Source organism: Halopelagius fulvigenes, from assembly GCF_042662625.1.
GTDB classification, from domain to species: Archaea; Halobacteriota; Halobacteria; order Halobacteriales; family Haloferacaceae; genus Halopelagius; species Halopelagius fulvigenes.
On sequence record NZ_JBHSXH010000015.1, the window covers coordinates 224,211 to 278,172 of the forward strand.

Genomic DNA, 53,962 nt, shown 5'->3' on the forward strand with positions numbered 1-53,962 from the left:
GACGTCCATGTAGTGGAGCCAGACGAACCAGTCCTCGTCGGCGTCCCTCTCGTCTATCCACTCGAGGGCGCGGCGGTTGAGCGAGGCGGCGCGTTCGTACTCGCTGTCGTTGCCGGTCGTCTCCGACCAGAACGCGTCGAGGCGGGTGTAGACGCGTTCGATGGTCTTGAACAGGAGGCCGCTCTTGTCGAGGTTCGACTGGACGAACTGCTTCAGTCTCCCCGCTTCGGTCGAACCGCTGGCGTCGTGCATCACGTCGAACCCGCGGTCGTAGTTGTACGACCCGCTGGCGAAGTGGTTGTCCGTGTACCCCGCGGTGGCGTAGCCGGCGTCCCGAAGACGCTCTGCGAGAGTGACGACGCCACCCTCTGCGGGGATTCCGAGCCCCTCGATGCTCGCGAAGTGACGGCTCGCGTGGATGGACGGGAACGAGGCGGGCGTAGAGGGACCGTTCGCGATGCACTGTCTGAATTCGAGTGCGTCGTCCGCGAACGACCGCGTGAAGGGCATGACCCTCTCGTTCACCCTATCAGCGCGGAGCGAGTCCACGGTGACGAGTAGGACGTTCATACTCCTTGCTCCTACCGACGCGACAAAAGCACTCTGTACTTCTCCTCGATCCGATCGGTGACCGCCTCCCAATCGGGGAGGCCGGCGGAAGACGTGTCGCGGTTCACGACCTCGGTGATCGCTTCCGCGACCGTGGCGGGTTCGACGTCTCCGACGCCGACGCACCCGTCGCGGCCGACCCAGTCGGAGAGTGCCCCCGCTTTGCGCACCACGCACGGCGTCCCTGCGGCCAACGACTCGGCGACGGTCATTCCGTACGCCTCGAACGACGAGAGCGTCAGGTGAGCGCTGGCGCCGGCGTAGAGCGAGGGGATGCGGTCGGCGTCGACGAATCCGAGGAACGACACTCTGTCGTCCACGCCCTCCTCCCGAGCGATCCGTTCGAGTTCGTCGCGGTACGGTCCCGACCCCACCACGAGAAGGTCGTACGCCGACAGTTCGGAGAGGGCTCGAATCGCGTGTTGGACGCCCTTGTACTCCTCCAATCGACCGACAGTCAGGAGGTACGGTCGGTCCCGGACGACCGGTTCGGCGCGCTCGAATCGGTCCACGTCGAGTCCGTTCGGGATCACCGTCGCATCGACGCCGAAGTCGTCGGCCAACCGCTCTCGCTCCCAGTCGCTGACGGCGACGACGGCGTCGGCGCGTCGGACGGCCCGCCGACCGAGCGGTCGGTACAGCGAGAGCAACCGATCTCTGAGGGAGTCCGCGCTCCCGCCGTGGTAGTGCGGCGTCGCGACGAACCGTCGGTCGCCGACGCCGAGGGCGGCGAAAAAGAGGGGGAACGAGTGGTAGTTGTGCGCGTGGACGATGTCCGCGTCGCGACGTCGGACGGCGGCGGTCACCTGCGGGCAGACGTGCATCGCCCCGCCCGGTGCGAGTCCCCGGTGCCGACGCACCCGAACGCCGTTGCGGCGTTCCCGCCGGAAACCGCCATCTCCGGCGTCGGCGGTGACCACCGTCACGTCGTGACCGCGTTCGACCAGTCGCTCGGAGATCTCACGAACGTGCGTCTCCACGCCGCCCGACTGCGGCGGGTACCGCGGCGTCACCTGCAGTATCTTCATTCGTACACGTCCCGGAGTTCCTCGTCCACGTCCCAGATCGCCGACCCCTCGCCGCGCAGCAGCTTCACCGCAGCGAAGAGCAGCGACACCTGCGTGTCGAACACGGCGTAGATGGGTTGGAGGCCCCCCAAGCGGTCCCGAGAGCCGAGGAGGGTGAACGCCCCCAGCGCGGCCGGAACGGCGAGACCGAACGGCCCCGCGACGGCGAGTCCGGCGAGCGTCGTCGCCGCCACCGCGCCCGCGAGAAGCCACGGCGAGAGTATCATGAACCACCAGTTGAACGGGAGGACGACGCCGCCGTAGAGGCCGTGTCGCCCGAGTGCGTCGCGGTGCTGGACCAACAGCCGAATCAGGCCCATCGCCCGGCGGTCCTTCTGCGTCCGTCGCTTCCCGAACTCGGAGTGAGACGCCTCCATGTAGCGGACGTCGGGGTCGAAGACGACGCGCTTGCCGTTGCGCCGAATCTTCAGGGCGAGTTCGGTGTCGTCCGCGATGGAGTTCGGGTCGATGGGGACGATCTCGTCGTTCTCGAACGCGGAGAACGGCCCGTGGAAGATGAGCGTCGAGTCGATGTGGCTCTCCAGCGTCTGAATCATCGCCTGGACGCCGCGGTACCCCTCCTCGACTTCGCTCCCGCCGAGGACCTCGACGTTGCGGCCGGTGACCGCGCCCACGTCGGGGTCGGCGAGGTTCGCGGCGGCCTCGCGGAGGGCGTCGGCGGCGACTTTCGAGTCGCAGTCCGTCTTGACGACCATCTCGTTTTCCGCGGCGGCGTAGGCGTCGTTGAGGGCGGGCGCGAGTCCCCGCCGTTCGTCCTCTTCGAGGAGGTTCAGCGTCGGGTGTTCACGTTCGGCGAAGAAGCTCCGAACGATGTCTCGCGTGTCGTCGTCGCTGGAGTCGACGACGACGACTTCGACTTTCTCCGTGGGGTAGTCGAGCGAGACGATGTCGCGGAGTTTGTTCTCGATGATGCGTTCCTCGTTGTACGTCGGGAGGACGACGCTGACCGTCGGTTCGGCGGGTTCCTTCTTCGCGGGCGACCCGGAGGGGTTCCAGACCTTGTACAGCAGAAGATACAGCACGTAGGGTAACCCCGTCAACGACAGTAATCCCGCGACTGCGGAGACGAGGCGGCGGACGAACGTACGCATACCCGTCCTTCAGGGACGGAGATAAAAATCCCCGCGGTCTGAGTCGTCGTCCGCGTTCGTCTCGTCCGGGCGTCGGTGCGATTACTCCGACTCGCCCTCGGCGCTCGCTTGCCCCGCCCCCTCGTCGCCGCGTTCGGCCTGTATCCTCCGCTCTGCTTCGTCCCGGTCTTCGGGGTAGCCGACGTCGATGCGCCACCCTTCGAGGCGCAGGGCGTCGATGGTCCGTCCGCTCTCTATCAACAGGTCGACGGCGTCCGAAATCTCGTACTCGCCGCGGTCGGACGGTTGCACGAGGCGGCACGCGTGGAATATCGCCGGCGAGAAGGTGTAAAATCCGGTCATGACGAGATTCGACGGCGGGTCGTCGGGTTTCTCGACGACGTCGGTAATCTCGCCGTACTTGTTGGTGTCGCAGACGCCGTACCGACTCGCTTCCTCCCACGGCACCTCCTCGACGAGGAAGGCGGCGTCGGCCCGGTCCTCGCGTTGCCGTCGGACGACGTCCTTCAGGTTCGCCCGGAAGACGTTGTCTCCGAGCATGAGCATGAAGTCGTCGTCGATGTGTTCTTCGACGGTCAGCAACGCGTGCGCGAGTCCCTTCTGTTCGCGTTGGTGGGCGTAGGTTATCGGAATGCCCTCGTACTCGTCGCCGTAGTGGCTGATTATCCTCTCCTTCAGGTACCCGACCACGAGGACGAACTCGTCGGCGCCGAGCTCTCGGAGTTGGTCGAGGCAGTGGGTGATGATCGGTTCGCCGTCGATTTCGACCATCCCCTTCGGTTTGTCGTCGGTGAGGGGTCGAAGTCGAGTTCCTTTGCCCGCCGCGAGAACCACTGCTTGCATGTCCGGTTCTTCTCCGTAAGCGCGTATATATCTCATGTGTAAACGCATCCGCTATATCGAGACGCATCTCCTGCGTGTCGACCGAACGCCGCCGGCGACGGTGACGAGACGCGAAGCGTCTTGTCCGCCAACCGGAACGCGAAGCGTTCTGGTGACGTTGCCGACAGAGACAGCAACCCTTTTGCGCTACCCCCAAAGAAATCCGTCCAATGCCGCCACTCGACTCCGTCTGCGTTCTCATCCCCACCTACAACGAGGCCGAGACCATCGGCCGCGTCGTAGAGAATTTCCGCGAGGAGGGCTTCGAGAACATCCTCGTCATCGACGGCGGGTCCGAAGACGGCACCGCGGAGGTCGCCGAGGAACGCGGCGCGCGCGTCGCCATGCAGTCGGGGTCCGGAAAGGGACAGGCCATCCGCGAGGCGGTCGAGTACCACATCGACGCGCCGTACGTCCTGATGCTCGACGGCGACGCGACGTACCGCGCGGAGGACGCGCAGGCGATGCTGGAACCCTTAGACGAGGGGTACGAACACGTCATCGGCGACCGGTTCGCCGACATGCGCGACGGGGCGATGACGAAGTTCAACCAGATCGGAAACGGCATCGTCAACGACGCCTTCGCGGCCATCCACGGCCAGAACTTCGAGGACATCCTCTCGGGCTACCGCGCCTTCACGCGCGAATCGTTCTCGCGGATGACCCTCACGGCGGACGGGTTCGGCGTCGAGACGGAGATGGCCGTCGAGTGCATCAAGCGGAACATCAAGACGGCGGTCGTCCCCATCGCGTACCTCCCCCGTCCGTCCGGGTCGGACACGAACCTGCGGCCCATCCGCGACGGCGGCATCATCTTTCTGGAGCTGTACCGCCGAGCGAAGACGAACAACCCGCTGTTCTACTTCGGGAGCGTCGGCGGTATCTCCACCCTCATCGGGATCCTCGTCGCCGTCTACGTCGCCGTCGAGTGGGTGACGGTCCGCGTCTCGCACGAGGTGCTCGCCGTCGTCGCCGCGGGCGCCATCCTGTTCGGCGTCCAACTCCTGATGTTCGGCGTCCTCTCCGACCTCATCCTGACGCTGCACCGCGACACGCTCCGAAAGATAGACGACGAGTTCGAGTCGAGCGAGTCCGGCGAGACGACGAGGGCGGCGAAAAGGGCGGACGCCGCCGAGGACGCGCCCGCGCCGGACGGGGAGACGGTCGAACGGACGAACCGGGGCTGAACGCGGCGGCGGTTGGCGACCCGCGGGAGACGAGAAACGACGGACCGCGCGAGAGGGGGCGACGGCGAGGAGAGGCGACGACTCAGAAGGGGAGCAGACTTCGAAGCTGCTGTAAGAACCCGCCGGACGCCGAGGAGCGGTACTCCTCGAACACCGGGTGCAGTTGGTTCAGAAGCTCCGTCTCGGTATCGAACTCCGAGGACGGGACCGACGAGAGCGCTTCCTCGATCGCGACGCCGTTGCCCGAGGCGTCGTACGGTATCTTCGCGTTGTCGAGGGCGCGGACCACTTCGTCGTCGGTGGCCGGGAACTGAATCTCGGCTTCGGACAGTCGAGCGTCGAGCGCCGCGATACCGAACTCGAGCGTGTCCGGTTCGTCCCCTCCCTGCTGTGGTGGTCTGACCGCCATTACGGGCCGATACGTGTTCATCGTTGGAAAAACCCCCGACTGACGCTCTGGCGGACGAGACGCGGGAATCTCCCCTCGACGTCGCCGTCGGACTCCATCCGCGGTCCTCGGTTCCGTCTGCGGTCCTCGATTCCGCCCGGAGCCGAATCGGCCGCCGTCCGTCGCCGATTCGGGGCCGACACGCTCGGCGGGACGGCGGCGGACCGGGGGAATCGAGCGCATCCGTTATACTTACCCGGAACGTCGTCACCGACGAGAACGACGATGACGGACTACACCACCGTGTCCATCCCGAAGGACCTCGCGGACCGCGTCGAAGAGACCATCGAGGGGACGAGTTTCTCCAGTACGAGCGACCTCGTTCGGTTCCTCCTGCGGAGTATCGTCATCCAACACCAGAAGGAGGGACAGCTCACGGAGGCACAGTTCGAGGAGATAACCGACCAACTCGCGGATTTGGGGTATCTCGACAGGTGATCGGGTAGTTACTCGGAGGCGAGCGACTCGTTCGGCGGGTGGGCGTCCACGACGTCGAGTCCGAACCCGCGTCCGCTCCGGTCGAACGCCTTGACCGACTCGTCCTCCCACGGGGGGACGGCGACGATGACGGCCGCGGCGAAGTCGTCCTCTCGCGTCGGCCGGGGCGGCCCCTGCGGGTGAGAGACGAACCTCGCGCGCCCGCGCCCGGCGGGCGTCCCGAGGTCCAAGCCGAAGACGGCGTTGACGGAGCTGCCGGCATCGGGGAGGTAGAACGTCGTCAGTACGGGCGTCTCGGGGTCTAGGCCGACGTCTCGTTCGAAGTCGCCGGCGGGCGTCGCCGTGAGGACGACGCTCATCCGCTCGGGTTCGCTCTCCTCGGCCATGTCGAGGAGAACGTCGAGCAAGCCGCGGGTGATGTGTACCACGGTAGAACTACGGGGGGAACAGATAAAAAACGTGACCGGATTCGACGCCGCTCGGCGGACTCGCGCCGGGAACGGCGCTTCGAGGGCGTCGTTTCAGGAGACCATCTCCCTGACCGCGCGCCCGTACGCGCCCGGCATGTTCCGCCGCGCGTCGTCCAGCGCTTGTTCGAGTGCGCGGGCCGCCCCCGCGAGAACGCCCTCGCCGTGGCCGACGAGGAGTCGTTCGGGGTCGTACCCCGAGAGGTTCTTCCGCGGCGGGAACGGCCGGCGCATCGGGTGGACGCCCACCGTCTCGCCCGGCGCGCGGAAGAACGACGCGGTGCCCACCGACTCGGGGACGACCATCGTCCCGTCGGACCGGCGGACGAACCCCGCCTCCTGCCACGGCGGGATGGAGGCGTCGCGGACGACGAACGACTCGAACCCGGAGTCGCCGAGGCGGCGGCCGAACCGTTCGACGGGCGCGGCTATCTCCTCTACCACACCCGCCATCCAGTCGGGAACGTACACCGAAACCCCGTGGCGGGTCGCTATCTCGGCGGCGTCGCGCTTGTGCCGGTCGAGTCCGACGACGACGCCCGCGACGTCCCCGAACTCGGCCAACAGGTCGTCGAGTTCCGGCGCGTCCACCGGGTCGAACACCCAGACGCCCCCGTCGTCGCCGACGACGGCGTGACTGGCCCGTTGCATGTCCTCCTCGGGGTACGCTATCCACCCGACCCCGTCGTCCCAGCGGTCGATTTCGCGGTACTCGCTCGAACCGCTCCCCTTCATCGGCATGCCCGAACAGAGGGCCGGAACGCGCTTAAACGCTCCCGCCGTGACACGCCCGGCGGGCGACGGTTCGCGGATCGGAGCGAAACGCTCGCGGGTCAGAGGGATCTATTTCGGGCCGGCGCGCGTAGGGCCGCCATGCTCACCCACCTCTGCCGCCTCGCACTCGAAGTGAAGTACGTCGGGTCCGCCCGCGAGTTCTACGAGACTCGGCTCGGGCTGGTCCCGGCCGACGAGTCGGACTCGGAAGTCGCCTACGACGTGGGGGAGACGACGCTCGTCCTCCGGCGACCGACCGCCGTCCCCCGCGGCGGAATCCACACCCACTACGCCTTCTCGACCACCCGCGAGGCGTACAACGGGTGGGTCGAACGCTTCTCCGATCTGGACCCCGTGGAGTTCTCCTTCGGGTCGTCGCGGTCGGTGTACGTCTACGACCCCGACGGGAACTGCGTCGAAGTCGGCGGCACGGAGTCGGCCGAGTCGGCGGGCGCGGACGGGGCCGTCGGACCGGACGACGCCGGCCCCCTCACCGGCATCTTCGAGGTGGTGTTGGAGGTGGCCGATTTAGACAGCGCCGAGGAACGGTACCGCGCTCTCGGGTTCGAAGTCGTAGACGAGGGCGCGGAGAGGCGGCGAGTTCGCCTCTCCGGACCGGTCGATATCGAACTGTGGGAACCGCAGTTGGGAATCGCGGACGCGCGCGGGGGCGTCCACGTGGACCTGACGTTCGCCGCGGAGGACGCCGAGGCGGCGGTCGAAGCCGGCGGTCCGTGGGCCGACGGCCCGGAAGAGGTAGACGGCGGCCTTCGCGTCCGCGACGCCGACGGCCACGTCCTGACGTTCAGAGACGGTCGGTGTTGATGTTCGTCCCCGGCGGCGTGACAACGAGGAAGTTCCGGAAGTGCATCAGGCTCCCGCCCATGTCCTTGATCTCGCGCGCGAACCCCGTCGCCAGTTCGTTCAGGTCCCCCTCGATGGCGAGAAACAGGACGTTCCCGTTCTCGACGCTCCGAATCCACTCGTCGGGGTCGGTCGTTCCGTCGAGGGCCGCTAGCACCACGTCCCCCTCTGCGTTCTCCTCGTCGAGATGCTCCTCGGCGGAGGCGAGGTTGAGTTTGAAGTCGCCCATATCGGTTCGGATTGGAGACCAACACGAAAAGCGTTCGGTCGTCTCGACGGTCTCCTGACTGAGAACTGACGGGAACCGAACCCGTCGAATCGCGCCCGCCGGTCCGAGGCGTGCGGCGTCGCCTCCTCCTCTCGGCCCCCGCCCCGTCCCCGCCGGACGCTCCACGTTCGTCCACATCGGACCGCGCGCGAGGACGCCGAGAGATAATTCCTCAACTTTAGAGACGAAATTTGACTATTGTACGGAACGCCAACCGGTTCGACCGCCGCAGGAATATAAGGTGATACAAACACCTTGGATTGACCAATCCCGTTTACGTCGTGCGATTACGGGGTTCGAGGCGGTTGCGTCGAGGGAGCGAGTACCAGCCGTGTCACTGTCTCACGGAAACGCTTATATACCGCTGTAGGCACGGGACTGATACAATGTCTAACGACAAGGAGGCTTCGTCGGATTCCCCGGCGGGTCGAGTTCTTCCAGGGCACATTAGCCCAAATTACTGAACCAGAAATTCAGAACGTACGGATTTTCGACACCACGCTGCGCGACGGCGAGCAGTCGCCACGCACCTCGTTCAGCTACGAGGAGAAGCGGGACATCGCGGCCACCCTCGACGAGATGGGGACGCACGTCATCGAGGCGGGCTTCCCGGTCAACTCGGACGCCGAGTTCGAGGCCGTGAGCGACATCGCCGCCGCCACCGACACGACCGTGTGCGGTCTGGCGCGCGTCGTCGACAAGGACGTGGAGGCCGCCCTCGATTCGGGGGTGGAGATGGTCCACGTCTTCGTCAGCACCAGCGACGTGCAACTGGCGGACTCGATGCACGCCTCGAAGGAGGAGGCCGTCGAGCGCGCAGTCGCCAGTGTCGAGCGTGCGAAGGAAGCCGGCGTCGAAGTCATGTTCTCGCCGATGGACGCCACGCGAACGGACGTGGAGTTCCTCGCCGAGATACTGGAGGCGACGGACGACGCCGGGGCTGACTGGGTCAACATCCCGGACACGTGCGGCGTCGCGACGCCGACGCGCTTCGCGGACCTGATTCGGACGGTCCGAGAGCACACGTCGGCGAAGATAGACGTCCACGCCCACGACGACTTCGGGCTGGCCACCGCCAACGCGATGGCCGGCTTCGAGGCGGGCGCGTCGCAGGCGCAGGTGTCGGTCAACGGCATCGGCGAACGCGCCGGCAACGCCGCCTACGAGGAGGTCGTCATGTCCGCGGAGTCGCTGTACGACGTGGACAGCGGCATCGACACCACGCGCATTACGGAACTCTCCCGGATGGTCGAAGAGGCGAGCGACATCCCGGTGCCGGCGAACAAGCCGGTCGTCGGGCGCAACGCCTTCTCCCACGAGAGCGGCATCCACGCCGCGGGCGTCATCGAGAACTCGGACACGTTCGAGCCGGGCGTGATGACGCCGGAGATGGTGGGCGCACAGCGCGAGTTCGTCCTCGGCAAGCACACCGGCGCACACTCCGTCCGCAAGCGACTGGAGGACTCCGGCTTCGTCCCGACGGACGACGAGGTCCGCGAGGTGACGCGCCGGGTCAAAGACTACGGCGCGGAGAAAGAGCGCGTGACGGTGGACGTGCTCACGCGCTTCGCCCGCGAGGTGGGCGTCGAGCGCGACGACGAAGAGGAGGAGGTTCGCGCCTGATGCCGCGCGCCCCGTTCGCTCACGCTCGTGAGCCGCGGGTGCGCGACGCCCGGGCCGTCCCCTGCAATCGTTGCGCCGCGCGAAACGTTGATAAGCGACCGGACGAATCCAACGAGTACGATGCGACAGCAGGCCGTACTCGACGCGTCCGTCCCCGCCGCCCAGCCCGTAGTGGCGGCGACGGACGACGTGGCCGCTGTCCGGTCGCTCATTATTGTAGGGGCTGCCTAGCCCCTTACTTCACTTCTATCGACGGACTGCGCACCGCGTTCACAACACCACCAGAGAACCACGAGTACACCCGGTAATGGAGCACCAGCAACCCCACGCACGCGACCGACGGCGGACGTATCGACACCCGACCACGCGACACTCCCGACGGGGGGCCGCGACATGAGCGAACACGCGCCCCCCTCGCAGGACGACGACGCCGCGTCCGAGGAGTCGGCCGACCGGACGCCGGTCACCACCGGCGCGTCCTCGGTCGTCCGCGCCCTCGAAAACGCCGGCGTCGAAGCCGCGTTCGGCGTCCAGGGCGGGGCGATCATGCCCGTCTACGACGCCCTCTATAGTTCCGACATCCGGCACGTGACGATGGCGCACGAACAGGGCGCCGCCCACGCCGCCGACGCGTACGGCGTCGTCCGCGGCGACCCCGGCCTCTGTCTCGCCACGTCCGGTCCGGGCGCGACCAACCTCGTCACCGGCATCGCCGACGCCAACATGGACTCCGACGCGATGCTCGCGCTGACGGGACAGGTCCCCTCGGACATGGTCGGGTCGGACGCGTTCCAAGAGACCGACACGACGGGCGTCACCGCGCCGATAACGAAGCACAACTACTTCGCGGGCGACGCCGACAGCGTCGGCGACACCGTCGGCGAGGCGTTCGCCCTCGCCGGGCAGGGCCGCCCGGGCCCGACGCTCGTCGACCTGCCGAAGGACGTCACCCTCGGCGAGACGGACCGCGAACCCGGCCCGGCGGAGACGCCGGAGACGACGGAACCCCAGTTGGAGGCCGACCCCGACGACGTGGAGACGGCCGCGAAGGCCATCGAAGCCGCCGAGAAGCCGGTGCTTCTGTTCGGCGGCGGCGTCGTCAAGGGCAACGCCTCCGAGGAAGCCCGTTCGTTCGCCATCGACCACGGCGTCCCCGTGGTGACGACGATGCCCGGCATCGGGTCGTTCCCGGAGGATCACGACCTCTGTCTGTCGTGGGCCGGGATGCACGGAACCGGCTACGCGAACATGGCCATCACGCACACCGACCTGCTGATAGCGGTCGGGACGCGCTTCGACGACCGCCTCACCGGCGGCATCGACACGTTCGCGCCGGAGGCCGAAGTCGTCCACATCGACATCGACCCCGCGGAGATATCGAAGAACATCCACGCGGACTACCCCCTCGTGGGCGACGCGGGCCGCGTCATCGAGCAGATAGACGACGCGATGGAGCGCAGTCCGGACATCAAAGAGTGGCGCGACCAGTGTCGGACGTGGAAGTCCGAGTACCCGATGGACTACGCGACGCCGGACGACGAACCGGTGAAACCGCAGTTCGTCGTCGAGTGCCTCGACGAGGCCACCGACGACGACACCGTCGTCACGTCGGGCGTCGGCCAACACCAGATGTGGGCCGCGCAGTACTGGACGTTCACGGAGCCCCGGACGTGGGTCTCCTCGCACGGCCTCGGGACGATGGGCTACGGCCTCCCGGCCGCCATCGGCGCGCGACTCGCCGCGGACGACGACCAAGACGTCGTCTGCATCGACGGCGACGGGTCGTTCCTGATGACGATTCAGGAACTGTCCGTCGCGGTCCGCGAGGAACTCGACATCACCGTCGCCGTACTCAACAACGAGTACATCGGGATGGTCCGCCAGTGGCAGGACGCCTTCTTCGAGCGTCGCCGCATGGCGGCCGACTACGGCTGGTGCCCCGAGTTCGACAAACTCGCCGAGGCGTTCGGCGCGCGCGGATTCCGCGTGGACGAGTACGACGAAGTCGCAGAGACCATCGAGGCGGCACTCGACTACGACGGCCCCTCGGTCATCGACTTCCACATCGACCCCGCGGAGAACGTCTACCCGATGGTCGCCTCGGGCGCGCCGAACGGGAAGTTCGCGCTGACGGAGGATCAACTATGAGCTCGCAGGACTCCGATTCCGACGACTCCCCGCCGAAGCACGGACTGAAAGGGCCCGCGCCGGAGGAACGACCGCACCCGGACGGGCGGCGCAACTCCCAAGGTATCCGCATCGACCCCGAAGTCGAGGCGGAGCACGACCCCCGTCGGGCGGTCATCTCGGCGTTAGTCGAGAACGAACCGGGCGTGCTGTCGCGCATCGCGGGACTCGTCTCGCGGCGGCAGTTCAACATCGAGAGCCTCACCGTCGGCCCGACGACGGTCGACGGCCACGCCCGGATCACGATGGTCGTCGAGGAACCCGACCCCGGCATCGACCAGATAAAGAAGCAGCTCTCGAAGCTGAAGCCGGTCATCAACGCCGGCGAACTCGACGACGACGCCGTGCGGACGGAACTCGTCCTCCTGAAAGTCGAGGGCGACGAACCCGACAAGGTGCACGCCGTCACGGAGATGTACGAGGGCAAGACGCTCGACGCCGGGCCGCGGACCATCACGGTCCAACTCACCGGCGACGAGCAGAAGATAGACGACGCCATCGACGCGTTCCGCCAGTTCGGCATCATCGAGATAGCCCGGACGGGCCAGACGGCGCTGGCGCGCGGCGACCAAGCGACAGTCCCCGGAGAGAAACCCGCGACCTCCGGCGAACCGACGAAACCCACCCATACACACAAATGACTGATCTCAACACGAAGGTATACTACGACGACGACGCGGACCGCTCGCAGATCGACGACAAGACCGTAGCCATCCTCGGCTACGGCAGTCAGGGCCACGCCCACGCGCAGAACCTCGCAGAGAGCGGGGTCGACGTGGTCGTCGGCCTCCGCGAGGGGTCGTCCTCTCGCTCCGCCGCAGAGTCGGACGGCCTGCGCGTGGCCACGCCCGTCGAGGCGGCTGCCGAGGGCGACATCGTCTCCGTGCTCGTCCCTGACACCGTCCAGCCGGCGGTGTTCGAGCAGATCCGGGACAGCTTAGACGAGGGCGACACGCTCCAGTTCGCCCACGGGTTCAACATCCACTACAACCAGATTCAGCCCCCCGAGGACGTGGACGTGACGATGGTCGCCCCGAAGTCGCCGGGCCACCTCGTCCGCCGAAACTACGAGAACGACGAGGGGACGCCCGGCCTCATCGCCGTCTACCAGGACGTGACGGGCGACGCGAAGGAGGAGGCGCTGGCGTACTCGCACGCCATCGGCTGCACCCGCGCGGGCGTCATCGAGACGACGTTCCAAGAGGAGGTCGAGACCGACCTGTTCGGCGAACAGGTCGTCCTCTGCGGCGGCGTCACCTCGCTGGTGAAGCAGGGCTACGAGACGCTCGTGGACGCGGGCTACTCCCCCGAAATGGCCTACTTCGAGTGCCTGAACGAGCTCAAGCTCATCGTGGACCTGATGTACGAGGGCGGACTCGAGGAGATGTGGAACTCCGTCTCCGACACCGCCGAGTACGGCGGCCTCACGCGCGGCGACCGCGTCGTGGACGAACACGCCCGCGAGAACATGGAGGAGATCCTCGAAGAGGTCCAGAACGGCACGTTCGCCCGCGAGTGGATCGCGGAGAACCAGGCGGGCCGTCCCTCCTACACCCAACTGAAGGACGCGGAAGAGAACCACCACATCGAGGAAGTCGGTCGGCCCCTGCGCGACCTGTTCGCGTGGTCCGACGACGGAGACGAGGACGAAGAGACGGCGGAAGCACCCGCGGACGACTGACGACGATGACAGACCGAACACCGATGAAGGAGATAAGCCACGCGCACCCGGAGACGGGCGAGACGTTCGGCTACGACGTGTACCGGCGCGGACCGGCCGTGGCCGACGGTGGCGAGAACCGAGACGACGGAGACGACGCGGCGGACGAGATGTCCGACGTGGACCACACCCCCCGGAACGGCGAGGGGGCGAACGAGGTATGGAAGCGCGGCGACGGTGATGTAGATGAGTGAGGGAACGCTGTACGACAAGGTGTGGGAGGAACACACCGTCTCGGAGCTGCCGACCGGGCAGACGCAGCTGTTCGTCGGCCTCCACCTCATCCACGAGGTGACGAGTCCGCAGGCGTTCGGCATGCTGCAGGAACGCGACTTAGAGGTCGCCTACCCCCAACTCACCCACGCCACCGTCGACCACATTGTCCCGACGGCGGACCAGTCGCGGCCGTTCCGCGACGACGCCGCCGAGGAGATGATGTCCGAACTCGAACAGAACGTCCGCGACGCCGGCATCGAGTTCTCCGACCCCACCTCGGGCGAACAGGGCATCGTCCACGTCATCGGGCCCGAACAGGGACTCACCCAACCCGGGAAGACCATCGTCTGCGGCGACTCCCACACCTCGACGCACGGCGCGTTCGGCGCACTCGCGTTCGGTATCGGGACGAGCCAGATTCGCGACGTGCTGGCGACCCAGACCGTCGCGATGGAGAAGAAGGACGTCCGGAAGATAGAGGTCACCGGCGAACTCGGCGACGGCGTCGAGGCGAAGGACATCATCCTCGAAGTCATCCGCCGCCTCGGTACCGAGGGCGGCGTCGGCTACGTGTACGAGTACGCCGGCGAGGCCATCGAGAACCTCGACATGGAGGGCCGGATGAGCATCTGCAACATGTCCATCGAGGGCGGCGCGCGCGCGGGATACGTCAACCCCGACGAGACCACCTACGAGTGGCTGAAAGAGACCGACTACTTCCGAGAGAACCCCGAGAAGTTCGACGAACTGAAGCCCTACTGGGAGTCCGTACGGTCGGACGAGGACGCCGTCTACGACGACGTGGTCACAATCGACGGCTCCGAACTCGAACCCGTCGTCACGTGGGGGACGACCCCCGGGCAGGGAATCGGCATCACCGATCCGATTCCGGCCCCGGAGGACCTCCCCGCGGGCAAGCGGGACACCGCGCGACGCGCCCAAGAGCACATGCGCGTCGAACCCGGCGACACGATGGAGGGCTACCAGATAGACGTCGCCTTCCTCGGGTCGTGCACGAACGCTCGCCTCCCCGACCTGCGCCGCGCGGCGCGGGTCGTCGAGGGGCGGCAGGTTCACGAGGACGTCCGCGCGATGGTCGTCCCCGGCAGTCAGCGCGTGAAGGCCGCCGCCGAGGAGGAGGGCTTAGACGAGATATTCAAGGAAGCCGGCTTCGAGTGGCGCGGCGCGGGCTGTTCGATGTGTCTCGGCATGAACGAGGACCAACTGGAGGGCGACGAGGCGTGCGCGTCCTCCTCGAACCGCAACTTCATCGGTCGGCAGGGGTCGAAAGACGGCCGCACCGTGCTGATGAACCCCCGGATGGTGGCCGCCGCGGCCATCGAGGGGAAGGTGACCGACGTGCGCGACCTGAAGGAGGTGAAACTGGCATGACCGACGAGATACCCGAAATCGACTCCGTCTCGGGGTCCGGCGTCCCCATTCGAGGGAACGACATCGACACCGACCAGATAATCCCGGCGCGGTTCATGAAGGTCGTCACGTTCGACGGCCTCGGGGAGTTCGCGTTCTTCGACCAGCGATTCGACGAGAACGACGACCAGAAGGACCACCCGTTCAACGAACCGCAGTTCCAGGACGCCTCGGTGATGGTCGTCAACGCCAACTTCGGCTGCGGGTCCTCCCGCGAACACGCCCCCCAAGCGCTGATGCGGTGGGGCATCGACGCCATCGTCGGCGAGTCGTTCGCCGAAATCTTCGCGGGTAACTGCCTCGCACTCGGCATCCCGACGGTCACCGCGGACCACGAGACGATCACCGAACTCCAAGACTGGGTCGAGGAACACCCCGACGAGGAGATAGACGTGGACGTGGGGAACGAGACGGTCACCTACGGAGAGACGACCATCGAGGCGACGGTGGACGACGCACAGCGGAGAGCCCTCACCGAGGGCGTCTGGGACACGACGGCGCTGATGAAGTCCAACGCCGACGCCGTCGCGCAGAAGGCCGCCTCCCTGCCCTACGTCGATGACTGAGGAGATCGTCGTTATCCCCGGCGACGGCATCGGGAAGGAAGTCGTCCCGGCGGCGGTGTCAGTCCTCGAAGCGGTCGGCGACTTCGAGTTCGTCGAGGCCGACGCCGGCGACGCCGTGAAGGAGGAGACGGGCGAGGCACTGCCCGAGGAGACGTACGAGTTGGCCGCCTCCGCCGACGCCACCCTGTTCGGCGCGGCGGGCGAGACGGCCGCAGACGTCATCCTCCCCCTCCGAACCGCGGTGGACTCGTTCGTCAACGTCCGCCCGGCGAAGGCGTACCCCGGCGTGGACGCCCTGCGGCCGGAGACGGACCTGGTGTTCCTCAGAGAGAACACCGAGGGCGTCTACTCGGGCCACGAGGACCGCCTCTCGGAGGACCTCTCGACTCTGACGCGCGTCGTGACCACCTCCGCCTCGGAGCGACTCGCCGAGTTCGCCTGCGACTACGTGGCAGACCGCGAGTACGACGGGTTCTCCGTCGCGCACAAGGCGAACGTGATGCGCGAGACGGACGGTCGGTTCCGCGACGCCGTCGTCTCCGTCGCCGAGGACCGCGGCGTCGAGACGGACGAGGTGCTGATGGACGCGTTCGCCACGCGCGTCTGTCTCGACCCGACGCAGTTCGACGTGGTCGTCTGCCCGAACCTCGCGGGCGACGTGCTCTCGGACCTCGCCGCCGGTCTGGTCGGGGGCCTCGGCCTCCTGCCGTCGGCGAACATCGGGCCCGAACGCGCCCTCTTCGAACCCGTCCACGGCACCGCGCCGGACATCGCGGGCGAGGGCGTCGCCAACCCCTCGGCGACCATCGTCTCCGCCGCGATGCTGTTGGAGTATCTCGGCTACGACGGGGAGGGACGGCGGGTTCGAGACGCCGTCGAGGGCGTCCTCGCCGACGGGCCGCGAACGCCCGACTTAGGCGGCGACGCGTCCACCGAGGACGTGACGAACGCCGTCCTCGACCGTCTCGACTGACCGCCGAGCGCGGTTTTCGTTTCTGTTCCCGTTCGATTCTCGGCCGCGTCCTCGGTTCCGTTCGCCGACGGCAGTCTCGGCGCGGGACGGACCGCACTCCCGCGGAGCGCCGTGTTCGTTCGTCTTCGGTTTTCGATCGAACCGAACAGAGACGGTCGATTCTCGAACACAAACAATTAACAACGAACGGCGGTAATCCGCGTACACGACCGACGCCCATGTTACCCGCAGAGCGAAAACGGCGAATCGTGGAACTCGTTTCGGCGGACGACGGACGGTCCGTCGAGGGTCTCTCGGAGGAACTCGACTACTCGAAGGCGACCATCAGGCGCGACCTTCGGGAGTTAGAGGACCGCGGCCTCATCGAACGGTCCCACGGAGGCGCAGTCCCCGTCACCACCGTCGGACGCGAACAGACGTACGGACAGAAGGAGGTGCAGAACCTCGACGGGAAGCGAGCGATAGCGGACGGAGCGGTCTCGGAGATATCGGACGGACAGGTCGTCTTCTTCGACTCCGGGACGACGACGATGCAGGTGGCCCAGAAGGCCCCGAAGGACGGGTCCATCCTCGCGGTGACGAACTCGCCGCGTCTCGCCGTCGAACTCGGTAAGGAGGACAACGACGTGAAGTTGACCGGCGGCACCCTCCGCCGCCGGACGCGCGCCCTGGTCGGACCGACGGCGGAGTCGTTCATGGAGCGGACGAACTTCGACCTGCTGTTTCTCGGCACGAACGCCGTCGACGTGGACGGCGGCCTGACGACGCCGAACGAGGACGAAGCGCGGATGAAGCAGCTGATGGTCGAGAAGGCGTCCCGCGTCGTCCTCGTCGCGGACACGACGAAGGTCGGAAAGCGGAGCTTCGTCCAGTTCGCGGAGGTGGACGACGTGGACCTGTTCGTCACGGACGGCGACCTCCCGACCCGCGAACGCGAGGCGTTCGAGAACGAGGGGATGACGGTCCGCGAGGTGACTCCGGAGTGACCGACGACCTGGTGACGGTCACGATGAACCCGGCGGTGGACCACACCCTCCGCATCGACGAACCGCTGAAATCGGGGGCCGTCGCCCGAACGGACGACGCCCAGTTCGACGCCGGCGGCAAGGGGATCAACGTCTCGAAGTACCTCACCGCGCTCGACGTCTCCGCGCCGGCGACGGGCTTTCTCGGCGGCCCCTTCGGTCGGATGATCCGGACGCAACTCGACGACGACGGCGTCCCCAACGACTTCGTGGAGATCCCCGACCGGACGCGACTGAACACGACCGTCCTGAGTCCGGACGCCGAGTACAAGATAAACCACGACGGCCCGACGGTCGGCGAGGACGCCGTCTCGGACCTCGTCGAACGGGTCGGGACGCACGACCCGGACACCGTCGTCGTCGCCGGGAGCCTCCCCGCCGGCGTCACGACGGACGCGGTGGACAGACTCGCCCGCGCGGGCGAGTGGGACACCGCCGTCGATACGAGCGGGTCGCTCCTCACGGAACTGGACGCCGAGTACCTCGTCTGCAAGCCGAACCGCGAGGAACTGGGCGAGGCGACCGGCCGGTCGGTCGATTCCATCGAGGAGTGCGCCGCGGCGGCCGCCGAACTCCGGGAGCGAGGCTTCCGCTACGTCGTCGCGTCGCTCGGACCGGACGGTGCCCTCCTCGTCTCCGAGTCGGAGTCCGTTCACGCGCCCGCCGCGGACGCGGACGTGGTTGATACGGTCGGCGCGGGCGACGCCCTCCTCTCGGGCTTCCTCGCGGGGCTGGCCCGCGGCGAATCCGAAACCGTCGCCCTCCAGACGGGCGTGACCGTCGCCGCGCGCGTCGTCTCCGTCTCCGGCACCCGCGTGCCCGACTTCGACGGCGTGTTCGACGCTCGAAGCGGCGTAAACGTCTCTCAGACCTGACACGAGTGCTCGTTCGTGCCCTCGCACGGGACAAAACGATCAAAAACGCTCGTATCCGAAAGGGTTTTTGAATTCATTTAGTAACTATCGTGAAGGAGCAGACCATGTCCAGTAAATCAGCGGAGAACGCGTACAGGTCCTACCTGACTTCCGTCAAGGAGGACCTGATGACCGGCGTATCGTACATGATTCCGTTCGTCACCATCGGCGGTATCTTCCTCGCTCTCGGGTACGCCGTGGCGGGGGTCACCGGCACGGGCGTCGAGAACGTGTTCGACGCCACGGGGACGCTCGGGTGGTTCCTCTCCCAGATCGGGAGCGCGGGCCTCACCCTCATGGTCCCCGCACTCGGCGCGTACATCGCGTACGCCATCGCCGACCGCCCGGGCCTCGCCCCGGGCTTCGTCCTCTCGTGGATACTCCAACAGGGGGCCGTACTGAAGGCGGCGGGCGACGTCGTCGGACTGCAGGGCGGCGAGGCCGGGGCCGGCTACCTCGGCGCACTCGTCGCCGGCCTCCTCACGGGGTACGTCGCGCTCTGGATCAAGAACCGGGACGTCCCCGGGTTCGTCCAGCCGATGATGCCGGTGCTTATCGTGCCGGTACTGACGGTGGCGATCCTCGCGCCGATTCTGCTGTTCGTCGTCGGCGTTCCGGTGGCGACGGCGAACGCGGCGCTGAACGCCTTCCTCGAGGGGGCGCAGGGAGGACAGGCCGTCATCATCGGCGCTCTCCTCGGCGCGATGATGGCCTTCGACATGGGCGGTCCGGTGAACAAGGTGGCGTACCTGTTCGCCGTCGGCCTCATCGGCGAGGGCGTCTACGGGCCCATGGCCGCCGTGATGATCGGGGGGATGATCCCGCCCATCGGGCTGGCCATCTCGAACTTCATCGCCCCGCAGAAGTACGCCGCGGAGATGTACGAGAACGCCAAGTCCGGCATCGTCCTCGGCCTCTCGTTCATCACGGAGGGTGCGATTCCGTACGCCTCCGCCGACCCCCTGCGCGTCATCCCGTCCATCATCGCCGGGAGCGCCGTCGGCGGCGCGATATCGATGTCGATGAACGTCACGATGCCCGCCCCGCACGGCGGCATCTTCGTCGTCCCCCTCTCGAACAAACCGCTGATGTTCCTCGCGGCCCTCCTCATCGGGTCGCTCGTCACCGCGGTCATCGCCACGGTCATCAAGCCCGACTTCGACGAACGCGTCGCGGCGGAGGGCGAAACTAGCACGGCGACGTCCAGCGACTGAGGACGAACACAACTACCTTACGAATCCCGTTCCCATATTCGAACGAAAATGCTCGAAGATGACATCGACCGACTGTTGCCGAAAGCGCACATCTCGCTCGAAGAGCCTCCGGCGTCGAAGGAGGGAGCCATCGAGTACCTCCTCGACCTCATCGTCGAGAACGGTCGCGTGACCGACCGCGAGGCGGCGCTCGAAGCCCTGCACGAACGCGAGAAGGAGGCGACCACCGGCGTCGGCATGGGTATCGGCATCCCGCACGCCAAGACCGAGGCCGTCGAGGAACCGTCCGTCGCGTTCGCTCGCTCTCAGGAGGGCATCGACTTCGACGCGATGGACGACGAGCCCGCGAAACTGCTGTTCATGATTCTCGTCCCCGCCGAGGGCGGCGAGGAACACCTCCAGATCCTCAGTTCGCTCTCGCGGGCGCTCATGCACGAGGACGTCCGCGAGAAACTGCTAGACGCCGAGAGTAAAGACACCGTCCAGAACACCGTCCGGGAGGCGGTCGAGTGATGCCCGAACGCGTCGTCACCGTCGTCCCCGAGGACGGCCTGCACGCGCGCCCGGCGTCGCTGTTCGTCGAACGGGCCAACGAGTACGACGCGACGGTCGAGGTCGGCCCCGCCGACGGCGACCTCGTGAACGCGTCGAGCATGCTCTCGGTCACCGGCCTCGGCGTCGCCGCGGGCGACGAGGTTCGCCTCGTCGCGGAGGGCGAGGACGCCGAGGCGGCACTCGACGCTCTGGAGGAGATACTTACCACGCCCGAGGACGAACTCTGAACTATGACCGAACGACGATTCGACGGCATCGGCGTGACGCCCCTCTCGGGGGTCGGAACGGTCGTCTGGTACTCGCCCGACGCGGAACTCGACGACCCGCCGGAACCCGAGGAAGTGGACACCGAGGCCGAGACGGCCCGGTTCGATGACGCCCGGACGACCGCCAGAGAGGAACTAGAGGCCGAACGCGAGCGAACCGCCGAACGCGTCGGCGAGGACGAGGCGGCGGTGTTCGACGCGCACGTCCAGTTCCTCGACGACCCGCAGATAACCGACGGCGTCGAGGAGCGAATCGGGGACGGCCTCCCGGCCGAACACGCCGTCTCCGAGACGTTCGCGGGGTTCATCGAGCAGTTCGAGGGGATGGAGGGTCGGATGGCCGAACGCGCCGACGACCTGCGCGACGTGCGCGACAGACTCGTGCGCGTCCTCTCGGGCGGCGAACGCGTGAACCTCGGCGACCTGCCGGAGGGGAGCGTCGTCCTCGCGGAGCGACTGACGCCCAGCGACACGGCGCAACTGGACCCCTCGAAGGTGGCCGGGTTCGTCACCATCGCCGGCGGCCGAACGTCGCACGCGGCCATCTTCGCCCGGTCGCTGGCGCTTCCGGCCGTCGTCGGCGTCGGCGACGAACTGCACGAGGTCGAAGACGGCACCGACGTGGTGGTGAACGGCACCGACGGCGTCGTCGTCTTCGACCCCGACGAGGAGACGCGGGAGGCCGCCGCGGGCGGCGACGACGCGGAGATCCGCGCGGACCCCGTCTCGACGGCCGACGGCACGGAGATAGAAATCGCCGCCAACGTCGGGACGCGGACGGACCTCGGCCCGGCGACGGAACGCGGCGCGGACGGCATCGGCCTCTACCGCACCGAGTTCCTCTTCCTCGACAGGGAGTCACCCCCGGACGAGGACGAACAGTACGAGGCGTACGTCGAGGCACTCGACGCGTTCCCTGACGGGCGCGTCGTCGTCCGAACGCTCGACGTGGGCGGCGACAAGCCCATCGACTACCTCGACCTGCCCGAGGAGGAGAACCCGTTCCTCGGCGAACGCGGCATCCGTCGCTCCCTCGGCCCCGACTCGGACCTGTTCGAGACGCAACTCCGCGCACTCCTGCGCGCCTGCGGGAGCGAGAACGGCGACGGGTTGGCCGTCATGCTCCCCCTCGTCGCCACCGTCGAGGAGGTTCGGGCCGCCCGCGAGAAGATGGACGAGGTGGCCGCCGACTTGGACGAGGAGGGCGCAGAGTACGCCCGTCCGGAGTTCGGCGTGATGGTCGAGACGCCCGCCGCGGCGTTCGTCGCGGACGAACTCGTCGAACACGTCGAGTTCTTCAGCATCGGTACGAACGACCTCGCGCAGTACGTGATGGCCGCCGAACGCGGCAACGAACGCGTCTCCGAACTCGGCGACTACCGCCAACCCGCGGTCCTCCGAGCCATCCGCGCGACGGTCGAAGCGACGGAGGGCGCGGACGCGTGGGTCGGCATGTGCGGCGAGATGGCGGGCGACCCCGACCTGACGGCGTTGCTCCTCGGCCTCGGACTCGACGAACTCAGCATGAGTGCGGTCACCGTCCCGCAGGTCAAGGAGGCGGTGACGAAGACGTCGCTCCCGGACGCCCGAGCACTCGCCGAGGACGCCCTCGACGCCGGCACGAAAGATGAAGTACAGAGAGTGTTAACAAACAACATCCAACGATGAAATTAGTCGCAATCACGTCCTGTCCCACCGGTATCGCACACAGCCAGATGGCCGCGGAGAACCTCGAACAGACCGCCGACAGACTCGGCCACGACATCAAAGTCGAAGTTCAAGGCGCGATGGGCGCGGAGAACGAACTCAGCAGCGAGGACGTCGCCGAGGCGGACGCGGTCATCGTCGCCTCCGACACCTCCGTCTCCCGGGACCGATTCGAGGGCAAGCCCCTCGTCAAAGGCACCGTTAAAGACGGCGTCAACGACCCCGAGGGCCTCATCGAACAGGCCGCCGAACTGGTCGAGAGCGGAGAGTCCGGAACGGTCGAACTCGACGACGCCGCGGCGGAGGGAGACGACGAGTCCCTCGCGTCCCAGGCGGAACCCGAGAAAGCGAAGGAACCGCAGGGCCAGCGTCGCGGCGGCGACCCGGAGAAGAGCCTGATCAACCGCCTGAAGAGACTCTTCTCGTAACTCCTCTTTCGACGCTCTCTTTCCTCGGCCGACGCTCTCCGGGAACTGACTATTTCCGTCCGGGTAGTCGCAGAACAAACAGTACTCGTATCGAGGCGTTCAAAACCAATCAGCGAAGACGGCCTTCTCGGTGGTTCTATCTGCCGGGCGAATCCGCGAACTGAACGCTACCGCACTATCTCCTCGGCGTTTCGGTCGAAATCGAACGGACGCGCAGAAACAGTACGCCTTCGCATACGTTATTACGTTCGCTCGTGAGGATTCGAACGAGGTGACACAGATTGCCGTTCTACGGCGGAGATGAACTCGCAAAGGTGTACGACGAGGCCCTAAACGAGGGGTTCGGCCTCGTCGCCAGCAACGTGGCCGAACCGAACGTCATGATGGGGTTGATGGAGGGCGCGGACCGGGCGGACTCGGATCTCCTCCTGCAGATGAGCGGCGGTGCGTGTACGTTCGCGGGCGACGGCGACCCGGTGGCCGGGCTGAAGGCGATGGGGAACTATATCGAGGTGATGGCCGACCGGTACGATATCGGCGTCTTCCTCAACATGGACCACCAGACGGACCTGGAGTTCATCGAGACGCAGATGGAACTCGACGTCCCCTCCTCGATAATGATAGACGCCTCCCACGAACCGTTCGAGGAGAACGTCGAGCGGAGTCGCCGCGTCGTCGAGATGGCCGAAGAGGAGGGCGCGGACGTCCTCGTCGAGGCGGAACTCGGCCAGATAAAGGGCGTCGAGGACGAAATCGAGTCCGAGGAGGCGTTCTACACGGACCCCGAACAGGCCGTCGAGTTCGTGGACCGGACCGGCTGTGACCTGCTGGCGATATCGGTCGGGACGCAACACGGCGTCGCCAAGGGGAAGGATCTCGAACTGCGGCCGGACCTCGCGGCGGACATCCGCGAGGCCCTGCGCGACCACGGCCTCGACACGCCTCTCGTCCTGCACGGGTCCTCGGGCGTCCAACCGGACCAACTCCGACAGATGCTCCAGCACGGTATCTGCAAGGTGAACAAAGACACCCGCTACCAGTACGAGTACACCCGGACGGCGTACGACCTCTACCGCGAGAGCCCCGGGGCCATCGTGCCGCCGGAGGGCGTCGAAGACGACCGGGACACGTTCTTCAACGACACCGAGTGGTCGCCGAATAAGGACGTGTTCGACCCCCGCGTCGTCGGCCGGGACATCCGCGCCCGCATCGCCGACGTCCACGCCAACTTGGCGGAAGTCGCCGGAAGCGCGGGTCGAAGCCTCCACAAGTGAGGCGTCGGCGTGCGCTCGGGGCCGCCCGGCGCCCTCGACCCGTCGGCTCTTTAGAAGTTGTCTGAAATTGATCCACTCCCCGGTGCTTAAGTCTCTCCCAGTCGATTTCTCACCTATGCCGCAGATTACCCTCGACGAAGAGACGGTGTCGCGCCTCGACAGCCTGCGGGTGGAAGACGAGGACTACGACGAGATAATAACCGAACTCATCAACATCTACGAGGCGGAGGAGATGACGCTGTTCCACGGCGGCGACGAGATCTGACCGCCGGGAGTCGAGTTCGCATCGAGGGGACGGCGCACCGCGAGAGGTGACCGACCGTCGGCGCTTCGCGTCACTCCTGATACGCGATACGGACCTGTTCCCACTTGCCGCGACTCTCGAGGTGGCTCTGCAGTTCGTCGGCGTACTCCTGCACGAGTCGCTCCGCCGCGTCCAGTCGTTCTTGGTCGCCGCCGCCGCCGCCGAGTCCGAGTGCGCCCTTTATCGAGTCGAACAGTCCGCCGCCCGAACTCCCGCCGCCGCCGGGCGACCCGCCCATCTGCGCCATCTGCGAGCGGACGTTCTCCAGTTCGGGCATTATCTGCGGCAACTTCTCCGTGTCGGCGACGATGCGCGCCTCCTCTGGGTCGGAGGCGTTCGCTATCTCGAACTCGGTCGCCGTCATGATGAGTCCCCACTCCTGTCGCGTGAACTCCGAGTTGGTGACTCGGTCGTTGAACTCCCTATCGACCGTCATCCGGTCGCCGACGATGGCGTCGGTCCAGTCAGACATGCCACGGCGTACGGATAGCAACCGTTTGAGGGTTTCCCCACCGGAACCGCCGCCCGCGGCAGGCGTCGCCGTGCGGGCACCCTTTTTCACCCCGGAGCGCAGGGAGTCAGTATGGAGCGGTACGACCTCATCTTTCGCCTCTACGCCGACTTCGACGCGGAGGCGCTTCGAGACGTGCAGGACTTCCTCGACGTGTTCCCCCCGGTGGACTCCCGGACAGCGCTGGAGTACTGGCAGGACGCGAGCGAGGAACTGGAGGACCGGAAAGACGAGATACGCGAGGCGTTCGCCGCGGGCGAGGAGTTCGCCGAGATGGCCGCCCGCGCCTCACGGGACCAGGCGTTCACCGCCTTGGACCTCCACTCGAAGTACGACCGCAGGGTGAACGCCCTCGTCTTAGACGTGGACGAGACGCTCCGGTCGGCGGGGCGGACGGACAACGAGATTCCGCGCCAGACGCTGCACCTCCTGACGCAGTTCCACGAGGCGGGCGTCCCCATCGTCATCTGCACGGGGCAGACGCTGGAGAACGTCAAGGGGTTCATGATTCAGGGCCTCGGCAACGAACTCGTCCACTCGGGCGATTTCAGCATCGTCTACGAGGCCGGGACCGGCGTGTTCACGCCCGGGCACGGGTCGCAGACGAAGAAACTCCTCTACGACGGGCTGGACCCGGAAGTCCGCGAGGTGTTCGACGAGGTTCGCTCGCGCGTCCTCCCGCAGGCCCCGGACGACCTGCGCGAGTCGGCCCATCTGCAGGGCAACGAGTTCAACGTCACGCTGAAGCCGAACTTCGACATCGGGAGCGACAGGGCCGAGGACGTCATCGACCGCGGTCTTGTCTACCTCGTGGACCTCCTCGGCCGCGCGGTGTACAACGCCGCGGACGTCGCCGACGTCGCCGACGGGGAGGCCGACCCGGAGGGGTGGGCGCGGGCGTACTACGCGGACGCCGACCCCGAGATTACGGCGGTTCTCGACGCCGAGGACGCCGCACCCGACCGCGACCCCGAGGACGTTCCGGACCCGATTCGGTCGCTCTTCGAACGCATCGACGTGGCGTACTACCACGCCGACGCGGCCGAAATCGGCTCGCTCGAACTCAACAAGACCGAGGGCGTGAAGGCCGCCCTCGACGTTCTCGACGTCACCGACCCGTTCGTCCTCGTGATGGGCGACAGCAAGTCCGACCTCCGCGTGATGCGGTGGGCCGCGGAGGAAGACGCCGGAATCTCGGCCGCGCCGGAGCACGCCTCCTCGGACGTCCTCGACCACGTCCGGAGCACCGACGAACTCGTCTACGACCGGGGCGACGCCGCCTCGATGCTCCGCATCGCGTACGTGCTGAACGTCCTCGACGAACTCTGAACCCCCTCGCCGTCCGTCGACTCGCCGGGATTCTCACGAGCGTTAGCGAGTGAGAAGTCGCCGGGGAAGTGAGCGAAGCGAACGGACCCGGCGGAATTCCGTTCCGGCCCGGCCTGTCGGAGTGCAAAGATTTACACCTTATCGAGTAAACCCGGGACTATGAGCAAAGACTACTCGGAACTCCACGACCCGAACGCGGAGTACACGATGCGGGAACTGTCCGCCGAGACGATGGGCGCCACCGCAAAAAGAGGTGGCGGCCGGGACGTCGAGATTACCGACGTCCAGACGACGATGATCGACGGCAACTTCCCGTGGACCCTCGTCCGAGTGTACACGGACGCAGGCGTCGTCGGCACCGGCGAAGCCTACTGGGGTGCCGGCGTCCCCGAACTCATCGAGCGAATGAAGCCGTTCGTCGTCGGCGAGAATCCCCTCGACATCGACCGCTTATTCGAACATCTCGTCCAGAAGATGTCCGGCGAGGGCTCCGTCGAGGGCGTCACCGTCACGGCGATTTCGGGCATCGAAATCGCACTTCACGACCTCGCGGGCAAGATTCTCGACATCCCCGCGTACCAACTGCTCGGCGGGAAGTACCGCGACAAGGTGCGCGTCTACTGCGACTGTCACACCGAACAGGAAGCCGACCCCGACGCCTGCGCCGACGAGGCCGAACGCGTCGTCGAGGAACTCGGCTACGATGCACTCAAATTCGACCTTGACGTGCCGTCGGGCTTCGAGAAGGACCGCGCGAACCGCCACCTCCGCCCCGGTGAGGTCCGCCATAAGGCCGAGATCGTCGAGAAGGTGACCGAACGCGTGAAAGACCGCGCGGACGTGGCGTTCGACTGCCACTGGACGTTCTCGGCGAACTCCGCGCAACGCCTCGCGGCCGCCATCGAGGACTACGACGTCTGGTGGTTAGAGGACCCCGTCCCGCCGGAGAACCTCGACGTTCAAGAGCAGGTCACGAAGTCCACGACGACGCCAATTACGGTGGGCGAGAACCGCTACCGCGTCACCGAGGAACGCCGTCTCATCGAGAACCAAGCGGTGGACATCATCGCGCCGGACCTGCCGAAGGTCGGCGGAATGCGCGAGACGCGGAAGATAGCGGACGTTGCCAACCAGTACTACATTCCGGTGGCGATGCACAACGTCTCGTCGCCCATCGCGACGATGGCCTCCGCACACGTCGGAACGGCCATCCCCAACTCGCTCGCGGTGGAGTACCACTCGTACGAACTCGGTTGGTGGAGCGACCTGGTGGAGGAGACGGTCATCGAGGACGGCTACATCGAGATTCCCGAGAAACCCGGCCTCGGCCTGACGCTCGACATGGACACGGTGGAAGAGCACATGGTCGCGGGTGAGACGTTGTTCGACGAAGCGTAAGCGAAGTCGGGCCAGCGAATCTTCGATTCGCGCTGTTCGACGAAGCGTAAGCGAAGTCGGGCCAGCGAATCTTCGATTCGCGCTGTTCGACGAAGCGTAAACGCCGGCTCCCGGCCGTCCGACGCCTCGCGCGTATCTTTTCGGCAACTACACCTTCATACTCCCTCGATGCGTCTATCGTTACCGAATGCCTTCCAGCGACTACATCGTGGATCACGAACTGAGCGACGACGACGAGAACGTCCACCACGTCTGGGACAACGGTATCGACCCGGCGGTGACGGTCGAACCGGGCGACGTGGTCCGCTTCGAGTGCCGCGACGCGTTGAACGGGCAGGTCGGTCCCGACGGGACTCTGGAGGACCTGATAAACGTCGACCTCGCCCCTGTCCACCCCCTCACCGGTCCCGTGCGCGTCGAGGGCGCGGAACCCGGCGACGTCCTCGCCGTCGAACTCCTCGACTTCGAGCACAAGGGGTGGGGATTCACCGGCTTTCTGCCCGGCGAGATGGGCCTCGGCCTCCTCCCGGAGGACTTCGAGGAGGGCGGCCTGCACGTCTGGGAGTTGGAGGACGACACCGCGGAGTTCGTAAACGGCATCGAGATTCCGCTGGACCCGTTCCCGGGCATCATCGGCGTTGCGCCCGGCGAGGAGGGCGAACACGACACGCTCCCGCCGCGCGACGTCGGCGGCAACGTGGACGTAAAGCACATGACGACGGGGTCGACGGTGTACCTCCCGGTGGAAGTCGAGGGGGCGTTGTTCTCGACGGGCGACTGCCACGCCGCGCAGGGCGACGGCGAGGTGTCCGTCACGGGGGTCGAAGCGCCGATGTTCGTCACCGCGCGGTTCGACGTTCTGAAGGACAAGTCCATCGAGCAACCGGAGTTGGAGACGACGGGGCCGTTCACGCCGACCGGCGCGGACGAACCGATGTACGCCACGACCGGCATCGCCGCCGACCTGATGGTGGCGACGAAGAAGGCGATACGGCACATGATAAACCACCTCGAATCCGAACGCGACCTGACGCGCGGGGAGGCGTACATCCTCTGTTCGGCCGCGGTGGACCTCAAGATAAGTCAGGTGGTGGACGCGCCCAACTGGACGGTGACGGCGTACCTCCCCGAGAGCATCTTCCCCTGACCCCTCGGCTACCCGGATCCGTCGCTCTCGCCGCGCAGACGGTCGATGATCGACCGCCCATCGGTCCGGGGGTCGGCCTCCACCACTTCGAGTTCGTCGCCGACGCTGACCGTGCCCGGAGACACAACGTCGGCGCAGATGCCGCCCCGGCCGTCGCCGAGTGCGCGGGCGACGCCCTCCTCGCCGGCGACGCGTTCGACGTGCGCGCAGGGCGGACGCGGGCGCGTCCCCCGGAACTCCGCCTCGCCGATCCGGAACGTCGTCTCCAGCAACGCGCGGAGGTCCGCGACGCTCACGACGACGTTTCGCCGGTGGCGGCCGTCCGAGAGGTCGATGCCCGTCTCCTCGCGTATCTCCTCGATGGCCGACGCCGAGACGAACGTCACCTGACAGACGTCGTACGGCGAGTAGTAGCCCGTCCCGAGGAGGTACCGGTCGCCGCGGAGTCCGCCCTCCACCGCCTCGACCGACGCGTTGGACTCCATCGGCGCGCCCTCCTCCGGACTCGTCCAGATGGCCTCGACGCGGCCGCGGACGTCCGTCATCAGCACACCGACCGCGGGTCGAACCCGAGGTTTCTGAGGGCGTCGGCGTAGTCGTCGTAGGCGAGTTGGACGGTGTACTCCGCGATCATCCGCGCGGCCTGCCGGTCGTCGTCCGTCTCGCACGTCGCTTCGAGGAGTTCGAGGCCGTCGTCCAACACCTCCTCCGTCTCGGCCTTCAGACCGCGTATCACGTCCGCCCGGCGTTCGTCCGCCTCGTTGACGAAGAAGCCGACGAGTTGGTTGTGCGTCCGAAGGCTCACCAACGGCCGCCCGACCATGCCGCCGCCGATTCGCTCTACCGTCGCCTCGCGCCCCCGCAGGTAGGCGTGCATCGGCCCCGGTTCGCCGTCGGCCTCCCACTCCCCGTCGAGTTCGTCGGTCACCCAGCGGAGGTGGTCGTCCTCCTGTTCGGCGACGGCGGCGAACGCCTCCCGGGCGTCGGCGTCGTCCTCGTCGTCGGCCCACCCTCGGAACGTCTCCCGCGCGGCGTGTTCGCTCGCCGCTGCCACGTCGAGGACGCGTTCGGGCGTCAGTTGCGCGTCGGTCAACGCGACGAGCAACTGCTGGGAGCCGAGTCGGTTCAACTCCGTCGCCTTCGACTCCTCGATCTCGCTCCGAAGTTGCGCTCCGTCCATGCGTCGAGAGACGCGTCCGCGCGCCCTGAAACTTCGGTCCGCCTCGGTCCGCGGAGCGTTCTTCCCCCTCGCCGACGTACCTCTCCGCATGACCCCCGAGGAACTCCACCGCGCGATAGAACGCGGCGGCGTAGCCGAACAGAGTTCGGCTGCCCGCCAGACGCAGTCCGGCGACGGCGTTCGCCTCCTCGACGTCCGGAACCGCGACGAGTACGAGGCGTGGCGCATCTCCGGCGAGACGGTCGATGCGACCGTCGTCCCCTACTCCCGGTTCATGGCGGCCGAGGTGCAGGGGACCGTGGACGAACTCGCCGCGGAAAACGGTATCTCCGAGGACGAGAACGTAGTCGTCGTCTGCGGACGGGGGGAGGCCAGCGACTACGTGGCGGAACTCCTCCGCGAGGCGGGGTTCGACGCCGAGAACCTCGAACGCGGCATGCGCGGGTGGGCGCGGGTGTACGACGCCCGCGAGGTAGCCACCGATGCGGGTGTGACTGTCCTCCAGTACCGCCGCCCCTCCAGCGGATGCCTCGCGTACCTCGTCGTCTCCGGCGAGGAAGCCGCAGTCGTGGACCCCCTGCGCGCCTTCGCCGACCGGTACGCCGAGGACGCCCGCGAACGCGGCGCGGAACTCCGGTACGCGATAGACACGCACGTCCACGCCGACCACGTGAGCGGCGTCCGCGACGTGGCGGACCGAACCGGCGCGGAAATCGTCCTCCCGGCGGGCGCACGGGAGAGGGGCCTCGCCTACGGCGACGACGAGTACGACGTTCGGTTCATTGCGGGGGGAGACGAGATTCGCGTCGGAGACGCGACGCTCACCGCCGTCCGCGCGCCCGGACACACCACCGAGATGACGGCGTACCGCCTCGCGGACCTGCTTCTCTCGGGCGACAGCCTGTTCGTCGAGAGCGTCGCCCGCCCCGACTTGGAGGAGGGAGACGAGGGCGCGCCCGACGCCGCGCGGCGACTCCACCGCACCCTGACGGAGACGTACGCGGCGTTCGACGACGGGGTGCGTGTCGCGCCCGGCCACTACGGGGAGGCCGCCGAACCCGCCGCGGACGGGACGTACACGGCGACGCTCGGAACGCTCCGAGACCGACTCTCGGCGCTGTCGATGGACGAGGAGGCGTTCGTCGCGCACGTCATCGAGGACGCGCCGCCGCGACCCGCGAACTACGGGGAGATAGTCGAGGCGAACCTCGGGCGGGCGTCCGTCGCGGACGACGAGGCGTTCGAGTTGGAGCTCGGGCCGAACAACTGCGCCGCGACGGCGTAGGGCGTTACTCTTCGACTCTCTCGTTCACCTGCGCGGCGACGCGTTCGCCCGGCCGCCGGAGTTCGCCGCTCTCGACTTCGTACACGTAACCCGTCACGGTCACGTCGTCGGGAATCAACTCGTGGTCTTCGAGGTACGCCACCTGCGCGGCGCACGCCTCGTCGATGTCGTCGGTCATGCGGACCCACTCGGCTATCGACGCGTCGCCGATGTCGAGTTCCGGCAGCGACGGGTCCAACTCCACGTCGTCCAACGACCCGCCGGCCTGCGCTTCCAGTCCTTCCACCACGGCGTCGTCGGGTGCGCTCATCATCCCGCAGTCGGTGTGGTTGACGACGATGATCTCCTCGGTCTCGAAGAAGTTCGTCGTCAACGCCGCGCTTCGAATCACGTCGTCCGTCACCTTCCCGCCCGCGTTGCGGTACACCTGCGCGTCGCCGAGTTCGAGGCCCAACGCCGCCTCCACGGGGATGCGTTCATCCATGCAGGCGACCACCAACAGTCGTTCGTCCGTCGGAATCCCCTTCCGTCGCCGCCGCGCCCAGTCGTCGCGTTCCTCGACGGCGGCGTCGACGCGTTCGTGAACCGCACCGTTCCCGCCTTCCCGTCCGCGTTCGTGTTCGTCAGAAGGCATGCGTGGAGGTTCGCGCGCCGACGACTCCCTCCTTCCCCTCTCGGAGACGCGTTCCCCCACCTACGACGCCGCGAGGGGCGTCTCCGCGGCGCGTAAGGGACTCACTTCGGGCGACGGGACGCGTCGACCCGTCTCGGCTAGTGAGTTAGGTGGTAACACGTGTCATTGGTGGCGGCGAAAACGACGGCTATCCGAAACGGGCGTCGGTCGGCGAGAAGGAATCGGAGAGACCCGTCAGTCGTCGTCGGCGGCCGTGGCCGAGGAGGCGGCGTCGTCCTCGATGCTCGGGGGGTAGACGCCGCGGTCGAGTTTCAGGTCGCTCTGCGGGCGCGCCATGCAGGTGAGAGCGAATCGCTCGGCCTCCTCGTCGGTCAGGCCGCGGGCGGCGGGTTGGGTCACTTCGCCCTCGACGATTTCGGCGGAACAGGCCAGACACATCCCGACGCGGCAGGAGTACTCCTGTGCGATGCCCTCCTCGATGCAGGCTTTGAGGATGGTCTGTTTGTCGGACACTTCGATGGTCTCGTCCGTCCTGACGAACTCGACGGTGTACTCAGTCATGAATTCCGGTACGAGGGACCGTGCCTAAACTCTTTATGGAGCGATTCCGTCCCCGAAAAAAGGTCTGATACCCCGCCTCAGACGGCCGTCTCGTCCTCCGTTTCGGCGGGCTGGCCGTCCATGCGGACCGTCAGGACCGGTACGTCGGAACGTCTGACGACTTTCTCGGTGACGCTCCCAAGCAGGTAGCGGTCGATTCCGGTCCGGCCGTGCGTCCCCATCACGATGAGATCGATGCCGTGGTCGTCGGCGTAGTCGAGGATGCTCTGGTGGGTGGACCCGGAGACGACGGCCGACTCCGACTCGACGCCCGCGGCGCGCGCCCGGTCCGTCACCTCCGCTATCGCCTTCTGTCCCTCTTCCTCCAAGGACTCGACGACGAGGTCGGCCCCCGTCTCGATGGAGGTGTAGACGCTCGCGTCTACCACGTACAACGCGTGGATGGTGGCGTCGTACTGCGATGCGATGTCGATGGCGTTCCGAATCGCCCCGTCCGCCGCCTCGCTTCCGTCGGTCGGAACGAGTATTCGCTCGTACATACGTGGACGTACGGGGAGAAACGGTTAGAAACTATGCCCGGATTCGACGGCGACTCCCCGCGGTTTCTCGATTCGGCTCGGCCGTCACGCCGACTCGGCGTCGCCGTCGGAGTCGTCGCCGTCGGGGTCGGCAGCGGTGTCGGAATCGTCGTCGGTCTCGCCGCGGAACGCCCACACCGCCTCCTCGCAGGCCTGCAGTCCTTCGAGTCGTTCCCGGCCGTCCAGCGAGACGGTTTCGACGACGGTCCACGTCCCGCCCTCCTCGTCGAACGCGAGTCCCTTCACCCACTCGTTGGTCGCGAGGAGGAGACTCCGCGCATCCCCGTCGCCGGACTGCGTCCGGCGGGCCGACGAGCGTTGCTCGTCGACGTCGCTCTCGACGGAGACGGCCAACTCGAACGCGTCGGCGGTGTTGAGCCCGGTGAGTTCCTTCGGCGATAGCGGCCGCGGCGGAAGCGACTCCACGAGTGTCATACCGTCGCGTCGGCCGCGCCGGGGTTTGTGCTTTGCGAACCGCGCCGCGGCGGCGTCCGCGCACCAAAAAGTTTCTACCCGGTCACGGCCGAGACTCGCGCATGTCTGGCAACACCGACGAGGGACTCTCGTCGGGCCATCAGACGCAGTCTGATGTCACCACCGGAGACGGAGGGACGCCGGCGGAGTCCGAACGGCGGTCGGAGAGCGGTCGGGACTTCCTCCTCTCCGTCGTCGCCGCTCTCGCCGTCCTCGCCGTCCTCGCTCGCCTCGTCGGTCTCGGCGCGCGCCCGTTCCACTGGGACGAGGCCCGCGTCGGCTACTGGACGCTCAGATACCTCGAAAGCGGCGCGTTCGAGTACCGCCCCGTCGCGGGCGGGCCACTCCTGTACCTCGTGGACCGCCACGTCTTCGCCCTCCTCGGCGCGTCGGACGCGACGGCGCGACTCCCCGCGGCCGTCCTCGGGGGGCTCCTCCCGCTCTGCGCCCTGCTCTTTCGGGACCGACTCGACGACGTCGAGGCGTTCGTCTTCGCCGCCGTCTTGGCGTTCAACCCACTCTTGGTCTACTACTCGCGGTTCCTCCGCGGCGACGTTCCGCTGGCGTTCTTCGCGCTGGCGTTCGTCGGGTTCGCGGTGCGCGCGTACGACCGCGGGAGTCGGCGCGACGCGTACGCCGCCGCGGCGGCGCTTCCCCTCGCAGTCGCCTCCTCGGGGTTCGCCGCGGGGTACGTCCTCTGTTGGGTCGCCGCGGGCGTCCTCGTCCTCGACCAACCGAGCGCCGTCGTAGACCGGGGAGCGTCCGCCAGAGCGACCGTCGCGGAACTCCGCGCCCGCGTCGCGGGGCGGTGGAACGCCGCCGCCCGCGCGTTCCTCGTCTTCCTCGGGGTGACCGTCTACTGCTTCGCCCCCCGCGCCGGGCCGACGGTGGACGCCGGCCTCTGGAAACCGACGACGTGGCACCTCGTCCTCTGGGAGGCGACCGGGGGGGCCCTCTGGAAGTTCTTCGGTGTTCGGGTGGCGAACCGCTACCCCGACGCCATCCACGAACTGTTCCCGTACGTCTTCGACACGTTCGATACGCTCGCTCGGACGGCGCTTCCGGTACTCGTCGCGGCCGTCGCCGCGTTCCTCTGGACGCGGTACGCCCGCGCGGACCGACGACCCCTCGTCGCGGGGTTCGCCTACTGGGGCGCGGCGGCGGCGTTCGTCTTCCCCGTCGTCACCGAGGTGTCCGCGCCCTGGGTCGCCGTCCACGTCCTCCTGCCCCTCTCGCTCCCCGGCGCGGTCGGTATCGCCGCCCTGTTGACCCGCGCCGCCGCGGCGGCGAGGGCGACTGACGCCGACGGCGCGTCGTTCGGCGGCGGACTCGCCTCGGCGGACGCGGCGACGGTGGCCGCGGTCGTTCTCGTCGTCGTCGCCGTCGTCGCGCAGGCCGGCGCGGTGACCGCCGCGGGCGTGTACGGCCCCTCGGACCGAACGAACCACCTCGCGCAGTACGGGCAACCGAGCGACGACGTCGAACCGCTGGTGGCGAACGTCTCGAAGTTCGCCGACGGGAACCGTTCGACGCCCGAGGTTCTGTACGTCGGGTCCGAGTACGCGACGGGGTGGGACCCCGGAAACGAGTTCCCGCCGGTGGCGGACTCGTGGGGCAACAGACTCCCGCTTCCGTGGTACTTCGAGCGCGCCGGGTTGGACGAGGTGAGCACGAAGAACGCGACGACGTTCGACGAACGCGCGGAACGCGGCGAGATTCCGCCGGTGGTCGTGACGAGTCCGAGTCTCCGCGAACGGGTGAGCGACCGACTCGGCGACGACTACGAGGCGCGGTCGTACCGACTCGGTCTGTGGGGCCGGGACGTCGTCGTGTTCGTCGCGCGGTCGGAGTGAGGCGGGACGACTCGGCGAGGGAGGGGCGGAGCGACGGACGACGGGAGCGCGGAAGCAAGGGCGATAGCGAAAAGAAAGCGGAAGAGAGTCAGAGCAATAGAGAGAACAGTTCGAGCGTCCGGGGCCGGCGCGCGCCGCGCCGATTCAGCGGAAGCCCATCGCTTCTATCTGCTCTTGGTAGCGGTTGCGGATGGTCACTTCCGTCACCTGTGCCACGTCGGCGACTTCGCGTTGGGTCTTCTTCTCGTTACAGAGCAGCGACGCGGCGTAGATGGCGGCGGCGGCGAACCCGGTGGGCGACTTGCCCGACAGCAGGCCCTGCTCCGCGGAGACGTCGATTATCTCGGTCGCCTTCGCCTGCACTTCCTCGGAGAGGCCGAGGGCGGAGGCGAAGCGCGGGACGAACTGCTTGGGGTCGACGGGCTTCAGTTCGAGGCCGAGTTCCTGGGAGATGTATCGGTACGTCCGGCCGATCTCCTTCTGCGGCACGCGCGAGACTTCGGCGACTTCGTCGAGCGACCGGGGGATGCCCTCCTGCCGGCAGGCGGCGTAGAGCGCGGAGGTGGCGACGCCCTCGATGGAACGGCCGCGGATCAGGTCCTCGTTCAGCGCGCGCCGATAGATGACGGAGGCGACTTCCCGCACCGACCGCGGAACGCCGAGCGCAGACGCCATGCGGTCGATCTCCGAGAGCGCGAACTGCAGGTTGCGCTCGCCCGCGTCCTTCGTCCGGATGCGCTCCTGCCACTTGCGGAGGCGGTGCATCTGCGACCGCTTCTCGGAGGAGAGCGACCGACCGTAGGCGTCCTTGTCCTTCCAGTCGATGGTCGTCGTCAGCCCCCGGTCGTGCATCGTCTCCGTTATCGGCGCGCCGACGCGCGACTTCGACTGACGCTCCGAGTGGTTGAACGCGCGCCACTCCGGGCCGCGGTCTATCTGCCGTTCGTCTAAGACGAGTCCGCAGTCGTCACAGACCAGTTCCCCCTGGTCGGCGTCGGTGACGATGTTGGTGGACTCACACTCCGGGCACGCGATGAGTTCGTCGGCCTCTGTCTCCGTTTCCTGCTCTCGCTGGCGCTGGCGGCTCGGACGTTCCATTATAAGGTTTGTGGTGGAGCGCAAATTTAAACCTTTGTACCGAGATGACGGTACTCCAACCATTACCGGGCGTCGAACGCGACTCGCGGCGGGCGATTGCGTTATACGGCGGTGCGCCGAACGGCGTGCGTATGCGACGGCGATATCCGCTCTGCGTCCTCCTCGCGATCTCTCTCGCCGCCTGCCTCGGCGGATTCGGCGTCGCGCCGACGCCCGGAGACGAGACGGAACCGGGCACCGCGACGGAACGCGGGCCCGACACCGGCGTCCGCGCGACGGTGACGCGCGTCGCGGACGGAGACACGGCGAACGTCAGGTTCTCCAACGGGTCGGCGGACACCGTCCGCCTCCTCGGGGTGGACTCGCCGGAGGTGCGCGGGTCGAACTCGCCCGGGGAGTTCGAGGGCGTCCCCGACACGGCGGCGGGGAGGGCGTGCCTCGCCGACGCCGGCGAAGCGGCGGCGTCGTACGCGAGAGAGCGACTCGCCGGGGAGGAGGTTCGCCTCGTCTTCGACGAGAGGGCGGACCGGCGGGACTCTCACGGCCGTCTCTTAGCGTACGTCCGCGTCGGCGGTGGGTCGGTCAACCGCGATCTGCTCCGTCGCGGGCACGCCCGTCTGTACGACGGAACATTTACCGAACGTGAACGTTACTTCGCGGCGGAACGTCGCGCCCGCGAGGAGGGGCGCGGACTGTGGTCGTGCGCGACGCCCGCGGCGCGGGGCGAACGGTCCGCGTCGAGCGCGACTGTCGCTGTCGTCCGGGTGCACGCCGACGCCGAGGGCCGCGACGGGGAGAATCTGAACGGCGAGTACGTCGTCCTCCGGAACGAGGGCGAGGCGGCGGTGGACCTCTCCGGGTGGACGGTGGCCGACGGGGCGGGCGCGACGTACGCCGTTCCAGCGGGGACGACGCTCCCGCCGGGCGGGGAACTGACGCTCCGAACCGGGTCGGGAACCGACGGTGACGGCACCCATCACTGGGGGAAGGGCCGGCCGGTGTGGAACAACGACGGCGACGCGGTAGTCGTCCGCGACGCGAACGGGACGCTCGTCGTCGAACGTCGGTACTGAAAGGGGGAGGGGGAAGCGGAGCGTGCTTCCCGTTACCAATCCACATCCATACACCTTGAGTACCGGTGGTCGTTTTACCGGACTCGCCGTCTCGGTTTCGCCTGCCGATAACGCGCCCGTAATATTACCATTGCGCATTTCACAAAGGCTTTTGTATAACCGGTGACTATCGAGGAGCAACATGAGTACGACGAACGCCCCGAACGGGAGCGCGGAGGGAGCCGAAACCATCGATACAGACGCCGTCGCGGACGTGACGCCGGTCCGAATCGAGGCGAGTGCGCTCGCTTCGACGTCGCCGTCGTACCTGCGCGACCTGAAGGCCGGACTCGCCGACGAGGGGTGTCAGCCCGCCGTGTTGACCGTCGAGACGTGTTTCGACGACGACTGTCGACTCGCGACCCAGTCCGTCGCCGACGACGTCCGCGGGTTCGTCCGCGCGGCGGCGTTTCTCGGCGCGGCGCGCGTCGAAGTGACGGTCACCGACGTGGCCGACGAGGACGTCGCGCGGGACGCCCTCCGCGCCGTCGAGGAACGCGGTCGCAGAGAGGGCGTCGCGGTCGATATCTCCGGCTGCGTCTCCTGCTGATGCCGACGAAATCCGCCCTGGAGACGCAACTCGCGGTCGTCGCGGGCTTCGACGCGCCGCGGGCGGACCTCGAACAGTACCCGACGCCGCCGGACCTCGCGGCCCACGTCGTCCATGTCGCCGACCTCAACGGCGACGTCGAGGACCGAACAGTCGTGGACCTCGGCACCGGGACGGGGATGCTCGCACTGGGCGCGGCCCTCCGCGGACCCGAGCGCGTCGTCGGCGTCGATGTCGACCGCGGCGCGTTGGAGACGGCGGCCGAGAACCGCGTCCGCGTCGGGACGGCGACGGACATCGACTGGATACTCGCGGACGCGACGCGGCCGCCCCTCCGGCCCGAAGGGCAGACGACGGTACTGATGAACCCGCCGTTCGGGGCGCAACGCGGGCACGAACACGCCGACCGGGCGTTTCTCTCCACCGCCGCCGAGGTGGCGGACGTCTCCTACTCCATCCACAACGCCGGGTCGCGGGAGTTCGTCGAGGCGTTCACCGAGGACGAGGGCGGCGAGGTGACCCACGCCTTCCGCGCGACGTTCACGCTCGACAGGCAGTTCGGCTTCCACGACGCCGACTCGAAGGACATCGAGACGGAACTGTACAGAATCGAGTGGGCGAGGTAGCGCGGCGGGCCGCGGCGTTCGGGGCCCGGAGTGCGCCTCAGCCTCCGCGGTACCGCTCTTTCTTCAGCACCCGCACGCGCGTCCCGCCGAACTCCGCGTATATCTTGTTCTTCTCGCGGGTGAACGTAATCTGGTTCACGGTGACTGACTCGCCCCGGTCCGGGAGGGGGGCGCTCACCGTCTCGTCTCTGCGCTCCACCTCGACGTAGTAGCCGTCGGTGGTGGGGACGACGGAGATGTTCCGCCCGCCGACGACCGCTTCGGCCGTCGTCGCGTTCGAGGTATAGACGACGCGCGACTCGCCGTCCTCCCGCAGGTGGATTCGGTAGGCGGTCCCGCCGCCGATGGCGACCCACCCGTCGCGTTCGGCGTACACCGTCTCGCGCCACCCGACGCCGCCGAGCGTGATGAGTACCTTCCCGGCGAACGCCAACCGGCCTTTGCTCGCCGCCGTCGTCCAGATGCCGCGGGACTCGCTCTTGACTATCACGCCCGACGTCTTCACGTTCGTCGTCTCGCCGAACGCGTCCACTTGGAACGCCGAGACCATCCCGTTCTGGACGCCCTCGGCGTACGTCACCTCGTAGTCTTCGACCCGAACGGGTTCGCCGGGCAGTTCGCCGCCGGACGTGGTGTAGAGGTTGTACGGCACCGCGGGGCCGGAGACGGCGGCGGCGACGAGGAGGAGACAGGCCGTGCCCGCCTGCCACCGCCGGAAGGAGAACTGCCCGCCGAAGACGCCCGTCAGCGCGGGGCGGTCGGAGGCGACGGCGGCGAAGACGACGAGCAACGCCAACAGGGCGACGAGGGCGACCCCGACGGCGCGGTAGAGGACGTACGTCTCGCCGCCGCGGTACCAGTAGATGGCCCACATCGACTGCGAGACGGCGAACAGCACCGACCCGGTCCACAGTTTCAGCGCCGACGGCCGGTCAACCGACGGGCGCGCGCGGACGACGTACAGACCCAAGATGACGCCGATGAACAGGCCAAGCGCGTGGCCCTGAATGGCGATGTCGGCCCACCACGGCGTGACGTAGGTGGGGTGGCCGCTGGCGGTGACCGTCGGTTCCAGCATCGCGTTGTAGACGAGGCGGAACGCTCGCCCGCCGGCCAACGCTACCACCGTCTTCAGCGGGTAGTTGACGAGGGCGAACCCCGCGAACGCGAAGACGACGCCGGAGAAGCCGATGATGGGCCCGAGGGCGAAGGCGGACGTCGCGAGGCCGACGACGAGGACGGCGGCGGGGAAGACGACGAACGCGCGCACGTACGGGTTCGCCCGCCACGACGACATCGACGTCGTCCCCCGTTCGCGCGGGTAGTGCCCCCACGCGTACTCGGCCAACGGTGCGAGCGTCAGCGTCGCCGCGAGGTTCCCCAGCAGGTGCCCGGCCCCGTTGTGCGAGAACGGCGCGGTGACGATGCCCAACGGGTAGAAGTACGACCACGCTCGGAACGGAAGCGTCACCGGCGCGTACCAGTGACGGAGTCCGTCTTGGAGGAACAGGTACACGGCGACGACGAACGCGACGGTCACGACGGTTCCCCACGGAACCCCGAGCAGGAATCGCCGGCGAAGCGCGGCCCCCCACCGACCCTCCGGTCGGTCGACTGCGTAGACAGCGATTCCGGCGAGGAGGAACGCGACGACCATCGCCCCCTGTTGTAGCGGCACCCATCCCGGAATGTCAATCATGCGTATGTGTCACACGGACCCGTTATCAACTTCTCGCCGCGCCCGCGGGCGGGCGTCGGCGGTGTGCGGTCCGATACCACACACTATTCGGTCGTCCCTGATACTCGTATCGGTGCCGGCGGCGGCCAAGAATATCGGATTACCGCTCGGACGCCGGGGCGTCGTCCCGCCGTCCGGAGTCGGGATGGGTCGGGCGACCCGACTCAGAGCTTCGACTCTGCATCGTCTGCCAGCTCCTGCATTCGCTTGCCGACGCGGCCCGCGTTGGAGAACTCGTCCTCGCTCATCGCCGTCGCGAGGGCGTTGCCGAGGACGAAGACGGCGTGTTTGTGTTCGCTCTTGGACTTGTGGACGTGCGAGGGGTTGACCCCGAGTTGCTCGTAGGGTTCGAATATCTCCTCGTTGACGTCCTCGCGCGCCGCGAAGTTGTTCTTGATGATGAGCATCTGTTCGTGGAGTTCGAGCAGTTCGTCCTTGTGCATGTCCGGAGTTAGGCGAGATGCCGCTTTAAGGGTTTTTGGCTATTCGTCCCACGGGGGGTTAGAAGACGTACTCGTCTTCGTGACCCATCATCCCGTCGTCCTCGAATCCGCGGTCGTCGTCGTCGATGGGTCCGCTCGTCTTGAACGCGCGGATACCCGTCGAGAGGAGTTCGGAGATGGCTTCCTCGCGGCTGACGAACTCGCCCTGTTCGACGAGCTGTGCGATCTGCATCTCGAGGTGCTCTGGCACGTTTATATTGACTTTGGGCATCTGAACGTCCGGGGGTTTGGAGCCGGGTTATTTAATTCCTACGCCCGGCGTTGCCGTTAGCAGAACGAACAACGGCGTTTCGTAGAGATTCTTTTTCGACGGCCGAAACGGAGTTCGCGATTCCCGTATTCGGCCGCGGGAGCAGTCGTCAGCGTTAGGTGCGTCGCCGCGAACCCTCTCACATGGCGAAAGACGTCACGGGCTTGTACGAGGAGTTCGGCGACGAACGACTCCCGCCGGGGCAGCGAGAGACGTCGCGGTTCCCCGTCCTCTCGAAGAGCGGAACCCCCTCGTGGGACCGAGACTCCTGGCAGTTCGAGGCGTGGGGGGCGGTCGAAGACGAGCTGTCGCTCTCCTACGAGGAGTTCACCTCGCTCCCCTCGGAGACGCAGATTCAGGACTTCCACTGCGTCACCGGGTGGAGCAAGTTCGACTGCGAGTTCACCGGCGTCACGTTCCCGACGCTGGCGGAACGGGCGGGCGTCGAGGACGACGCGGTCCACGTCATGTTCCACGCCCTCGACGGCTACACGACGAACCTCTCCTTGGAGGAGTGTCGACGGCAGGAGGTCATGTTCGTCTACGAGTACGACGGCGACCCCCTCCCCGCGGACCACGGCGGCCCCCTCCGCGTCGTGACGCCCCACAAGTACGCCTACAAGGGCGCGAAGTGGGTTTCGGGCGTCGAGTTCCTCACCGAACCCGAACGCGGGTACTGGGAGAAGCGCGGGTACTCGAACACGGCGAACCCGTGGAACGAGGAGCGGTACAGTTAGACGCGGCGCGTCGGGACGGCGCGAACGCGGCGCTCGGCCGGTCGAACGGGCAAATATCTCTCCTACCGGGGATAGTCAGGTAAAAGAGCGTGGGGTCCTCATCTCCCGTCGATGGAATCGCTGGGGAGCGACGAGGCGGGCGCACGCCCCGTCAGCAGGTCCGTCAGGATATCGAAGCCGCGGTTTCGGGCCGTCCTCCGCGCCGCCGACGCGCCGCGGACCGTCTGGTCCGCGCCCGACGAAGCGACGGTGGTCGGAGGCGGTGCCGCGGCGACGGTGACCGCCGACGGACCGAACCGGTTCGAACGCGTCCGCGAGGCCGCGGAAGCCCTCTTCTCGTCGGGCGACGTCCACGCCGGCACCGAGGCGGCCCGCCCCCGACTGTTTGGCGGGTTCGCGTTCCACGGCGACAGCGTCGCCGGCCCCCCCTGGAAGCAGTTCCCCGGCGCGCGCTTCGTCCTCCCGCGCGTGCAGGTGACGTACGCGGAGAACGGGACGTGGCTGACGGTCAACGCCGTCGGCCCGGACGCCGACCCGCGGACGGTCGAGAGGGAACTCGACCGCCACCGAGAGCGATTACGGTCGCTGCCGGACCCCGGCCCGCCGGCCGACCCGCCGGGCGTCGTCGGACGGCGGCGGACGACGGCGAAGGGGGACTGGCGTTCGAGCGTGAACGCCGCCGTCGAACGCATCCGCGCGGGCGACTTGGAGAAAGTCGTCCTCGCGCAGGCCCTCGACGTCGATTTGGAGGCCGACCTGTCGGTGCCGGACGTCCTCTGGCGACTCGGCGAGGCGTACCCCGACTGCTACCGCTTCCTCGTCGAACCCGCCGGCGACGGCGGGCCACGGGCGTCCTTCTTCGGCGCGACGCCCGAACGACTCGTCGGCCTCCGGGGGCGAACCGTCGAGACGGACGCCCTCGCGGGGACGACGGGCCGCGGCGAGACGCCCGCCGAGGACGAGTGGTTGGCGAACGAACTGCTGACCGACGAGAAGAACGTCCACGAACACGAACTCGTCGCCGAGACAATCCGCGACCAACTGGCCCCCTTCGCCTCCTCGGTGAACGCCGGCGCGCGCCGGGTGAAGCGCCTCGCCACCGTGCAACACCTCTGGACGCCGATAACGGCGGAACTGGCGACGGACGAGCACGTCCTCTCGCTGGTTGAGGCGCTCCACCCCACGCCCGCCGTCGGCGGCCTGCCGCCGGACCGAGCGCTCTCGACCATCCGCGACACCGAACCGTTCGACCGCGGGTGGTACGCCGCCCCCGTGGGGTGGGTGGACGCCGCCGGCTACGGGTCGTTCGCCGTCGCCCTCCGCTCGGCCGTTTCGCGCGGGGACTCGGCGACCCTGTTCGCGGGCGTCGGCGTCGTCTCCGACTCGGACCCGGACCGCGAGTGGGACGAAGTGCAGCTGAAGTACCGCCCGATACTCGACGAACTGGAACGCTCCTGACGACTCTCTCCTACCCATGACCGCACCTAACCGCAACACCCTCTGGGCGCGCGCGTTCGTAGACGAACTGGCCGAGGGCGGCGTCTCCGCCGTCTGCATCACCCCCGGTAGCCGTTCGACGCCGCTGACCGAGGCGTTCGAGAGACACGACGACGTCCGCGTCTTCTCGCACCTCGACGAACGCTCCTCGGCGTACTTCGCGCTCGGACGCGCCCGGCGGACGGGCGACGTGACGCCGCTGGTCTGCACCTCCGGCACCGCCGCGGCGAACTTCCACCCCGCGGTCATCGAGGCGTACCAATCGCGTGTTCCCCTCCTCCTTCTGACGGCGGACCGCCCGCCGGAACTCCGCGACTCCGGCGCGAACCAGACCGTCGACCAAGAGAAGTTGTACGGCGACGCCGTGCGCTGGTACAAGGACCTCCCCGAACCCGAGGCCGAACCCAGAAAGCTCCGCTCGCTCCGAACGACGGCGGCGCGCGCCCTCTCGGAGGCGACGGGGACGCCGTCGGGACCGGTCCACCTCAACGTCCCGTTCCGCAAACCGCTGGAACCGACGCCCGTCGAGGGCGACGTGCCCGACGACTTACCGGAACTCGCGGCGTCGGGCCGCGACGGCGCGTTCGTGAAGACGACGCCGGGCGTCCCCGAACTCGGAGACGACGAACTGCGTTCGCTGGCCGACCGCATCTCGGTGCCGCGCGGACTCGTCGTCGCCGGCCCGGCGGACGCCCCCGGCGTGGACGCCGAGGCGGTCGCCGCGTTCGCCCACGCGTCGGGCTTCCCCGTCCTCGCGGACCCGCTATCGGGCGTCCGCTTCGGCGGACACGTCCGCGTCACGCCCACCCTCGGCGGCTACGACTCCTTCCTCGACCCGCGCGTCACTGCCGAGTGGCCCGACCCGGACGTGGTGATTCGCTTCGGCGCGTCGCCCACCTCGAAGACGCTCCGGACGTACCTCGCGCGGACGGACGCCGAGCAACTCGTCGTCGACCCCGCGGGCGAGTGGCGCGAAGCGGAGTTCGCGGCGACGGACCTTGTCGTCGCCGACCCCTCGCGCCTCCTCGCGCGCCTCGCTCGCCTGCTGGCGGGCCCCGGAAGCGCCGAGTGGCGGCGGCGGTTCGAGGCGGCGGAGGCGGCCCACTGGGAGGCGTTCGACGCGAGTGCGGGCGCGGACGCCGACGACGCCGACGACGCCGAGGCGGCGGTGCCCGCCGAGGGGCGCGTCCTCGCGGACGTGGCCGAACTCGCGCCCCAACCCTCGACGGTCTTCGTCTCGAACTCGATGCCCGTCCGCGACGCCGACCGCTTCGCCCGCCCGACGACGAAGGCGCGGACCGTCCTCGGCAACCGCGGCGCGTCGGGGATCGACGGCATCGTCTCCACCGCACTCGGCGCGGGAAGCGCGACGACGGACGATCTGACGCTCGTGACGGGCGACATCGCCTACTACCACGACATGAACGGTCTCCTCGCTCTCGGCCGGTGCGACGTGGACGCGACGGTGGTCCTGATAAATAACGACGGCGGCGGCATCTTCCACATGCTCCCCATCGAGGAGTACGACCCGCCCTTCACCTCGCAGTTCAAGACGCCGCACGGCCTCGATTTCGAACCGACGGCGGACCTCTACGACCTCTCGTACGCCCGAGTCGCGGGCGACGACCGGGAGGGGTTCCGCGAGGCGTACGCCGAGGCGACGGCCGCTGGCGGCTCTCACGTCGTCGAAGTCGTCACCGACGCCGAGGAGAGCCACCGCGCCCGCGAACGACTCCACGAACGCGTCGTCGAGCGACTGACCGAAGACGGCTGACCGCGCGCCGCCTCGGACGCGCCGGGCGTCGGACTGCGAACCGCGCCGTCGCAGTACGTTTTTGACGGTACTGGTCCAACTACGGGCCATGCCCCAGCGAGGTACGGACCGAGCGACCGAGGAACGCCGACTCAGACCGCGCGAGGAGTCCGAGAACGACCCCCTCGGCCGGTGGCTCGAAGACCTCTTCGACGGGACGGCGGAGGGCGTCGTCTTGGGCCTGCCGGCGCTTCTGTTCTCCGTCTTCGCGGGCGACATCGTCGCCTCCTCCGCGGCGATGGGTGCCACCGTCGTCCTCTCGTACGGCATCGCCGCCTACAGGAACGGCCGCATCGCCGTCGGCCCGGAGTGGCCGCCGATGGACGCCGCGTTCGTCGTCCTCCGCTTCGTCTGGTACAACTTCACCCTCCTCGCCGCCATCTTCGCCGGCGCGGCGGCGGCGAACAGTCCCCTCGCCCCGTCGGTACTCGTCGTCGCCGGATTCGTCGGCGGCGGCGTCGCGGCCCTCGGCGTCCTCTCGCTCTCGTCCGTCGCGTCGGTCCTCAAATCGCTCCGGCGAATCTGAGCGTCTCGACCGACCGCGCGCCGGAAGCGAATCTTTTTGCGCGCGCCGTCCCCCCTCTCGGACATGGTTTCGGATATCTTCGACTCCGAGCGGTGGCGTCAGGTGGCGGGGGCCGACGAGTTCGACGACATCACCTACCACCGCGCCGAGGACGTGCCCGCGGTGCGCATCGCGTTCGACCGCCCGGAGGTCCGCAACGCGTTCCGCCCGGGGACGGTGGACGAACTGTACGCCGCACTCGACCACGCCCGAAAGCAGGCCGACGTGGGCTGTGTCCTCCTGACGGGTAACGGCCCCTCCCCGAAGGACGGCGGGTGGGCGTTCTGCGCGGGCGGCGACCAGTCCGTCCGCGGCGGATCCGGCTACGAGTACCGCGAGGGCGACGACGTGGACGAATCGGACGACGAACTCGTCCGCGAGGCGAAGGCCGGACGCCTGCACGTCCTCGAAGTCCAGCGACTGATTCGGTTCATGCCGAAACCCGTCGTCGCCGTCGTCCCCGGGTGGGCCGTCGGCGGCGGCCACTCGCTTCACGTCGTCTGCGACCTGACGCTCGCCTCCGAAGAACGCGCGAAGTTCCTCCAGACGGATCCCGACGTGGCCTCCTTCGACGGCGGGTTCGGGTCGGCCTACCTCGCGAAGCAGATCGGCCAGAAGAAGGCGCGCGAGGTGTTCTTCCGCGGGAAGACCTACTCCGCCGAGGAGGCGGAAGAGATGGGCATGGTGAACGAGGTGGTTCCGCACGCCGACTTAGAGGACGTGGCCTTAGAGTGGGCCGACGAGATGACGAAGAAGTCGCCGACGGCGATGCGGATGCTCAAGTACGCATTCAACATGGCCGACGACGGCATGGTCGGCCAACAGGTGTTCGCGGGCGAGGCGACCAGACTGGCGTACATGACCGAGGAGGCCCAAGAGGGCCGCGACGCGTTCTTGGAGAAGCGCGAACCGAACTTCCGGCGGTACCCCTGGTACTACTAACCCACCTTTTTATCGGGGGTCCTCGGCCGCCGCGATGCGGCGGCCTCGAACCCCCGACAAAAACCTGGAGGGAAAAAAGGCCGCGCGGTACGGAAACGGCGACGCCCTGCGCACCGCGACCGCAGAGTTCCCCCACTCTGCTCTCGCCGCACTACGGCCGCCGCGTCTACCCCTCCGCTATCGCCTCGAACTCCTCGCATCCGCAGGAACAGGACCCGCCCGTTCCCACCGGACGTAACCCGTCGTCGGACTCCTGCACCGGGTACACTTCCCCGCACTCGACGCACTGACCGAACGTTTGCGGTTCACCCCCCGTCCGCGGACTCTCCGTCATACTATCCTACTACTTGACGAGTTATATTTGAGTATTATTCTTCGCGCTCTCTCTCACGAACGATGCGGTCGAAACGGTCGAGAGACGGCGCGTCGGGGCGGTCGCCGCCCGCGGAGCGAGATGCCAACTTTGAGGCTCACCCCGTCCCGAGGTGGACGTAATGAGTACGCAGAGCATCTCGCGGACGAAGGCGTGGGTCATGGCCGCCCGTCCGCAGACGTTGCCCGCGGCGGCGGCCCCCGTAATCGTCGGCGCGGGGTTGGCGCTTCACGACGGCGTGTTCGCCGCGCTTCCGGCGCTTGCGGCGTTCCTCGGCGCGGCCCTCATCCAGATCGGGACCAACTTCGCGAACGACTACTACGACGCGATGCAGGGCGCGGACACCGAGAACAGGGAGGGGTTCACCCGCGTCACCGCGGGCGGCCTCATCGACCCCGTCGAGGTGAAGCGGGCGATGTATCTCACGTTCGCCGCCGCCATCGCGGTGGGGACGTACCTCGTCTCCGTCGGCGGCGTCCCAATCCTCGTCATCGGCCTTCTCTCCGTCGCCTCCGGCATCGCCTACACCGGCGGGCCGTACCCCCTCGGCTACCACGGACTCGGCGACCTGTTCGTCTTCGTCTTCTTCGGCGTCGTCGCCGTCACCGGCACGTACTACGTGCAGGCGGCGTCGGTTCTCGCCGCGCCGTTCCCCGTCGGCGTCCCGCCGAACACGCTCCCACTCGCGGCCGTCGTCGCCTCCCTCCCCGTCGCGGCCATCTCGACGGACATCCTCGTCGTCAACAACGTCCGCGACAAGGAGGAGGACGCGACGACCGGAAAGCGCACGCTCGCCGTCCGGTTCGGCTACGGGTTCTCCCGCGCGGAGTTCCTCGCCATGCTCGGAGTCGCCTACCTCGTCCCCCTCTGGTTCGTCGGCCGCCCCGACTACGGCGTCCCCGTCTTGCTCCCCCTCCTCTCGCTTCCGTACGCCGTCTCGGTGGCCCGAACCGTCTGCACGGAGACGACGGGCGACGCCCTCAACCCTGCCCTCGAACGGACGGGGAAACTGCTGGCGACGTACGCCGTCCTGTTCGCCGCCGGGTTGGCGATCCGAATCCCGTCGTGGTTCTGATGCGCACCGAACGCTTCTCCGTCGAACTCGCCCGCCCCCTCGACACCGCGGCCGGCACCATCGAGTCGCGGACGGGGTACCTCGTCCGAACGGACGACGGGACCGGACTCGGCGAGGCGACGCCGCTTCCGGGGTGGACGGAGTCGTTAGACGAGTGCCGCGCGGCCCTCGACGGCGGGAACCCGGACGGTTCGACACCCGCCGCGCGACACGGCGTCTCCCTTGCCCGCGCGGACGCCGCGGCGCGCGAGTCGGGCGAACGCCTCTGCGACGCACTCGCCGCCGACGCCTTCTCCGCGCCCGCCGCCGACTCCGTCCCCGTCAACGCCACCGTCGGCGACGGGTCCCCGGAGGAAACGGCCGACGCGGTTCGGTCGGCCGTCGAGGAGGGCTACGACTGCGCGAAGGTGAAAGTCGGCGCGCGGGACGCCGACGCGGACGAACGACGCCTGCGCGCCGCCCGCGACGCCGCGGGCGACTCGGTCGAACTCCGCGCCGACGCCAACGGCGCGTGGGACGCGGAGACGGCCGAACGGATGCTCGACGTCGCCGCCGAACTCGACTACTCGTACGTCGAGCAACCGCTTCCCGCAACGGAAGCGACCGAACACGCCGCACTCCGCGGACGGGGCGTCGGCGTCGCACTCGACGAATCGCTCTCGACGACGACAGTCTCGGCCGTCCTCGACGCCGACGCGGCGGACGTTCTCGTCTGCAAACCGATGGCGCTGGGCGGTCCCGACGGGACGCTGGCGGCGGTTCGGCGCGCGCGGGAGGCGGGCGTCGAGTGCGTCGTCACGACGACGATAGACGCCGTCGTCGCGCGCCTCGGTGCATTGCACGTCGCCGCCGCGATTCCGGACGCGCCCGCCTGCGGCCTCGCCACGGGGTCGATGCTCGCGTCCGACCTCGCCCCCGACCCCGCGCCCGTCTCCGAGGGGCGAATGGGAGTACCCGAGGGAGGGGGACTCGGCGACGCGCTGGAACCGTTGTATCGACCGTGACCTTTTCTCCCCCGCACGCGTCGCCGTCCGTATGAGCGACGAAACTGACAACCCGGTCATCGTTTCCTCGTCCGACGGCGTCGTCACCGTGACGCTGAACCGACCCGACGTGCGGAACGCGCTGACGACGGACCTGACCGCGGGCGTTCGCGACGCCCTCGACGGACTGGACGACGACGCGCGGTGCGTCGTCTTCGAGGGCGCGGGCGACGCCTTCTGCGCCGGCGGCGACGTGAACGCCATGATGCGACTGCAGGGCGGCGAGATGACGACCGAGGCGGCGGTTCGCCACGTCATCGAGGACACCGCGGGCGTCGTCAAGCGCGTGTTCGACTGCTCCCTCCCGACGGTGGCGAAGATAGACGGGCCGGCCGTCGGCGCGGGCGCGGCCTTGGCTCTCGCCTGCGACGTGCGCCTGTTTTCGACCGACGGCCGCATCGGGTTCGGCTTCGAGAAACTCGGACTCGCCGTCGATTCGGGCGTCTCGTACCTCCTCCCACGGGAGGTGGGCGCGGGCGTCGCCAAGGAGTTGGTCTACACCGGCGAGGTTCTGGACGCCGAACGAGCGTCGGAACTCGGACTGGCGAACCGCGTCTTCGACGTTGACTCCTTCGAGGCGGAGAGCGAGTCGTTCGTCGCCGAAATCGCGGCGGGGCCGACGGCGGCGTTGCGTACGTCGAAGCGCCTGCTCCGGCGGGGGTTCGAGGTGTCCTTGGAGACGGCGATAGAACACGAGGCGGCCGCGCAGGGGGCGTTGTTCGGGACGGCCGACCACGCCGAGGGCGTCGAGGCGTTCCTCGAACGGCGCGACCCGGAGTTCGAGGGTCGGTAGCCGAATCTCCGCGTTCGAGGTGCGTCGCGTCGCTTCCGCCGCGTCGCTTCCGCCGCGTTCCCGCCCGCCTACGTGGCCAACAGACCGACGACGACGGCGGTGACGAGCAGATCGGCGAACGAGAGGACGAGTAGTCCCTTCCACCCGACTACGATGAGTTGGTCGATGCGGAGTCTGGGAAGCGCGGAACGCGCCCACTGGGTGAACAGGAACACCGCCCAGATCTTGACGAGGAACCAGACGAAGCCGGGGAGCACCGGCCCGGCGGGACCGCCGAGGAACACGGTGGCGATTAGCGCGCCGCCCAAGAAGAGGTGGACGAACTCGCCCATGTAGATGAGCACCCAGTAGACGCTCCCGTACTCCGTCTGGTAACCCGCGACGAGTTCGGTCGGCGCCTCCGGCGCGTCGAACGGGTTGCGGCCCACCTCCGCGAGGTTCGCCACTAAGAACAGCGCGAACGCGAAGGGGTTGACGAACGCGTACCACGACGGGACGTGAACCCCGCCGAGCGTGAGAAGCGGCGTCTGCTGGGCGGCGACGATTCCGCTCGTCCGGAGGGTTCCGGCGAACAGCACCACCGAGGCGGCGGTCACGACGAGGGTATCTCGTAGGCGATGTTCGCCGCGACGGCGCGGAGGCGCGCCTCGTCCGGGCGGTGCTGTGAACGATACGCGCCTGTCGCTCTCGAACGGTGCGCGTCGGACTCGTCGGGCGGGGTGCGAACGGTGGCTACTTACTCGCGCCGTGTGACGCCGGGAGTATGTCAGACGTGCGCGTCACCGTCTGGAACGAGTACCGACACGAACGCGAGGACGAGGAAGTCGCCGAGGTGTACCCCGACGGCATCCACGAGGCCATCGCCGAGGGGTACGAGGAACGCGGATACGAGGTGCGGACGGCGACGTTAGACGACCCCGAACACGGCCTGACCGAGGAGGTTCTCGACGAGACGGACGTGCTGACGTGGTGGGGCCACCGCGCCCACGACGACGTCGACGACGACGTGGTGAACCGCGTGGTCGAACGCGTCTTAGACGGGATGGGACTCCTCGTCCTCCACTCGGGGCACTACTCCAAGCCGTTCAAGCGCCTGATGGGGACGCGGTGTTCACTGAAGTGGCGCGAGTCGGGCGAGAAAGAGCGTCTCTGGGTGACCGAACCCTCCCACCCCATCGCCGACGGACTCGGCGAGTACGTCGAGATTCCCGAAGCCGAGATGTACGGCGAACACTTCGACGTGCCCGCGCCGGAGCAACTCGTCTTCACGAGTTGGTTCGAGGGCGGCGAGGTGTTCCGGTCGGGGTGCTGTTACGCCCGCGGGTCGGGCCGCGTCTTCTACTTCCGGCCGGGCCACGAGACGTACCCCATCTACTACCGCGACGACGTGCGCGATATCCTGGCCAACGCCGCGGAGTGGGCCGCGCCCGGCGACGGACCGACGCCCACCTACGAGAACGTCGACCCCCTCGAAGACCTGAGCGACTGAGCGCCGGCCGTCCGAGACGGACCACCCACCGCGCGAAATAAACGCGCGGCGTCCCAACGAAGGGGTATGGCAGAACCTACGACGGGTCAGCGCCGACTCCTCTACGGGTTGTTCGTCTTCGCGTTCGTCGTGTTCGTCGTCGGCGTCGTCGCCATCCTGTTCCTCTCGGGGTATCTGTAACGCCTCTCCTCACTCGGCGTCGTCGGGGCGGTGCGTCACGCCCGACTGCGCGTCGGCGTTCATCCGGCGAAGCGCGGCGGTGGCGTTCGAGGCGTCGTAGCCGAAGAACACGTCCTTCCCGTACTCGGAGGCCACCTCCGTCGCGTGGATGAGGGCGTCCACGTCCACGTCCACGGCGTACAGCTCTATCGAGAACGACACGTCGAGGGGCGAGAGGAGCGTCTCGAACCCCTTGGCGATGGTCTCCAGCCAGTAGGTCGTCCCGTAGTCCACGTCGTAGAGGGGGACGACGAACTCGTCGACGTACTCCGCGAGTGCCTCCACGTCCAACCCGGCCCGCCGGTAGAGATGCCCCGGGTACGGATCGGGGTAGAGGGTGAGGTACGTCCGACCGGGGATTCGGTCGGCCGCCTCGGCGACGAACTCCGTTATCACCTCGGCGCGCCACGCCATCCGGTCGTCGTGGTCGCTCTCCTCGAACAGTCGGTCGCACCGGTCGCAGCGACAGTACTCCTCGCGCGGGAAGCCAACGTCGTCGAGGCGCACGTCGCCGTTCTCGGCGGCGCAGTCCTCGACGATCTCCAAGAGGCCGGCGCGGTACTCCTCGTTCGTCGGGCAGATGTACGCCCAATCGAAGTACGTCTGGTCGCGGGTGGCGAGGTTCCCCTCCGCGTCCACGGGGACGAGTTCGGGGTCCGAGTTCGCGGCGGCGGTGTCGCCGAAACACGACACCATGTTCACCGCGTTCGGTAGCGGGGACGCCGCCCGTCCGGTCACGTCCTTCACCTCGTAGAACTCGCGGTCGAAGATGTCCCCCTCGACTTCCTCCGCGTTGCGCGTGACGACGCCGTACATGCCACGACGTTTCGCGCCGACGCTGAAGAGTCGTTCGCTGTGGACCGAAAAACGGAGCCGCGGCGGTCGTCCGCCTCTGCGTTCGCGCGTCGTTACTCTTCGATGTCGACTTCTATCGGTTCGGACCCTCCCGACAGCGTCAGGTAGAGGGCCGCCACGAGCGACAGTACGAGGACCAGTTTCGACTTTCCGGACATACTCTCTCGTTCGACCACCCCGTACAAAGTGATTTCGACGAGAGATGTTCTCTGAGAACGACCCTTCACCGTCTGCGGCCGACGGCCCGGCGAACCGCGAGGGACGGCCCGCCGGTCAGGACACCTGGAGGTGCGAGCCGACTTCGTCCTCGCGGACGATGGTTCCGCAGTAGGCGCAGCGCAGGCCGTCCGAGAGCACCTCGAACCGCGTATCGACCGGTTCGTCCGCCGTCGTGATGCAGTTGCGGTTGGGACACGAGAGGATGCCCGCGACGACGTCTGGGCGTTCGACTCGCTTCTTCTCGACCACCTCGTAGTCGCGGACGATGTTGATGGTCGCCTCGGGGGCGATGACCGAGAGGACGTCCACCTCCGACTGGCTGAGTTCGCGCCCCTCGACCTTCACGATGTCCTTGTTGCCGAGGCGGTCGGAGGGGACGTTCATCCCGATGGAGACGCCCTCGCCGCCCGACCCGTCGATGCCGAGGATGGCGAGGACGTTCAACGCCTGCCCCGCGGAGACGTGGTCGATGACGGTGCCGTCGCGTATCTTCGAGACGCGGAGTTCCTTGTTCGAGTTACTCATCGGTCGTCACCTCCCGCGACGGCCGTGCGGTCGACGCGCGCATCGCGTGCGTCGGAACTCATCGCCGACCCTCCAACAGCATGTCCAGAAGCGCCATCCGAACCGGGACGCCGTTGTGCGCCTGTTCGAAGTACTTCGCGTACGCCGTGTCGTCTATCTCCGGCGCGATTTCGTCCACGCGCGGAAGCGGGTGCATCACCGTCAGGGAGTCCTTTGCCCGCGAGAGGTCGTCTACCCCTATCTGGTACTCGCCCGCGACCTTCCGGTACTCGTTCTCGTCGGGGAACCGTTCGCGCTGGATGCGCGTGACGTACAGGACGTCGAGTTCCGGGAGCACCTCGTCGAGTTCGGTGTGTTCGCGGACCTGCGCGCCCGACTCGTGGAGGTCGTAGCGGACGCTCCGCGGCAGTTGGAGGCTCTCGGGACTGACGAAGTGCTGGCGCACGTCGAAGTTCGTCAACGCCTCCGCCA

Annotated in this window: 60 protein-coding genes and 1 pseudogene (2 of these 61 only partly in view); 37 read left to right on the plus strand and 24 right to left on the minus strand. The window is 67.8% G+C overall.

Going from position 1 to position 53,962, the window contains the following annotated elements; genetic code table 11:
- From ACFQEV_RS10985 to aglF, 4 genes are all read right to left on the minus strand, one after another.
- On the minus strand, positions 1–570 hold the start of the coding sequence (locus ACFQEV_RS10985; protein ID WP_379695797.1) for a sulfatase. It extends 792 nt beyond the left edge of the window; the window shows 570 of its 1,362 coding nt (coding positions 1–570); it begins with the start codon at positions 568–570; its stop codon lies beyond the left edge, outside the window.
- Positions 571–581: 11 nt separating this feature from the next.
- Positions 582–1,637 (minus strand): glycosyltransferase family 4 protein, encoded by a 1,056-nt coding sequence (locus ACFQEV_RS10990; RefSeq protein WP_379695799.1) that lies wholly within the window; start codon positions 1,635–1,637, stop codon positions 582–584.
- Entirely contained in the window at positions 1,634–2,788 is a 1,155-nt protein-coding gene (locus tag ACFQEV_RS10995; RefSeq protein ID WP_379695801.1) for a glycosyltransferase, read from the minus strand. Before ACFQEV_RS10995 ends, ACFQEV_RS10990 begins: the two co-directional genes overlap by 4 nt.
- 81 nt (positions 2,789–2,869) lie before the next feature.
- Positions 2,870–3,631, minus strand: a complete 762-nt coding sequence (gene aglF / locus ACFQEV_RS11000) for a UTP--glucose-1-phosphate uridylyltransferase AglF (RefSeq protein WP_379695803.1) — start codon at positions 3,629–3,631, stop codon at positions 2,870–2,872.
- 209 nt (positions 3,632–3,840) lie between these two features.
- Here aglF and aglJ point away from each other — a divergent pair, with 209 nt between their 5' ends.
- Positions 3,841–4,857 (plus strand): S-layer glycoprotein N-glycosyltransferase AglJ, encoded by a 1,017-nt coding sequence (gene aglJ / locus ACFQEV_RS11005; protein WP_379695805.1) that lies wholly within the window; start codon positions 3,841–3,843, stop codon positions 4,855–4,857.
- 82 nt (positions 4,858–4,939) lie between these two features.
- Here aglJ and ACFQEV_RS11010 read toward each other — a convergent pair whose 3' ends face one another.
- Positions 4,940–5,266 carry a hypothetical protein gene (locus ACFQEV_RS11010; protein WP_379695807.1) on the minus strand — a complete coding sequence of 109 codons (327 nt, stop codon included), beginning with the start codon at positions 5,264–5,266 and terminating at the stop codon, positions 4,940–4,942.
- A gap of 264 nt (positions 5,267–5,530) precedes the next feature.
- Here ACFQEV_RS11010 and ACFQEV_RS11015 point away from each other — a divergent pair, with 264 nt between their 5' ends.
- On the plus strand, positions 5,531–5,743 hold the full coding sequence (locus tag ACFQEV_RS11015) for a ribbon-helix-helix domain-containing protein (protein WP_379695809.1): 213 nt from the start codon (positions 5,531–5,533) through the stop codon (positions 5,741–5,743).
- 8 nt (positions 5,744–5,751) lie between these two features.
- Here the strand turns inward: ACFQEV_RS11015 and ACFQEV_RS11020 are convergent, their stop codons facing one another.
- Together ACFQEV_RS11020 and ACFQEV_RS11025 are read right to left on the minus strand one after the other, a co-directional pair.
- Positions 5,752–6,171, minus strand: coding sequence for an MPN domain-containing protein (locus tag ACFQEV_RS11020; protein ID WP_379695811.1), 420 nt, complete (start codon positions 6,169–6,171; stop codon positions 5,752–5,754).
- A 93-nt stretch (positions 6,172–6,264) separates the two neighbouring features.
- Positions 6,265–6,951: a hypothetical protein gene (locus tag ACFQEV_RS11025; RefSeq protein ID WP_379695813.1), complete on the minus strand. Its 687-nt coding sequence runs from the start codon at positions 6,949–6,951 to the stop codon at positions 6,265–6,267.
- Positions 6,952–7,083: 132 nt separating this feature from the next.
- Between ACFQEV_RS11025 and ACFQEV_RS11030 the strand changes: the two genes are divergently transcribed.
- Positions 7,084–7,809 carry a fosmidomycin resistance protein gene (locus ACFQEV_RS11030; protein WP_379695815.1) on the plus strand — a complete coding sequence of 242 codons (726 nt, stop codon included), beginning with the start codon at positions 7,084–7,086 and terminating at the stop codon, positions 7,807–7,809.
- Here the strand turns inward: ACFQEV_RS11030 and ACFQEV_RS11035 are convergent.
- Positions 7,790–8,077: a DUF5779 family protein gene (locus ACFQEV_RS11035; protein WP_379695817.1), complete on the minus strand. Its 288-nt coding sequence runs from the start codon at positions 8,075–8,077 to the stop codon at positions 7,790–7,792. The two genes, ACFQEV_RS11030 and ACFQEV_RS11035, sit on opposite strands and share 20 nt — an antisense overlap.
- Before the next feature lie 417 nt (positions 8,078–8,494).
- Here ACFQEV_RS11035 and ACFQEV_RS11040 point away from each other — a divergent pair, with 417 nt between their 5' ends.
- From ACFQEV_RS11040 to ACFQEV_RS11120, 17 genes are all read left to right on the plus strand, one after another.
- On the plus strand, positions 8,495–9,739 hold the full coding sequence (locus ACFQEV_RS11040) for a LeuA family protein (protein ID WP_379699841.1): 1,245 nt from the start codon (positions 8,495–8,497) through the stop codon (positions 9,737–9,739).
- 393 nt (positions 9,740–10,132) lie between these two features.
- Complete coding sequence (gene ilvB / locus ACFQEV_RS11045; protein WP_379695819.1) at positions 10,133–11,887, plus strand: biosynthetic-type acetolactate synthase large subunit; 1,755 nt, start codon at positions 10,133–10,135, stop codon at positions 11,885–11,887.
- Positions 11,884–12,567, plus strand: coding sequence for an acetolactate synthase small subunit (gene ilvN / locus ACFQEV_RS11050; protein WP_379695821.1), 684 nt, complete (start codon positions 11,884–11,886; stop codon positions 12,565–12,567). The genes ilvB and ilvN overlap by 4 nt, the downstream gene beginning before the upstream one ends.
- Positions 12,564–13,607: a ketol-acid reductoisomerase gene (gene ilvC / locus ACFQEV_RS11055; protein ID WP_379695824.1), complete on the plus strand. Its 1,044-nt coding sequence runs from the start codon at positions 12,564–12,566 to the stop codon at positions 13,605–13,607. The genes ilvN and ilvC overlap by 4 nt, the downstream gene beginning before the upstream one ends.
- Before the next feature lie 5 nt (positions 13,608–13,612).
- On the plus strand, positions 13,613–13,840 hold the full coding sequence (locus ACFQEV_RS11060) for a hypothetical protein (protein ID WP_379695826.1): 228 nt from the start codon (positions 13,613–13,615) through the stop codon (positions 13,838–13,840).
- Positions 13,833–15,254 carry a 3-isopropylmalate dehydratase large subunit gene (gene leuC / locus ACFQEV_RS11065; RefSeq protein WP_379695828.1) on the plus strand — a complete coding sequence of 474 codons (1,422 nt, stop codon included), beginning with the start codon at positions 13,833–13,835 and terminating at the stop codon, positions 15,252–15,254. Before ACFQEV_RS11060 ends, leuC begins: the two co-directional genes overlap by 8 nt.
- Entirely contained in the window at positions 15,251–15,859 is a 609-nt protein-coding gene (leuD, locus tag ACFQEV_RS11070) for a 3-isopropylmalate dehydratase small subunit (RefSeq protein ID WP_379695830.1), read from the plus strand. The genes leuC and leuD overlap by 4 nt, the downstream gene beginning before the upstream one ends.
- Positions 15,852–16,832, plus strand: a complete 981-nt coding sequence (gene leuB, locus ACFQEV_RS11075; RefSeq protein WP_379695832.1) for a 3-isopropylmalate dehydrogenase — start codon at positions 15,852–15,854, stop codon at positions 16,830–16,832. Before leuD ends, leuB begins: the two co-directional genes overlap by 8 nt.
- Positions 16,833–17,050: 218 nt before the next feature.
- Complete coding sequence (gene glpR / locus ACFQEV_RS11080) at positions 17,051–17,818, plus strand: HTH-type transcriptional regulator GlpR (RefSeq protein WP_379695834.1); 768 nt, start codon at positions 17,051–17,053, stop codon at positions 17,816–17,818.
- Positions 17,815–18,732 (plus strand): 1-phosphofructokinase, encoded by a 918-nt coding sequence (gene pfkB, locus ACFQEV_RS11085; RefSeq protein ID WP_379695836.1) that lies wholly within the window; start codon positions 17,815–17,817, stop codon positions 18,730–18,732. The genes glpR and pfkB overlap by 4 nt, the downstream gene beginning before the upstream one ends.
- Before the next feature lie 104 nt (positions 18,733–18,836).
- Complete coding sequence (locus ACFQEV_RS11090) at positions 18,837–19,985, plus strand: PTS fructose transporter subunit IIC (protein WP_379695838.1); 1,149 nt, start codon at positions 18,837–18,839, stop codon at positions 19,983–19,985.
- Positions 19,986–20,033: 48 nt separating this feature from the next.
- Positions 20,034–20,498: a PTS sugar transporter subunit IIA gene (locus ACFQEV_RS11095; RefSeq protein ID WP_379695840.1), complete on the plus strand. Its 465-nt coding sequence runs from the start codon at positions 20,034–20,036 to the stop codon at positions 20,496–20,498.
- Positions 20,498–20,767: a phosphocarrier protein HPr gene (ptsH1, locus tag ACFQEV_RS11100; RefSeq protein WP_379695842.1), complete on the plus strand. Its 270-nt coding sequence runs from the start codon at positions 20,498–20,500 to the stop codon at positions 20,765–20,767. The genes ACFQEV_RS11095 and ptsH1 overlap by 1 nt, the downstream gene beginning before the upstream one ends.
- A 3-nt stretch (positions 20,768–20,770) precedes the next feature.
- A complete protein-coding gene (gene ptsP / locus ACFQEV_RS11105) occupies positions 20,771–22,474 on the plus strand; it encodes a phosphoenolpyruvate--protein phosphotransferase (protein WP_379695844.1) in 1,704 nt (567 codons plus the stop codon).
- Complete coding sequence (locus tag ACFQEV_RS11110) at positions 22,471–22,941, plus strand: PTS fructose transporter subunit IIB (protein ID WP_379695846.1); 471 nt, start codon at positions 22,471–22,473, stop codon at positions 22,939–22,941. Before ptsP ends, ACFQEV_RS11110 begins: the two co-directional genes overlap by 4 nt.
- A gap of 281 nt (positions 22,942–23,222) precedes the next feature.
- Entirely contained in the window at positions 23,223–24,215 is a 993-nt protein-coding gene (gene fba / locus ACFQEV_RS11115; RefSeq protein ID WP_379695848.1) for a class II fructose-bisphosphate aldolase, read from the plus strand.
- A gap of 115 nt (positions 24,216–24,330) precedes the next feature.
- Positions 24,331–24,480 (plus strand): DUF7557 family protein, encoded by a 150-nt coding sequence (locus ACFQEV_RS11120; protein ID WP_175454402.1) that lies wholly within the window; start codon positions 24,331–24,333, stop codon positions 24,478–24,480.
- A gap of 70 nt (positions 24,481–24,550) precedes the next feature.
- Here the strand turns inward: ACFQEV_RS11120 and ACFQEV_RS11125 are convergent, their stop codons facing one another.
- Positions 24,551–24,991, minus strand: coding sequence for a DUF5799 family protein (locus tag ACFQEV_RS11125; RefSeq protein ID WP_379695851.1), 441 nt, complete (start codon positions 24,989–24,991; stop codon positions 24,551–24,553).
- A gap of 111 nt (positions 24,992–25,102) precedes the next feature.
- On the opposite strand from ACFQEV_RS11125, the gene ACFQEV_RS11130 reads away from it, so the two are divergent.
- The 3 genes from ACFQEV_RS11130 (at position 25,103) to ACFQEV_RS11140 (ending at position 28,904) form a co-directional block, all read left to right on the plus strand.
- Positions 25,103–26,359: an HAD family hydrolase gene (locus ACFQEV_RS11130; RefSeq protein ID WP_379695853.1), complete on the plus strand. Its 1,257-nt coding sequence runs from the start codon at positions 25,103–25,105 to the stop codon at positions 26,357–26,359.
- A 159-nt stretch (positions 26,360–26,518) separates the two neighbouring features.
- Entirely contained in the window at positions 26,519–27,757 is a 1,239-nt protein-coding gene (locus ACFQEV_RS11135) for a mandelate racemase/muconate lactonizing enzyme family protein (protein ID WP_379695855.1), read from the plus strand.
- Positions 27,758–27,944: 187 nt separating this feature from the next.
- Positions 27,945–28,904: an acetamidase/formamidase family protein gene (locus tag ACFQEV_RS11140; protein WP_379695857.1), complete on the plus strand. Its 960-nt coding sequence runs from the start codon at positions 27,945–27,947 to the stop codon at positions 28,902–28,904.
- Positions 28,905–28,912: 8 nt separating this feature from the next.
- On the opposite strand, the gene ACFQEV_RS11145 is transcribed toward ACFQEV_RS11140, so the two are convergent.
- Positions 28,913–29,449: an MOSC domain-containing protein gene (locus ACFQEV_RS11145; protein WP_379695859.1), complete on the minus strand. Its 537-nt coding sequence runs from the start codon at positions 29,447–29,449 to the stop codon at positions 28,913–28,915.
- On the minus strand, positions 29,449–30,084 hold the full coding sequence (locus ACFQEV_RS11150; protein WP_379695861.1) for a rubrerythrin family protein: 636 nt from the start codon (positions 30,082–30,084) through the stop codon (positions 29,449–29,451). Before ACFQEV_RS11150 ends, ACFQEV_RS11145 begins: the two co-directional genes overlap by 1 nt.
- Positions 30,085–30,172: 88 nt before the next feature.
- Between ACFQEV_RS11150 and ACFQEV_RS11155 the strand changes: the two genes are divergently transcribed.
- The gene (locus ACFQEV_RS11155) at positions 30,173–31,369 is read left to right on the plus strand and encodes an MBL fold metallo-hydrolase (protein ID WP_379695863.1); all 1,197 of its coding nucleotides are present in this window, start codon (positions 30,173–30,175) and stop codon (positions 31,367–31,369) included.
- Between the two features lie 4 nt (positions 31,370–31,373).
- On the opposite strand, the gene ACFQEV_RS11160 is transcribed toward ACFQEV_RS11155, so the two are convergent.
- The 4 genes from ACFQEV_RS11160 to ACFQEV_RS11175 form a co-directional block, all read right to left on the minus strand.
- Positions 31,374–32,003: a beta-class carbonic anhydrase gene (locus ACFQEV_RS11160; RefSeq protein WP_379695865.1), complete on the minus strand. Its 630-nt coding sequence runs from the start codon at positions 32,001–32,003 to the stop codon at positions 31,374–31,376.
- A 234-nt stretch (positions 32,004–32,237) separates the two neighbouring features.
- Positions 32,238–32,564, minus strand: a complete 327-nt coding sequence (locus ACFQEV_RS11165) for a 2Fe-2S iron-sulfur cluster-binding protein (protein WP_379695867.1) — start codon at positions 32,562–32,564, stop codon at positions 32,238–32,240.
- A gap of 77 nt (positions 32,565–32,641) precedes the next feature.
- A complete protein-coding gene (locus ACFQEV_RS11170; RefSeq protein WP_379695869.1) occupies positions 32,642–33,103 on the minus strand; it encodes a universal stress protein in 462 nt (153 codons plus the stop codon).
- A gap of 84 nt (positions 33,104–33,187) precedes the next feature.
- Positions 33,188–33,577, minus strand: a complete 390-nt coding sequence (locus ACFQEV_RS11175; RefSeq protein WP_379695871.1) for a DUF7964 domain-containing protein — start codon at positions 33,575–33,577, stop codon at positions 33,188–33,190.
- A 101-nt stretch (positions 33,578–33,678) separates the two neighbouring features.
- Between ACFQEV_RS11175 and ACFQEV_RS11180 the strand changes: the two genes are divergently transcribed.
- The gene (locus tag ACFQEV_RS11180; protein ID WP_379695873.1) at positions 33,679–35,469 is read left to right on the plus strand and encodes a flippase activity-associated protein Agl23; all 1,791 of its coding nucleotides are present in this window, start codon (positions 33,679–33,681) and stop codon (positions 35,467–35,469) included.
- A 144-nt stretch (positions 35,470–35,613) separates the two neighbouring features.
- Here ACFQEV_RS11180 and ACFQEV_RS11185 read toward each other — a convergent pair whose 3' ends face one another.
- A complete protein-coding gene (locus tag ACFQEV_RS11185) occupies positions 35,614–36,567 on the minus strand; it encodes a transcription initiation factor IIB (protein WP_379695876.1) in 954 nt (317 codons plus the stop codon).
- A 131-nt stretch (positions 36,568–36,698) separates the two neighbouring features.
- On the opposite strand from ACFQEV_RS11185, the gene ACFQEV_RS11190 reads away from it, so the two are divergent.
- The 3 genes from ACFQEV_RS11190 (at position 36,699) to ACFQEV_RS11200 (ending at position 38,855) form a co-directional block, all read left to right on the plus strand.
- On the plus strand, positions 36,699–37,640 hold the full coding sequence (locus tag ACFQEV_RS11190) for a lamin tail domain-containing protein (protein WP_379695878.1): 942 nt from the start codon (positions 36,699–36,701) through the stop codon (positions 37,638–37,640).
- Between the two features lie 181 nt (positions 37,641–37,821).
- The gene (locus ACFQEV_RS11195) at positions 37,822–38,229 is read left to right on the plus strand and encodes a DUF7961 family protein (protein WP_379695880.1); all 408 of its coding nucleotides are present in this window, start codon (positions 37,822–37,824) and stop codon (positions 38,227–38,229) included.
- Positions 38,229–38,855, plus strand: a complete 627-nt coding sequence (locus ACFQEV_RS11200; protein WP_379695882.1) for an METTL5 family protein — start codon at positions 38,229–38,231, stop codon at positions 38,853–38,855. The genes ACFQEV_RS11195 and ACFQEV_RS11200 overlap by 1 nt, the downstream gene beginning before the upstream one ends.
- Positions 38,856–38,892: 37 nt before the next feature.
- Here the strand turns inward: ACFQEV_RS11200 and ACFQEV_RS11205 are convergent, their stop codons facing one another.
- The 3 genes from ACFQEV_RS11205 to ACFQEV_RS11215 all read right to left on the minus strand — a co-directional run bounded on the left by ACFQEV_RS11205 (position 38,893) and on the right by ACFQEV_RS11215 (position 41,307).
- Positions 38,893–40,554 carry a rhomboid family intramembrane serine protease gene (locus ACFQEV_RS11205; protein ID WP_379695884.1) on the minus strand — a complete coding sequence of 554 codons (1,662 nt, stop codon included), beginning with the start codon at positions 40,552–40,554 and terminating at the stop codon, positions 38,893–38,895.
- Between the two features lie 203 nt (positions 40,555–40,757).
- A complete protein-coding gene (locus ACFQEV_RS11210; RefSeq protein ID WP_379695887.1) occupies positions 40,758–41,036 on the minus strand; it encodes a UPF0058 family protein in 279 nt (92 codons plus the stop codon).
- A gap of 58 nt (positions 41,037–41,094) precedes the next feature.
- Complete coding sequence (locus tag ACFQEV_RS11215) at positions 41,095–41,307, minus strand: ribbon-helix-helix domain-containing protein (protein ID WP_092535212.1); 213 nt, start codon at positions 41,305–41,307, stop codon at positions 41,095–41,097.
- A gap of 182 nt (positions 41,308–41,489) precedes the next feature.
- On the opposite strand from ACFQEV_RS11215, the gene ACFQEV_RS11220 reads away from it, so the two are divergent.
- From ACFQEV_RS11220 to ACFQEV_RS11240, 5 genes are all read left to right on the plus strand, one after another.
- Positions 41,490–42,083: a sulfite oxidase-like oxidoreductase gene (locus tag ACFQEV_RS11220; RefSeq protein WP_379695889.1), complete on the plus strand. Its 594-nt coding sequence runs from the start codon at positions 41,490–41,492 to the stop codon at positions 42,081–42,083.
- A gap of 111 nt (positions 42,084–42,194) precedes the next feature.
- Positions 42,195–43,541, plus strand: a complete 1,347-nt coding sequence (locus ACFQEV_RS11225) for an isochorismate synthase (protein WP_379695891.1) — start codon at positions 42,195–42,197, stop codon at positions 43,539–43,541.
- Positions 43,542–43,557: 16 nt separating this feature from the next.
- Entirely contained in the window at positions 43,558–45,354 is a 1,797-nt protein-coding gene (gene menD / locus ACFQEV_RS11230; RefSeq protein ID WP_379695893.1) for a 2-succinyl-5-enolpyruvyl-6-hydroxy-3-cyclohexene-1-carboxylic-acid synthase, read from the plus strand.
- Positions 45,355–45,442: 88 nt separating this feature from the next.
- Positions 45,443–45,919, plus strand: coding sequence for a hypothetical protein (locus tag ACFQEV_RS11235; RefSeq protein ID WP_379695895.1), 477 nt, complete (start codon positions 45,443–45,445; stop codon positions 45,917–45,919).
- A gap of 63 nt (positions 45,920–45,982) precedes the next feature.
- Positions 45,983–46,900, plus strand: coding sequence for a 1,4-dihydroxy-2-naphthoyl-CoA synthase (locus ACFQEV_RS11240; protein WP_379695897.1), 918 nt, complete (start codon positions 45,983–45,985; stop codon positions 46,898–46,900).
- Between the two features lie 166 nt (positions 46,901–47,066).
- On the opposite strand, the gene ACFQEV_RS11245 is transcribed toward ACFQEV_RS11240, so the two are convergent.
- Positions 47,067–47,234 carry a hypothetical protein gene (locus ACFQEV_RS11245; protein ID WP_379695899.1) on the minus strand — a complete coding sequence of 56 codons (168 nt, stop codon included), beginning with the start codon at positions 47,232–47,234 and terminating at the stop codon, positions 47,067–47,069.
- Positions 47,235–47,394: 160 nt separating this feature from the next.
- Between ACFQEV_RS11245 and ACFQEV_RS11250 the strand changes: the two genes are divergently transcribed.
- The 3 genes from ACFQEV_RS11250 to ACFQEV_RS11260 are packed head-to-tail and all read left to right on the plus strand — an operon-like array spanning position 47,395 to position 50,184.
- On the plus strand, positions 47,395–48,348 hold the full coding sequence (locus ACFQEV_RS11250) for a 1,4-dihydroxy-2-naphthoate polyprenyltransferase (protein ID WP_379695901.1): 954 nt from the start codon (positions 47,395–47,397) through the stop codon (positions 48,346–48,348).
- Positions 48,348–49,352, plus strand: coding sequence for a mandelate racemase/muconate lactonizing enzyme family protein (locus ACFQEV_RS11255; protein WP_379695903.1), 1,005 nt, complete (start codon positions 48,348–48,350; stop codon positions 49,350–49,352). Before ACFQEV_RS11250 ends, ACFQEV_RS11255 begins: the two co-directional genes overlap by 1 nt.
- Positions 49,353–49,383: 31 nt before the next feature.
- Positions 49,384–50,184 (plus strand): enoyl-CoA hydratase/isomerase family protein, encoded by an 801-nt coding sequence (locus ACFQEV_RS11260; protein WP_379695905.1) that lies wholly within the window; start codon positions 49,384–49,386, stop codon positions 50,182–50,184.
- Between the two features lie 68 nt (positions 50,185–50,252).
- Here ACFQEV_RS11260 and ACFQEV_RS11265 read toward each other — a convergent pair.
- Positions 50,253–50,824, minus strand: a pseudogene (locus ACFQEV_RS11265) (complex I subunit 1/NuoH family protein); the annotation flags it as partial.
- Positions 50,825–50,947: 123 nt separating this feature from the next.
- Between ACFQEV_RS11265 and ACFQEV_RS11270 the strand changes: the two are divergent.
- On the plus strand, positions 50,948–51,673 hold the full coding sequence (locus tag ACFQEV_RS11270) for a ThuA domain-containing protein (RefSeq protein ID WP_379695907.1): 726 nt from the start codon (positions 50,948–50,950) through the stop codon (positions 51,671–51,673).
- A 189-nt stretch (positions 51,674–51,862) separates the two neighbouring features.
- Here the strand turns inward: ACFQEV_RS11270 and ACFQEV_RS11275 are convergent, their stop codons facing one another.
- From ACFQEV_RS11275 to pyrB, 3 genes are all read right to left on the minus strand, one after another.
- Positions 51,863–52,708, minus strand: a complete 846-nt coding sequence (locus ACFQEV_RS11275) for a hypothetical protein (RefSeq protein ID WP_379695909.1) — start codon at positions 52,706–52,708, stop codon at positions 51,863–51,865.
- A gap of 312 nt (positions 52,709–53,020) precedes the next feature.
- Positions 53,021–53,491, minus strand: a complete 471-nt coding sequence (gene pyrI, locus ACFQEV_RS11280) for an aspartate carbamoyltransferase regulatory subunit (RefSeq protein WP_379695911.1) — start codon at positions 53,489–53,491, stop codon at positions 53,021–53,023.
- A gap of 58 nt (positions 53,492–53,549) precedes the next feature.
- Positions 53,550–53,962, minus strand: the 3' end of a protein-coding gene (gene pyrB / locus ACFQEV_RS11285; protein WP_379695913.1) for an aspartate carbamoyltransferase. The gene runs 502 nt beyond the window's last position; 413 of the gene's 915 nt are visible here — the last part of the coding sequence; its start codon lies off the right edge, out of view; its stop codon occupies positions 53,550–53,552.

Excerpts from the sequence above, each read along its gene's own strand:
- ACFQEV_RS10990 (WP_379695799.1), bottom strand. The coding sequence starts at position 1,637 with ATGAAGATACTGCAGGTGACGCCGCGGTACCCGCCGCAGTCGGGCGGC.
- ACFQEV_RS10995 (WP_379695801.1), bottom strand. The coding sequence starts at position 2,788 with ATGCGTACGTTCGTCCGCCGCCTCGTCTCCGCAGTCGCGGGATTACTG.
- aglF (WP_379695803.1), bottom strand. The coding sequence starts at position 3,631 with ATGCAAGCAGTGGTTCTCGCGGCGGGCAAAGGAACTCGACTTCGACCC.
- aglJ (WP_379695805.1), top strand. The coding sequence starts at position 3,841 with ATGCCGCCACTCGACTCCGTCTGCGTTCTCATCCCCACCTACAACGAG.
- ACFQEV_RS11010 (WP_379695807.1), bottom strand. The coding sequence starts at position 5,266 with ATGGCGGTCAGACCACCACAGCAGGGAGGGGACGAACCGGACACGCTC.
- ACFQEV_RS11015 (WP_379695809.1), top strand. The coding sequence starts at position 5,531 with ATGACGGACTACACCACCGTGTCCATCCCGAAGGACCTCGCGGACCGC.
- ACFQEV_RS11025 (WP_379695813.1), bottom strand. The coding sequence starts at position 6,951 with ATGCCGATGAAGGGGAGCGGTTCGAGCGAGTACCGCGAAATCGACCGC.
- ACFQEV_RS11030 (WP_379695815.1), top strand. The coding sequence starts at position 7,084 with ATGCTCACCCACCTCTGCCGCCTCGCACTCGAAGTGAAGTACGTCGGG.
- ACFQEV_RS11035 (WP_379695817.1), bottom strand. The coding sequence starts at position 8,077 with ATGGGCGACTTCAAACTCAACCTCGCCTCCGCCGAGGAGCATCTCGAC.
- ilvB (WP_379695819.1), top strand. The coding sequence starts at position 10,133 with ATGAGCGAACACGCGCCCCCCTCGCAGGACGACGACGCCGCGTCCGAG.
- ilvN (WP_379695821.1), top strand. The coding sequence starts at position 11,884 with ATGAGCTCGCAGGACTCCGATTCCGACGACTCCCCGCCGAAGCACGGA.
- ilvC (WP_379695824.1), top strand. The coding sequence starts at position 12,564 with ATGACTGATCTCAACACGAAGGTATACTACGACGACGACGCGGACCGC.
- ACFQEV_RS11060 (WP_379695826.1), top strand. The coding sequence starts at position 13,613 with ATGACAGACCGAACACCGATGAAGGAGATAAGCCACGCGCACCCGGAG.
- leuC (WP_379695828.1), top strand. The coding sequence starts at position 13,833 with ATGAGTGAGGGAACGCTGTACGACAAGGTGTGGGAGGAACACACCGTC.
- leuD (WP_379695830.1), top strand. The coding sequence starts at position 15,251 with ATGACCGACGAGATACCCGAAATCGACTCCGTCTCGGGGTCCGGCGTC.
- leuB (WP_379695832.1), top strand. The coding sequence starts at position 15,852 with ATGACTGAGGAGATCGTCGTTATCCCCGGCGACGGCATCGGGAAGGAA.
- glpR (WP_379695834.1), top strand. The coding sequence starts at position 17,051 with ATGTTACCCGCAGAGCGAAAACGGCGAATCGTGGAACTCGTTTCGGCG.
- ACFQEV_RS11090 (WP_379695838.1), top strand. The coding sequence starts at position 18,837 with ATGTCCAGTAAATCAGCGGAGAACGCGTACAGGTCCTACCTGACTTCC.
- ACFQEV_RS11095 (WP_379695840.1), top strand. The coding sequence starts at position 20,034 with ATGCTCGAAGATGACATCGACCGACTGTTGCCGAAAGCGCACATCTCG.
- ptsH1 (WP_379695842.1), top strand. The coding sequence starts at position 20,498 with ATGCCCGAACGCGTCGTCACCGTCGTCCCCGAGGACGGCCTGCACGCG.
- ptsP (WP_379695844.1), top strand. The coding sequence starts at position 20,771 with ATGACCGAACGACGATTCGACGGCATCGGCGTGACGCCCCTCTCGGGG.
- ACFQEV_RS11110 (WP_379695846.1), top strand. The coding sequence starts at position 22,471 with ATGAAATTAGTCGCAATCACGTCCTGTCCCACCGGTATCGCACACAGC.
- ACFQEV_RS11120 (WP_175454402.1), top strand. The coding sequence starts at position 24,331 with ATGCCGCAGATTACCCTCGACGAAGAGACGGTGTCGCGCCTCGACAGC.
- ACFQEV_RS11125 (WP_379695851.1), bottom strand. The coding sequence starts at position 24,991 with ATGTCTGACTGGACCGACGCCATCGTCGGCGACCGGATGACGGTCGAT.
- ACFQEV_RS11130 (WP_379695853.1), top strand. The coding sequence starts at position 25,103 with ATGGAGCGGTACGACCTCATCTTTCGCCTCTACGCCGACTTCGACGCG.
- ACFQEV_RS11135 (WP_379695855.1), top strand. The coding sequence starts at position 26,519 with ATGAGCAAAGACTACTCGGAACTCCACGACCCGAACGCGGAGTACACG.
- ACFQEV_RS11140 (WP_379695857.1), top strand. The coding sequence starts at position 27,945 with ATGCCTTCCAGCGACTACATCGTGGATCACGAACTGAGCGACGACGAC.
- ACFQEV_RS11145 (WP_379695859.1), bottom strand. The coding sequence starts at position 29,449 with ATGACGGACGTCCGCGGCCGCGTCGAGGCCATCTGGACGAGTCCGGAG.
- ACFQEV_RS11150 (WP_379695861.1), bottom strand. The coding sequence starts at position 30,084 with ATGGACGGAGCGCAACTTCGGAGCGAGATCGAGGAGTCGAAGGCGACG.
- ACFQEV_RS11155 (WP_379695863.1), top strand. The coding sequence starts at position 30,173 with ATGACCCCCGAGGAACTCCACCGCGCGATAGAACGCGGCGGCGTAGCC.
- ACFQEV_RS11160 (WP_379695865.1), bottom strand. The coding sequence starts at position 32,003 with ATGCCTTCTGACGAACACGAACGCGGACGGGAAGGCGGGAACGGTGCG.
- ACFQEV_RS11165 (WP_379695867.1), bottom strand. The coding sequence starts at position 32,564 with ATGACTGAGTACACCGTCGAGTTCGTCAGGACGGACGAGACCATCGAA.
- ACFQEV_RS11170 (WP_379695869.1), bottom strand. The coding sequence starts at position 33,103 with ATGTACGAGCGAATACTCGTTCCGACCGACGGAAGCGAGGCGGCGGAC.
- ACFQEV_RS11175 (WP_379695871.1), bottom strand. The coding sequence starts at position 33,577 with ATGACACTCGTGGAGTCGCTTCCGCCGCGGCCGCTATCGCCGAAGGAA.
- ACFQEV_RS11180 (WP_379695873.1), top strand. The coding sequence starts at position 33,679 with ATGTCTGGCAACACCGACGAGGGACTCTCGTCGGGCCATCAGACGCAG.
- ACFQEV_RS11185 (WP_379695876.1), bottom strand. The coding sequence starts at position 36,567 with ATGGAACGTCCGAGCCGCCAGCGCCAGCGAGAGCAGGAAACGGAGACA.
- ACFQEV_RS11190 (WP_379695878.1), top strand. The coding sequence starts at position 36,699 with ATGCGACGGCGATATCCGCTCTGCGTCCTCCTCGCGATCTCTCTCGCC.
- ACFQEV_RS11195 (WP_379695880.1), top strand. The coding sequence starts at position 37,822 with ATGAGTACGACGAACGCCCCGAACGGGAGCGCGGAGGGAGCCGAAACC.
- ACFQEV_RS11200 (WP_379695882.1), top strand. The coding sequence starts at position 38,229 with ATGCCGACGAAATCCGCCCTGGAGACGCAACTCGCGGTCGTCGCGGGC.
- ACFQEV_RS11205 (WP_379695884.1), bottom strand. The coding sequence starts at position 40,554 with ATGATTGACATTCCGGGATGGGTGCCGCTACAACAGGGGGCGATGGTC.
- ACFQEV_RS11210 (WP_379695887.1), bottom strand. The coding sequence starts at position 41,036 with ATGCACAAGGACGAACTGCTCGAACTCCACGAACAGATGCTCATCATC.
- ACFQEV_RS11215 (WP_092535212.1), bottom strand. The coding sequence starts at position 41,307 with ATGCCCAAAGTCAATATAAACGTGCCAGAGCACCTCGAGATGCAGATC.
- ACFQEV_RS11220 (WP_379695889.1), top strand. The coding sequence starts at position 41,490 with ATGGCGAAAGACGTCACGGGCTTGTACGAGGAGTTCGGCGACGAACGA.
- ACFQEV_RS11225 (WP_379695891.1), top strand. The coding sequence starts at position 42,195 with ATGGAATCGCTGGGGAGCGACGAGGCGGGCGCACGCCCCGTCAGCAGG.
- menD (WP_379695893.1), top strand. The coding sequence starts at position 43,558 with ATGACCGCACCTAACCGCAACACCCTCTGGGCGCGCGCGTTCGTAGAC.
- ACFQEV_RS11235 (WP_379695895.1), top strand. The coding sequence starts at position 45,443 with ATGCCCCAGCGAGGTACGGACCGAGCGACCGAGGAACGCCGACTCAGA.
- ACFQEV_RS11240 (WP_379695897.1), top strand. The coding sequence starts at position 45,983 with ATGGTTTCGGATATCTTCGACTCCGAGCGGTGGCGTCAGGTGGCGGGG.
- ACFQEV_RS11245 (WP_379695899.1), bottom strand. The coding sequence starts at position 47,234 with ATGACGGAGAGTCCGCGGACGGGGGGTGAACCGCAAACGTTCGGTCAG.
- ACFQEV_RS11250 (WP_379695901.1), top strand. The coding sequence starts at position 47,395 with ATGAGTACGCAGAGCATCTCGCGGACGAAGGCGTGGGTCATGGCCGCC.
- ACFQEV_RS11255 (WP_379695903.1), top strand. The coding sequence starts at position 48,348 with ATGCGCACCGAACGCTTCTCCGTCGAACTCGCCCGCCCCCTCGACACC.
- ACFQEV_RS11260 (WP_379695905.1), top strand. The coding sequence starts at position 49,384 with ATGAGCGACGAAACTGACAACCCGGTCATCGTTTCCTCGTCCGACGGC.
- ACFQEV_RS11270 (WP_379695907.1), top strand. The coding sequence starts at position 50,948 with ATGTCAGACGTGCGCGTCACCGTCTGGAACGAGTACCGACACGAACGC.
- ACFQEV_RS11275 (WP_379695909.1), bottom strand. The coding sequence starts at position 52,708 with ATGTACGGCGTCGTCACGCGCAACGCGGAGGAAGTCGAGGGGGACATC.
- pyrI (WP_379695911.1), bottom strand. The coding sequence starts at position 53,491 with ATGAGTAACTCGAACAAGGAACTCCGCGTCTCGAAGATACGCGACGGC.